Raw genomic sequence first — 50460 nt, forward strand, 5'->3', positions numbered from 1 at the left:
GGGCACTTCGAAGACGGCTTCCAAGACCGCGTCGAAGACTGCTTCGAAGACGGCGTCCGGGACCGCGCAGAAGAAGACGCCGGCCAAGAAGGCGGCGGCCAAGAAGACGACGACGGGCAAGACCGCCGCGAAGAAGACGACGGCCAAGAAGACCACGGCGAAGAAGGCCCCGACGAGAAAGCGTTCGGCCTGAGACCTGTCGGCCGGGCCGCGTGTGCGACCCGTCCACGGCTTGGGCCGTGTCTGACACATCCCGCCTGGCCGGCGAAGCCTGGCACGGCACCTCGCCGCGTTGTCGGCGGCCGGCCGAATGCGCCCGGTACGAGACGGCCTCCGCCTTGCGACGCACCGCACCAGCCGCCGCCGGCCCCGCCCTGCGGCCGGGCCGCATGTGCGACCCGGCCACGCCTTACCCGCGGCGCGCGTCCCTGAGGGCGAAGTCGTCGGGGAGCGGCGTGTCCAGCGCGTTGAGGGCGGCGACGAGCTTCTTCTCCTCGTACGTGAAATGGGACTCCACCAGCGCGACGAGACCGTCCAGTTCACCCCGCACCCGGCGTGCCTCGGCGGCGTCCGGGGCAGCGCCGATCCCGTCGACGAGAGCCTGGAGCCGCCCGAGGATGCCGGTCACCATGTGGTGGTCGTGCGCGAGCTGTTCCAGTACGGGCGCCAACTCGGGGAAGCGCCGCGCCAGTTCGGGGAAGACGCCGTCGTCCTCCGCCGTGTGATGCCGGGTCAGGGCGGAGCAGAACGCGAGGCAGTGCGCCTGTAGTTCACGCGGGCGCTCACCGTCGCCCGCGAGGTAGCCGTCGACATCGTCCTGCAGCCGGGCGAGCTCCTCACGGAGCCAGATGTGCACATCGATCAGTTGATTGCCGAACGCCGCGAGGCGGTCGCCCGGCGCGTCGTCCGGTACGGCGGAGGTCCCCATGCCCGCATCGTATGCGCACTATTGATTCTGTTGGATTCTGTGCGACAGACCCTGGCGGTTCCGGGGAATTCCGGTGGACAATCCGGGGCGTGGGCGCCACTTCAGGCACAGCCCTGTCATCACCAACTCGCGCCCCGTGTTTGGCCGTTGAGCCCGGCTCCGAGTGAGAGGGACAAGCGATGACGAACAGCAGACCAGGTTCGGCGAACCGATGGCGCGCTGCCTGTGCGACGGCGCTCGCGGGGGTGCTCTGTCTGGGGACCCCGGCAGCCGCCGCCCCGGACGACGCGGCCGGCCCCGCCGGGACCGCCTGGAACGTCTCCCGTGGCGGGCCCGCCGCCGCCGTACGGCTCGACCCCGCCGACGGCACCGTCACCCTCGCCGTACGGGACGGCGGCCGCACCCTCGTCGAACCCTCACCCCTCGGCATCGTCACCGAGGACGCCGATCTGACACGCGGGCTGCGCCTGGTGGACCGCGAGGACCGACGTATCGCCGAGCGGTACACCACCGTCGTCGGCAAGGAGCGCCGCCGCGCCGTCGACATGGCCGAGTCGCGCTTCACCCTGGAGGGTACGGGCGGCGCACGGGTCGACCTGGTCGTACGCGCGGCCGGCGACGGAGTCGCGTACCGCTACGTGCTCCCGAGCGGCGGCGACGGCGCCGTGCTGCGCGAGGCGTCCGGCTTCGTCCTGCCCGGCGACGCGCCCGCCCGGCTCAGCGACTACTCGGTCAACTACGAGCAGCCGTACGACGGTTCGACCGCCGCGGGCGCTCCGAGCGGCCAGTACGCGTACCCCGCCCTCTTCCGGGTGGGCGACGACCACGTACTGCTCACCGAGGCGGACGTCGACGGCCGCTACCCCGCGAGCCGCCTCACGCACACGGCGGGCAGTGGACGCTACGACGTGACGCTGGCCGACCCCGCCGTGCCCCGGCCCGCCGACGGCCCGCTCGCGACCCCCTGGCGGACCGTGATCGCGGGCGACCTGGCGACCGTGACCGAGTCCACCCTCGTGGACGACCTGGCCCCGCCCTCCCGTGTCGCGGACACCTCCTGGATCCGCCCCGGCGCCGTCGCCTGGTCCTGGCTCGCCGGATTCGGCGCGGCCCAGCGCAGCCTTGAGACCCAGCAGCGGTTCGTGGACTACGCGGCGGCGCACGGCTGGGAGTACTCCCTGGTGGACGACGGCTGGAACACCACCGACTGGATGCCACAGCTGATGGAGTACGCCGAACGGCGGGGCGTGGGCGTCCTGTTGTGGATGCACTGGACCGATCTCGACACGCCCGCCGAGCGCACGCGGCAGCTCGACAGGGTCAAGGAGTGGGGCGCCGCCGGGCTGAAGATCGACTTCATGGACTCCGACTCGCGTGAACGCATGGAGTGGTACGACGAGATCCTCCGCGAGACCGCCGACCGGGAGCTGATGGTCAACTTCCACGGCTCGACGCTGCCGCACGGCATCCAGCGCACCTGGCCGCACGTCATGACGATGGAGGGCGTGCACGGCGCCGAGCAGGGCGATGTCCAGGCCGACGACATGGCGACGCTGCCCTACACCCGTAACGTGGTCGGCTCCATGGACTTCACCCCCATGGGCTTCCAGTTCGGACAGCGCAACAACACCGAGGCCGCCGAGCTGGCGCTCTCCGTCGTGTACGAGTCCGGGTTCCAGAACTACGCGGGCAGCGTCGAGGCGTACCGCGCCCGGCCCGAACTCGCCCGGTTCCTCGACCAGGTCCCGACCGTCTGGGACGAGAGCCGGTTCGTCGCCGGTACGCCCGGTGAGGGGGCGACGTTCGCCCGCAGGGACGGCGACCGGTGGTTCCTCGGCTCCATCAGGGCGGGCGACGGGGGTACGGAGCGGGTCCCGCTGACGTTCCTCGGCCCCGGCTCGTGGCGGGTCGACGTCGTACGGGACGGCGCCGACGGTGTCGTACGTCAGAGCAAGGTGACGAACCGTCAGGACGTACTTACGGTGCCGGTGTTGGCGGACGGCGGCTTCGCCGCGCAGATCTGCCGCGCCGTGCCTGGCCGCGACAGCTGCGACCGGCCGGTGGACTCGGTGCCCGTCGGCACGCTGTCCGTCACCCCCGCCAAGGCGGACGCCCTGCCGGGCGAGACGGTCGGCATCGACGCGAGCTTCGTCCTGGACGAGGCGGGCCCCGCCGAGGACGTGAGACTCGCCGCCCGTACCCCCGAGGGCTGGACGGTCGACGGCACCGGCGCGACGGCGGACGAACTGGCCGACGGCGGCGAACTGACCACGTCCTGGCGGGTCACGGTCCCCGCCGACCCGGTGTACGGGGCGACGGAGATCCCGGTCACGCTGACCTACCGGGACCCGGACGCCCGACGTGGCGCGCCGCCGCTGACGGTCGAGCGAACGGTGCGGGTCTTCGTGGCACGTGAAGGCACCGTTTACGTCAGCTCGTTGCCGTTCGTCTCCGAGTCCAACGGCTGGGGCCCGGTCGAGCGCGACCTCTCCAACGGCGAGAACGGCACGGGCGACGGCGGCCCGCTGCGGCTCGGCGACACGACGTACGACAAGGGCCTCGGAGTGCACGCGCGCTCCGAGGTGACGGTCGCCCTGAACGGCGCGTACGACAGCTTCGCGGCGTGGGCCGGCATCGACGAGGAGAAACCGGACAAGGGTTCGGTGGCCTTCGAGGTGATCGGCGACGGCGAGACCCTGGCCCGCAGCGGCGTCCTGGGCCCGACGGACGCGCCACACGCGTTCGACGTGGACGTGCGCGGTGTCCGGCACCTCACGCTGCGCGTCACGGACGCCGGCGACGGCATCGACTCGGACCACGCGGACTGGGCGGACGCCCAACTGACGCTCTCAGAGGGGTAGTCGACACGGCCCGGCGGGAGCTCGACCTCGCCGGGCCACGTCGCGTCCACCCTTCGCGGCATGACTGGAGTCGCGGAGGAACCGGTCCTGGCCTGGTTTCGGGAAGACGTTGTGAAGCCGTCGCGCTCGTTTCGTGCGCGAGCGGCGTCGATAAGATCCCTCGTGGCCCCGTGTGTTGGGGGAATCGGAACATCGACCGAGTGGGAGTGCCAGGTATGCGTGGAGGCAGCGTCGCCGTCGTCGGCGGCAGCATAGCGGGATGTGCCACGGCACTGGCCGTGTCCCGCGGCGGAGCCGGGAAGGTCACCGTCTTCGAGCGGGCCGACGCCCAACTCCGGGACAGGGGAGTCGGGATCGCCCTCCACAACGACCGGTACGACGAACTCCAGAGCGCCGGATACGTCGCCGCCGAGATGCCCTGGGCGCCGCTGACCCGGCGGGTGTGGAGCGTGCGGGACGGCGAGGCGGAGCACGGACGGGCCGTCGGTGAGCAGCCGTTCCCGTTCCGCGCCTACAACTGGGGTTCCCTGTGGAGTGAGTTGCGGCGCCGGGTGCCCGAGGACGTCGACTACCGGTCCGGTGCGCTCGTCAGCGCCGTCGAGCCCGACTCCGACGGCGTGACCCTCCAACTCGGCGACGGGCAGCGGGAACGCTTCGACGCCGTGATCGGGGCGGACGGCTACCGCTCGGTGGTCCGCGACGCGATGTTCCCCGGGCTCGGCGCGACGTACGCCGGGTACATCGGCTGGCGCGGCACCTCGGCGGACGTCGCGGACCTCCCCTCCGACGGCAACGACGCGCACAACGTGGTCTTCCCCGGCGGCCACTGCATGATCTACCGCATCCCGGACGGCGTCGGCGGACACCGGCTCAACTGGGTGCTCTACACCGCCCCGCCGGAGTCCGAGGACCTCCACCCGGACCTGAAGACACCGACCTCGCTGCCGCCCGGCCGGCTCAACTCGGCGCTCACCGCGCACCTCCGGGCCCTCGTCGCGGACAACTTCCCGCCGTACTGGGCGGCCCGGGTGCTGCGTACGCCCGCAGAGACGACGTTCATCCAGCCCATCTACGACCTGGAGGTGCCGCAGTACACCTCCGAGCGGATGCTGCTCGTCGGCGACGCCGCCAGCGTCGCCCGGCCGCACATCGGCGGCGGCAGCGTCAAGGCGCTCCAGGACGCGACGGCCCTGGAGGCCGCGGCGGTGGCCGGGGAGAGCTGGAAGGAGATCATGGAGGCGTACGACACCCATCGCGGTGCCGTCGGTGCCTCGCTGGTCGCGCTGGCCCGCAGGATGGGGAGCGCGCAGGTGGAGAACACGCCGGACTGGGGGGCGATGGGGCAGCCGGAGTTCGAGGCGTGGTGGCAGGCGCAGAACAGTGGGTCCGACCGGAACAGCGGGTTCGGTGGGCACCGGCTGAAGTGACGTGGGCGGCTCACCGGGTTCGCCCGGTGGGCCGGTTCGTCCTCAATCGCCGGCGGGGCTTGAAATGCCCGCCCAGCGAGCTTGATTGAAGCCCGTCCGGCGATTGAGGACAAGGCCCGTGCGCACAGAGATTGAGGACTGGGCTCAGTGCGTTCGGACCGGGGTCAGTTCCAGGGCCTCGTGGAGTGGGGACGGGTCCGTGCGGGCGTCCTCGCCCGACATGCGCAGGGTCGGGCGGCCCGAGGTGAGGACCGTGATCGTGCGGGCGCGTTCCGCCGCCTGGGCGGGGCTCGGTGAGACCAGCAGTACCGCGATGCCCTCGTCCGCCAGGGTGCCGACCAGTTCGTAGACCTGCTTGACCAGAGCGGGCGCCAGGCCCTCCGTCGGCTCGTCCATCAGCAGCACGCTCGGCGAGCCGAGCAGCGCACGCGCCAGGGCGAGCATCTGCTGCTCGCCGCCGGACAGGTCCGTGCCCCGGTTGCCCTGGCGCTCACCCAGCCGGGGCAGGAGTTCCAGCACCCGCGCCGGGGTCCACGCGCTCGGCCGGGTCGCGTCGCCGCGGCGCGGCGGGCGGTAGGAGAGCCGCAGGTGCTCCGCGACGGTCAGGCCCGCGAAGACCCGCCGCCCCTGCGGTACGAGGCCGATCCCGGCGCGCGCCACCCGGTGCGCGGGCAGCCCGGTCATCTCCTGGCCGTTCAGCCGTACCGAGCCGGCGGACGGGCGGATGAACCCCGCCACCGTGTGGACGAGGGTGGTCTTGCCCGCCCCGTTGTGGCCCACGATCGCGTGGACGGAGCCGGCGGGGACGCTCAGATCGAGGTCGTGCAGGACGGTGCCGCCGTGGTAGCCCGCCGTCAGGCCGGTGAGTTCCAGCATCGGTGGTCGGTCACCCTCTCGCTTCTGCTGTGTCGCGGGCGCCCGTGGCGTGGTACGCGTCGCGCACCTCCGGATGGGCGAGCGCCTCGGCGGTCGGGGCGGTGATCAGTACCCGGCCGGCCGCCAACACGGTCACCGTGTCGGCGAGTTCGGCGACGACCTCGACGTGGTGCTCCACCAGGATGACGGCCACGTCGGCCGGGAGCCCGCGCAGGATCGTGAGCAGACGGCCGATGTCGCCGTCGGTCAGCCCGGCCGCCGGCTCGTCGAGCAGCATCAGCCGCGGGGCGCCCGCGAGTGCCGCCGCGAGGTCGAGCATGCGGCGCTGGCCGTGGGACAGGTCGGCGGCCGGCCTGCGCGCGGAGTCGGCGAGGCCGACGACCTCCAGGTGGTGAGCCGCGGACTCGGCGTGCTGCCGGTAGCGGGACGGCCGCCGCCACGCGCCCCCGCGCAGCGGGTGGTGCCGCCAGCCGGCCAGCACGATGTTGTCCAGGACCGACAACTCGCCGATGACGGACGGCTGCTGGAAGCTGCGGGCGATACCGAGGCGGCTGCGCCTGGCGGTGGCCGTACGGGTGATGTCGGCGCCGCTCAGGGCGATGGTGCCGTGATCGGGACGGTCCGTGCCGGCGATGAGGTTGAGCAGCGTGGTCTTGCCCGCGCCGTTGGGGCCGATGACGGCGTGCCGTGCTCCGGCGGGGAGTTGGAGGCTGACGTCGTCGACGGCGGTGAGGCTCCCGTACCGCCGGACCAGGTTCTTCAGGTCCAGTACCGGCGCCGTGGGTGGCGTGCTGGCTGTCATGGGGTGACCTTCCCGGCCGGAACGCTGTCGTGGTCGGAGGGGGGCGGACCGGCCCCGGCCGCTCCCCGCCCGCCGGAACCGGGCCCGCCGCGCAGCCCGGCCAGACCGCGCGGGAGCATATAGACGGCGGCGACGAACAGCACGCCGAGCAGCAGGTGCCCGTGGCCGGGCCATGAACCGGCCAGCCAGTCACGGGTGCTGACGATCAGTCCGGCGCCGATCAGCGCGCCGACCACCGAGGTGCTGCCGCCGATGACGACCGCCAGGAGCGCGAACGCCGCGATCTCGAAACCGACGTCGGCCGGGGAGAGGTACTGCTGCACGGTCACCATGACGGAGCCGCCGACCCCGGCGAGCGCGCCGGCGCCGATGTGCGCCATCAGCAGGTAGCGCCCGACGGGGTGGCCGGAGGCGCGCATGCGGGCCTCGGCGTTACGGGTGCCGGTGAGCAGCTTTCCGGCGGGGGAGCGCAGGACGAGCAGGGTGACGGCGACGGCGACGACCGCGACGGCGAGCGCGTAGTTGTAGACCTCGCTCTCGTCGACCATCCCCTCCCCGCCCCAGAGTGCCTGGGTGGGCGGGAAGCCGACGAGGCCGTCGGCGCCGCCGGTGACGGACTTGAGCTGGTTGATGGCGGCGCTCGCCAGCTCGCCGATGGCGAGGGTGATCATCAGGACCGTGGTTCCACGGGCCCGGATCACCGCGGGTCCGGTCACCAGGGAGAACAGCGCGGCGGCGATCGCCGCGACGACGACCTGGACCGGGCCGACCGTCCAGCCGGCGTCGGCGAGATTCGCGGTGGCGTACGCGCCGACGGCGAACGGCGCCGTCTGGCCCAGGGTCGGCAGTCCGGCGTAGCCGGTCAGGATGGTGACGCTGACCGCGAGCAGCCCGAGGGCGAGCGCGGAGCCGGCCAGCGAGATGGTGTACGCGTCGAGCAGCGTCGGCAGGGCGATGAGAACGCCGAGCAGGAGGAGGAGCGGAGCGGCCTGGCGAACCCGCGAGGCGAGGTCGCCGTCGGCGCTGCCGCCCCGGAGCAGCCACGGCAAGGCGCTGCGGCCGCCCCCGGACCGGCCGCCCGCTTCCGACGTGCCGGTGCGGGTGCCGGTGCCTGAGCCGACGACGGCGCCGTCTCCCGAACCGGACGCGGCCGCGGCGGACGGAGCCGCGGCGGACGCAGCCGCGGCGGTCCCCGCTCCCCGCCCCTTGAACGACGCGGAGAGCCGTCGCCGCAGCCACTGCACCGGGTCCGAGCCACCGTCCCCGCCGCCGTGCGCCGCCGACGTCGCGGGTTCGGTGAACTGCGAGCGCACGATCAGTACGGCGGCCATGGCCGCGAACAGCAGGTACGGCGCCCAGTCCGGCGCCACCGAGACACCGAGCGTCTGGACCTCGCCGACGGCGATCGCCGCGAACAGGGTCGTCCACAGCGACCGCAGCCCGCCCAGCACGACCACCACGAGCGAGAGCATCAGCACGGTGTCGGCCGTGCCGGCGCCCGGCCCGATGATGGGCGCGCCGAGCACTCCGGCGGCCCCGGCCAGCGCCCCGGCGGCGGCCAGCACGCCGGTGTGCACCGCGCGGGGGCTGTGTCCGGTGGTGGCCAGCATCTGCGGGTCGTCCGCGGACGCCCGTACCGCCGCACCCACGCGGGTGCGGGTGAGCACCCACGTACCGAACGCCGCGAGCAGCACGGCCATGAGGATGAAGCAGAGCCGGTACGCGGGGTACCGGTGGCCCAGCAGCGTCACCGAGGAGTCGAGCGCCTCGGGGACGCGTACCGGTAGCTCGTCGGCCCCGAAGAACTCGATGAGCAGATTGCCGCCGATCAGGGCGAGCCCGAACGTCAGCAGTGCTTGCGCGAGATGCCCACGACGGGCCAGGGGGATCGTCGCCGCGGACAGGCCGGCCCCGGCGGCGGCAGCCGCCGCGGTCCCGGCCGCCAGTCCGACGGCGAGTCCGCCCCAGGTCCCGTCGCTCAACTCGGCACCGGTATAGGCACCGATCGCGTACAGCGCGCCGTGTGACAGGTTCAGCACGCCCGCGGTGCCGAAGGCGAGACTCAGGCCGGCGGCGACGACGAACAGCAGCAGCCCGTAGGCCACGCCGTCCACCGCCGGCACGAAGTGGGCATCAAGGATGTTCATCTCAGCTGCCGAGCGTCGCCAGGTCCTGGACCATGACGTTGGCCAGCTGGTCACCGTCCTTGCGAACCTGGCGCAGGTACCACTGCTGCACCGGCGAGTGCGCCTTGTCGCCGAACTCCCAGGCGCCGCGCGGGCTGTCGATCTGGCCGAGACCGCCGATGGCGTTGTTGATGGTCTCGGGCGACACGTCGCCCTTCTTGGCGGCGTCGCCGATCGCCTGGTCCAGCACGGCGGCCGCGTCGTACGAGGCCATCGCGTAGGTCGTCGGCTGGGTGTCGTGCTTGGCGGTCCAGTCGGCGGCGAACTTACGGTTGGCCTCGTTGTCGAGGTCGGCCGCGTAGTTCAGGACCGAGTAGACGTCCTTCGCCGCGTCACCCTGCGCCTGGAGCACACTGCCCTCGGTGACGAAGGCCGTGTACAGCGGCAGATCGGCGACATCGGACTGCGCGTACTGCTTGGCGAAGTCGATGGCGGCCTTGCCGGCGTAGAAGCAGTAGACGGCCTTCGCGTCCGTCTTGGCGATGTCGGCGAAGTACGGCATGAAGTTCGTGGTCTTCGGGAACGGCGTCCACTTGGTCTTGCCGTCCGGGTTGGCGAGCTTGCCGCCGACCTTCTTGAACTCGTCCGTGAAGCCGCGGAGTTCGTCGTAGCCACCCTGGTAGTCGGGGCCGATCGCGTAGACCGGGCCGTCGACCTTCTCCTTGACGTACGGGGCGATGGCCGCGCCCGGCTCGTCGGAGAGGAAGCTCGTCGTCCAGAGGTACTTCATGTCCTTGACGGGCGGACGGCCGTTGGACCCGAGCAGCGGGATCTTGGCCTGGTTGATCAGCGGCATCACCGCGTTGACCGAACCACCGCTGACGAGACCGGTCAGCGCGTCGACCTTGTCCTTCTTGACGAGCTTGGTGGCCGCCGGGACCGCGGTCGGCGGACCGTCGCCCTCGTCCGCCACGATCAGCTCGACCTCACGGCCGCCCAGCTTGTTGTCATGCGTCGCCAGGTACAGCTCGAAGCCCTTGCGCAGCTCCGTGCCCACCGGCTCGTAGGTGCCTGACAGCGACGCCACCAGGCCGATCTTCACAGTGTCGTCGCCGGCGCCGCTGTCGCCGCTGCACCCGGTGACGGCTGCCAGGCCGAGTGCGATGGCGGCCGCGCCGACCGGCCGGACTCTGCGGCGGCCACGTATGGATATGTCGAAGAACATGAGGGCTCTCATCGGATGGAGGAATTATCGGACGGAACGAGCGGAACAGCACGTACGGCGTATGAACCGGACGGTGGGGCGTGCAACGACCCGGACGTCAGCGGGAGGGCTGGGCGTTCGCGTCGCGGATTTGGGGGGTCAGGGAGTCGCCGACCTGGTTGATCAGTTCGGACATCATGTAGCTGACCTCGCCGATGTCCGCGTCCCTGGTGGTCGTCACCAGCAGGGACGCGCCGCTGGAGACGGCCATCGAGAACATGTAACCGCCCTCCATGGCGGTCAGGCTGTGCTCGACAGGGTCGGTGTTCGTCAACTGGGCGGCGGCGGAGAGCAGGTTGACGACACCCGACGCGATGGCGGCCAGCCGGTCGGCGTCGTCACGCTCCACCCCGGTGTAGGCGAGGGCGAGTCCGTCCACGGACACGGCTATCGCCTGGGTGACCTCCGGGATACGCCCGGCGAAACCGCTGAGGATCCAGCTGAGGTCGTTGGGTGAGGTCGTCATTTTTTGCTCCGTTGGGTGTCGTCGTCGTTGGCGGAGCGCCCGCGGTGGCCCGTGCTCCTGTTGATCCCCTGGGCGTAGGCCGCCAGGACGTCGGAGACCTGCCGGGAGTCCCGGCGGCGGGGCGACGGCTTGGGGGCGGCGCCGGATCGCTGCTCGGCGCCGTCGCGTTTGCCCAAGGAGGGCCACTGCTTCGGTGTGTTGCGCTGCCGCAGCGGCAGTCCCGATGAGCTCACTCCGGCGATACGGGAGACGGGCTCCGCGTGAACAGGGTGCTGGGAAGGTGCGTTGGAACGCTCGCGGTCGTCGGCCGGGGAACTCTTGGCCCCGTCGGAACGTCCGGATCCGCCGGATCCGCTCGCTCCGTCGCGGGAGGGCGCGGCGGAGCCGTTGTCCCCTCCGGGGTGGTAGTCGCCCGCAGCGGCGGCCTCGCCGTTCCCGCCGATGCCGCTGCCGCCGACGCCGCTCCGGGCTGCCGGGGAACCGGCTCCGGCGGGCTGCCGGCGGCCGACCGGTCCGGGCCCGGTGATCGGGCGCGGCGTCTCGTACCGCACGCCGGGACGCTCACCGAGCGAGCCCTGCGCGGGCGGTGTGGTCTCCTGCGGAGCCGCCGCCAGCACGTTCGCGGGCAGGGTGACCTCGGCGATCGTGCCCGGCCCCGAGGAGTCGCGCAGTTCGACGACGATGCCGTGCCGGGCGGCGAGCCGCGCCACCACGTGCAGACCCATGGACCGTACGTCGCCGATGCCGGACTTCGGCTCCAGCAGACCCTTGTTCAGGGTGGCGCGCTTCTCGGCGGTGATGCCCACGCCCTCGTCGACGATCTGTACGACCGCCCGGTCCCACAGGCGCCAGACCGCGACCCCGACCTGCTTGTCCGGGGGCGAGAAGCGCGTGGCGTTGTCCAGGAGTTCGGCCAGGATGTGCGCCACGTCGTGGACCACTCGCGCGGCGATGCCGATGCCCGACTCGATGACACCGAGGGAGACCCGGTCGAAGCGCTCGATCTGCTGCGCGGCGGCCACGATCACCGTCGAGCAGGAGATGTCGGCGGAACGCACCCGGCCGTGCCCGTAACCGCCGAGCACCAGCAGGTTGTTGGTGTTGCGCTCCATGCGGATTGCGAGGTGGTCGAGCGCGAACAGGGTCTTCATGCGCTCGGGGTCGGCCTCGTCGCGCTGCACCGTGTCCAGCTCGGACACCATGACGGTGGTCAACTGCGCGCCCCTGCGGGCGACACCGACCAGCGTCTCCGCGAACTGCTCGTGGATGTGGGCCTGTTGCGCGGCCAGCCGGACGGCTTCGTGGTGAACGGCGTTGAACGCCTCACCGACCTCGCCGATCTCGTCCAGACCCGTGGTCTTCACCGGGTTGCCGGACCGCTCGGCGACCTGCTCGGGAGTGGCGCCGCTGAGCGCGCCGGGCTGGGACAGCTCCGTCATGACCCGCGGCAGACCCGTGTGCGCCACCTCGTGGGCGGCGTTGCGCAGGTCCCGCAGCCGGCGGATCATCACGCGGCCGAGCCGGACGGCGACGACGATCGCGCTGATGAGCGTGAGCAGCACCAGCGCCACCTCGGCGCCGGCCAGCCAGGCGAGCGAGGTGCGCGTCTCGGTGACCGTCTTGAGGACGGACTCGTCGATACGGCTCTCGACCGACCGCAGGATCGCCTGCCGGTCGGCCGTCGCCTGCTGCCACTTCTTGGGAGTGACGGTGATCTCCTGGTCCGGCGCGGTGCGGGCCACCTGGTCCTCGAGCCGGCGTGCCTCAAGGGCCTTGGGACCGGAGAGCGTGCGCTCCAGCCAGGTCCGCCACTGCACCGGGCCCAGGTCGAACAGGGAGCCCGTCGCTTCGGTGTAGCCGATCCTGGTGGCCTCGAAGGTCCGCTTGGACGCTTCGGTGAAGCCGCCCGTGGCCTGTGCCTTCATGACCGCGACCTGCTGCTGGCCCATGTGCTCGGAGGCCCGCGACAGCGCCGCGGCGGCGCGGATCCGGTCGGCGACGTCGGCGTCGACACCGTCGGCCTGGGCGATGCCGTCGCGGTAGTCGATCAGGTCGGCGATCACGATCCGGTAGCCGAACGTCAGCGCCGTGACGGTGCTCCCTCCGGAGCGCACCTGGGCGCGCAGGGAGGGCATTTCATCGATGAAGCGTTCGATCCGGTCCAGAGCGGCCTGCGCGGTGCCCGGAACGGACGACAAGCTGCCGATCTGTGAACGGAATTGGGCGACACTCTTGTCCGTCGCGTTGGAGGTTTCGCGGAACGAGTCCGTATCTCCCTGAGTGGAGACCAAGGCGGTGGCCGCTGCCCGCTCGCGCTGCAAGTGGTGGGTCAACTCGCTCACGGACGAGGCGACATCGACCATGGTCGTGAGGCGGTTGGCCTGGAGTGCCTGGTTGGTCGCGGGAGCGAGGGCCAGTACCGCGAAGGTGACGGCCACTACGAGGGGCACGGTGACCAGCAGGACGAGGCGACGATTGATTTTCACTGCGCGGCTCCATCGCCGGAACCGGTGCTGAGTATCGGTGACACGCAGATACCTATTAACGGGTTGGGGGGTGTCGGTGGGGATCGCGAGTAGATCGTGTGCAACGTTACGGAAGGGACTGGCGAGGCCCCCGTGGCGCGGCTTGATCCTATGCCGTACCACGTCGTTACGGATGCGTGCATCCTCGAAAAATGCGGGTACCTAACAGGCCACGAACGATCCAACTCGGCCACAATCGACGCCCGATGCACCCCTCGGCACCGTAAGCGGAATCACCAAATCGTTTCAACCGCACGCCACTTGACCAGCGCACGGGCACATCGCGGCCCTCTCGCCGCCAACCACCGGAATGTCCCCGGGTACTTCGGCGTGGCGACTTGACTGACGGCGTGATCCTCGGAATGTCGTTGCCGAAGGGTTAGATCATCGGACCTGAACGGACGTGCCACGGACGGCATTTCGGTCACAACCGCACACCCGACCGGCTTCTCCACACGACGTTCACTCAAGTGACGCACCGTCAAACGATCGCCCCGCACGGGAGGCGGTGCGCGGCGGCCGGAACGGACCGACGTACCCGAAGCCGTCGCTCACGGCGGCGAACGGGCTCACCCGTGCTCCGGTCCACGGGACTGTTCGAGTCCGGACCCACGGATCTGCTCCGGCCCGGTGCCGGCGTCAGTGGCCGCACATGACAACAGGCCCCCCGATCAGACGCGCGGTCTGAAGGGAAGGCCTGTTCGGCACCTGGAATACGGTGCCCCCGGCAGGATTCGAACCTGCGCACCCGGCTCCGGAGGCCGATGCTCTATCCCCTGAGCTACGGGGGCGTGTCGCCGTGGACCTTGGCGACGGGAGAAACCTTACCAGTCCCCGTGGGGTCGTCGTGAACAGGTATTTGGCGTGAGGCGTCGCGCCGGGCGGCGCCGGCCGGACCTCCACGCGGGGGGAGAAGTGGGGAAAACCCGGACGCGGCCCCGGAGGCCGACCTACTCTCAAGTTGTGTCAGGCGCGTCAGGCCGTGTGCTCGTTGTCGACGACAACAGGGTCATCCGGCAGTTGATCAGGGTCAACCTTGAGCTGGAGGGCTTCGAGGTCGTGACCGCGGCCGATGGTGCCGAGTGTCTGGACGTCGTCCACCGGGTCAGGCCCGATGTGATCACCCTCGACGTCGTCATGCCGCGCCTCGACGGGATCCGCACCGCCGCCCGTCTGCGGGCCGATCCGCTGACCTCGCACCTGCCCGTCGCGATCATCAGCGCCTGTACGCGGTACGAGGTGGAGACCGGCATCCACGCGGGCGTGGACGCCTTCCTCGCCAAGCCGTTCGAGCCCGCCGAGCTCGTCAGGGTCGTACGACAGCTGATGCGCCGGGAGGGCCCGTCCTTCGACGACAGATGCGAGTCGGGGCGCGCGGGCAGTACGCCCCGCGGCGCGCGCGGCTGACGGCGCTCCGCGGCGGCCGGGCCCGGGCGGGTGCCCGCATCGCGAAACCGGTTCGCGAAGACGCCCCCCTCCTCCCATACGCTGGTCCCGTGACCCCCGCCGACCTCTCCCGCACCGTGCTGAGCGCCCTGCGCCGCGCGGTCGACGAGGGTGTCCTGGCCGGGCCCGTACCGGACAGCGTCCAGGTCGGGCGCCCCGGGCCCGGCGGCAGCGGCGACTACGCGACCTCCGTCGCGCTGCGGCTCGCGGGCCCCGCCCGGCGCAGCCCCCGCGACATCGCGGAGATCCTGCGCGCCGAGATCCTGCGCTCCACCCCGGACCTCTCCCGCGTCGACGTCACCGGACCCGGCTTCCTGAACTTCACGCTCGCCCCCCGCAGCCGCGCCGGAGTCGTCCGCGCCGTCCTCGGCACCGGGATCCGGTACGGACACGGGGACGCCCTCGCAGGCACCACCGTGATCCTCGCCCCCGCGGGTGAACTCCGCGCGGCCGTGCGGACCGAGACCGTCCTGCGGCTGCTGCGCGCCCAGGGCGCCGACGCCCGCACCGGCGCCGACGCCACCGAGAGGCTGACGGTGCGACCGGTGTCCGCCACCCTCGCGGGGGACCTCTTCGCCCGCCTCGGGACCGACGCCGCCCGCTGGGGTCTGCTGCGGCCCGCCGCCCACGACGCGGCCGCGACCGGCGACGACCTGCTCGTCCAGCACGAGAGCAACCCCCTGTTCACGGTGCGTTACGCCCACGCCCGTACCCGCGCCCTCCTGCGCAACGCCGCCGTTCTCGGCATCCCGAGAGGCGACGGCGACACCTGCGAACCCGGGGCCCGCGCCCTGCTCGACACCATCGGCGACCACCCCGGCATACTCGCCGCCGCCGCCCGCCACCGCGCCCCCGACCGGGTCGCCCGGCACCTCGAACGCACCGCGGAGTCGTTCCTGCACTTCCAGGAGACCTGCCGCCCGCTGCCCGTCGGCGACGAGAAACCCTCGGCCGCCCACCGGTCCCGGCTCGCACTCGCCGAAGCCGCCGGGACGGTGCTGGCCGGTGGCCTCACCCTCCTCGGTATCGACGCGCCCGAACACCTCTGATGCGGTCCGCCGAGTCGGACGCATCCGACGTAACCAAGAGAGCAAGAAGACGATGAGCCGTTCCGCCCACCCCGCCGGACCCCGCTACGCCGACGTGCACACCGAGGGCCACTACTCCCCGCCGCCCGCCGACCTCAACGCGCTCGACGACAAGATCTGGTCGCGCACGGTCAGCCGCGGCGAGGACGGTGTCGCCACCGTCGCCGGGCTGCCCGTGACCCGCCTCGCCGAGGAGTTCGGCACCCCCGCCTACTTCCTCGACGAGGCCGACTTCCGCGCCCGCTGCCGCGCCTGGGCCGACGCGTTCGGCAAGGACGCCGACGTCTTCTACGCGGGCAAGGCGTTCCTGTCCCGCGCCGTCGTCCACTGGCTCAAGGAGGAGGGGCTCAACCTCGACGTCTGCTCCGGCGGCGAGCTGGCCACCGCGCTGGACGCGGGCATGCCCCCCGAGCGCATCGCGCTGCACGGCAACAACAAGTCGGTGCACGAGATCGAGCGCGCCGTCGTCGCCGGCGTCGGGCGCATCGTCCTCGACTCGTTCCAGGAGATGGTGCGCGTCGCGCACATCGCCCAGAGCCTCGGCCGGGTGCAGCCCGTACAGATCCGGGTCACCGTCGGCGTCGAGGCGCACACCCACGAGTTCATCGCCACCGCACACGAGGACCAGAAGTTCGGTATCGCGCTGGCCGACGGACAGGCCGCGGAGGCCGTCCGCCGCGCGCTGAGGCTCGACGGCATCGAACTCGTCGGCATCCACTCGCACATCGGCTCGCAGATCTTCGACATGGCGGGCTTCGAGGTCTCCGCGCGCCGCGTCGTCGAACTGCTGGCCGCGGTCCGCGACGAGCACGGCGTCGAACTCCCGGAGATCGACCTCGGTGGCGGTCTCGGCATCGCGTACACCCCCGACGACGACCCGCGCGAGCCGCACGAGATCGCCAAGTCCCTGACCGCGATCGTCACCCGTGAGTGTGAGTCCGCGGGGCTGCGCACCCCCCGGATCTCCGTCGAGCCCGGCCGCGCGATCGTCGGCCCGACCGCCTTCACGCTCTACGAGGTCGGCACCGTCAAGCCCCTGGAGGGGCTGCGGACGTACGTGAGCGTCGACGGCGGCATGTCGGACAACATCCGTACCGCGCTGTACGACGCCGAGTACAGCGTCGCGCTCGTCTCCCGCCGCTCCGACGCCGAGCCGATGCTCTCGCGCGTCGTCGGCAAGCACTGCGAGAGCGGTGACATCGTCGTGCGCGACGCGTTCCTGCCCGCGGACCTTGCGCCCGGGGACCTGATCGCGGTCCCCGCCACCGGCGCGTACTGCCGCTCCATGGCGAGCAACTACAACCACGCGCTGCGCCCGCCGGTCGTCGCCGTCAAGGACGGCGGGGCGCGGGTGATCGTCCGGCGCGAGACGGAGGAAGATCTCCTGCGTCTGGATGTCGGTTAGCTGAGATAGACGTCTCGTATGACGGACGGAGGGTAGAAACTTCGGTCCGGTGCGTGAGACTGGTCCACATCGCTGAGAGAGGGAATCGAGGTCGCATGATGCGTACGCGTCCGCTGAAGGTGGCGCTTCTGGGCTGTGGGGTCGTCGGCTCAGAGGTGGCGCGCATCATGGCGACGCACGCCGACGATCTGGCCGCGCGGATCGGCGCGCCCCTGGAACTCGCCGGGGTCGCCGTCCGCCGTCCCTCCAAGGTGCGCGAGGGCATCGACCCCGCCCTGGTCACCACGGACGCGACGGCGCTGGTCGAACGGGGCGACATCGACGTCGTCGTCGAGGTCATCGGCGGTATCGAGCCCGCCCGCACGCTGATCACCACCGCCTTCGAGCACGGCGCGTCCGTCGTCTCGGCCAACAAGGCGCTGCTCGCCGAGGACGGCGCGACGCTCTTCGCCGCGGCCGAGAAGTACGGCAAGGACCTCTACTACGAGGCCGCCGTCGCGGGCGCCATCCCGCTGCTGAGGCCGCTGCGGGAATCCCTCGCGGGGGACAAGGTCAACCGCGTGCTCGGCATCGTCAACGGCACCACGAACTTCATCCTCGACCGGATGGACTCCTCGGGCGCCGGCTACTCGGAGGCGCTGGACGAGGCGACGGCGCTCGGTTACGCGGAGGCCGACCCGACCGCCGACGTCGAGGGCTTCGACGCCGCCGCCAAGGCCGCGATCCTCGCGGGGATCGCCTTCCACACCCGCGTACGCCTCGACGACGTCCACCGCGAGGGGCTGACCGAGGTCACCGCCGCCGACATCGCCTCCGCCCGGCGCATGGGCTGCACCGTCAAACTCCTCGCCATCTGCGAGCGCGCCGCCGACGGGAAGTCGGTCACCGCGCGCGTCCATCCGGCGATGATCCCGCTCACCCACCCGCTCGCCTCCGTGCGCGAGGCGTACAACGCGGTCTTCGTGGAAGCCGAGGCGGCGGGACAGCTGATGTTCTACGGCCCCGGCGCCGGCGGCCCGCCCACCGCGTCCGCCGTGCTCGGCGACCTCGTCGCGGTGTGCCGCAACCGGCTCGGCGAGGCGACGGGGCCCGGCGAGTCCGCGTACACGCGGCTGCCGGTCAACTCCATGGCCGAGGTGGTGACGCGGTACCACATCAGCCTCGACGTGGCCGACAAACCAGGTGTGCTGGCCCAGGTCGCCACGGTCTTCGCCGAGCACGACGTGTCGATCGACACCGTGCGCCAGCAGGGCCGGCTCGACAGTGAAGGACTCGGCGGCGAGGCATCCCTCGTCGTCGTCACCCACCGCGCGCCCGACGCCGCCCTCTCCGGGACCGTCGAAGCGCTGCGCAAGCTCGACACCGTGCGCGGTGTCGCCAGCATCATGCGTGTTGAAGGGGAGTAAGGGACCCATGACGAGCAACGGCACCCACCAGTGGCGCGGCATCATCGAGGAGTACCGGGACCGGCTGCCGGTCGCGGAGACGACGGCGGTGGTCACCCTCCGCGAGGGCGGGACGCCGCTCGTCCCCGCGCAGGTCCTCTCCGAGGCCACGGGCTGCGAGGTGCACCTCAAGGTCGAGGGCGCCAACCCGACCGGGTCCTTCAAGGACCGCGGCATGACGATGGCGATCACCCACGCCAAGGAGGCGGGCGCGCAGGCCGTCATCTGCGCCTCCACCGGCAACACCTCGGCGTCGGCCGCCGCGTACGCGGTACGGGCCGGCATGGTCTGCGCCGTCCTCGTGCCGCAGGGCAAGATCGCGCTGGGCAAGATGGGCCAGGCTCTGGTGCACGGCGCGAAGATCCTCCAGGTCGAGGGGAACTTCGACGACTGTCTGACACTGGCGCGCGGACTGTCCGACAACTACCCGGTGGCGCTGGTCAATTCGGTGAACCCGTCCCGTATCGAGGGCCAGAAGACCGCGGCCTTCGAGATCGTGGACGCGCTCGGTGACGCCCCCGACATCCACGTACTGCCCGTCGGCAACGCCGGCAACATCACGGCGTACTGGAAGGGGTACACGGAGTACACCGCGGACGGCCCCGCGACCCGCACGCCGCGCATGTGGGGCTTCCAGGCGTCCGGTTCGGCGCCGATCGTGCGCGGCGAGGTCGTCAAGGACCCGCACACCGTCGCCACCGCGATCCGGATCGGCAACCCGGCGTCCTGGCAGCAGGCGCTCGCCGCCAGGGACGAGTCAGGCGGCTTCATCGACGAGGTGACGGACCGACAGATCCTGCGCGCCTACCGCCTGTTGGCCGCCCAGGAGGGTGTCTTCGTCGAGCCGGCGTCGGCCGCGTCCGTCGCCGGTCTGCTCAAGGCGGCCGAGGAGGGGAGGGTCGACCCGGGCCAGCGCATCGTCTGCACCGTCACCGGCAACGGCCTCAAGGACCCGGACTGGGCGGTCGCGGGAGCACCCCAGCCGGTCACCGTCCCGGTCGACGCGGTGACGGCGGCGGAGCGCCTGGGCCTCGCGTAGTCACGGACCGGCCGCCGGTCGCGTACACAAAGCACACCAAGACCCTGCATAGGCGCACAGGAAGGCACGCGACACGCATCGTGCGCCTCCTGTGCGCCCTATGTCGCCACTGAACCTTCCTTCGATAAGCTGTACCCAACCCGCCCCGCCGCATATGCCGCGGTGTTGTTGCCTTCGTGGCCGTCGGGTGTTTCCGTATCTCGTCGAGACTTCGCCGCCACACAAGGAGAGTCGTCCAAGCGATGGCCGGTCCCGCTTTCCGCGCCGCCGCCGTACGGGTGCGCGTCCCCGCCACCAGCGCCAACCTCGGGCCGGGATTCGACACCCTCGGCCTGTCGCTCGGGCTCTACGACGACGTGGTGGTGCGCGTGGCCGATTCCGGCCTGCACGTCGACATCGCGGGCGAGGGCGCGCGGACGCTGCCCCGCGACGAGAACCACCTCCTCGTACGCTCCCTGCGCACCGCGTTCGACCTGCTCGGGGGCCAGCCCCGGGGCCTGGAGGTCGTCTGCGCCAACCGCGTCCCGCACGGCCGCGGTCTCGGCTCGTCGTCCGCCGCCATCTGCGCCGGGATCGTCGCCGCGCGCGCCGTGACGATAGGCGGCGACGCCCGGCTCGACGACACGGCGCTGCTGGAGCTGGCCACCGAGATCGAGGGCCACCCGGACAATGTCGCGGCCTGTCTGCTCGGCGGTTTCACGCTCGCCTGGACCGACGGGGGAGCGGCGCGGGCCATCCGGATGGACGTCGCCGAGTCCGTGGTCCCCGTGGTGTTCGTACCCGAGACGCCGGTCCTCACCGAGACCGCCCGCGGGCTGCTGCCGCGCTCCGTCCCCCATGTGGACGCCAGTTTCAACGCGGGCCGCTCGGCGCTGCTCGTCGAGGCCCTGACCAGGCGTCCCGAGCTGCTCCTCGCGGCCACCGAGGACCGGCTGCACCAGGAGTACCGCGCTCCGGCGATGCCGCAGAGCGTGGAGCTCGTGGGCCGGCTGCGGGCCGACGGCGTCCCGGCGGTCATCTCCGGCGCGGGCCCCACGGTCCTGGCGCTGACCGAGGACAGTGCGGCCGACAAGGTCGTACGGCTGGCCGGCGAGGGCTGGGCGGCGCACAGGCTCGGCCTCGACGGCACGGGCGCGAGCGTTCTGCCGCTCGGTTCTCAGTAACGGTGGATTGCCGGTGAGTGAGAGGGGGAATGTTTGTTGGAGCCGGTAGTGTTAACCTCAAGTCTGCACCCGACGTCTTTTTGGCTCGGTGCTCGCGTCCCCATTCGGGACCACCATTCTTCCGGGAGCCTCCCCGACTGCCTGAGCAGCCTGCCTGAGCAGTTTTGAGCACGCCCCGGAACCGGCACGACACCCCTCGCTGTGTCCAGGAGTGGGCCGAGCAGGGGGACCTCGGGCCGGACCCATTGCACGTACGCAAGTTCTCCGCCGTACCCGGCGGGACCATCGCCCCGGCCTCGGCCCGTGATCGACACGATCACAGCCCGCGGCCGGACAGCACAACCGGTCGCCGAGCCAGAAGGCCGACGTCCGCTCCAGGGAAGGACCCTTCGTGAGCGACACCACCGATCTGATGGGCGTGAGCGCCGACAACAGCGTCGACACCACCGCGCCCGCCGAAGGTGCTGCCACCGGCACCACCTCACGGCGCCGCCGCTCCGGCACCGGCCTCGACGGCATGGTCCTGGCCGAGCTTCAGCAGGTCGCGTCCGGCCTCGGTATCCGGGGCACCGCGCGGATGCGCAAGAGCCAGTTGATCGACGTCATCAAGGAGGCGCAGGGCGGCGGTTCGCCCGCGCCCAAGAGCGACGCGACGGCCGGCGGCGACGCCGAGGCGAAGCCCAAGCGGCGCGCCACCTCCAAGGCCCGTACGGGCGACACGGCCCCCGTGGCGGAAGCCCCCGCCGCCGAGAAGGCCGCGGACCGCGCCCCGGCCAAGGCAGAGAAGGCCGACAAGGCCGACGGGCAGATCGACATCCCGGGCCAGCCGGCCAGTGACGACCAGCCCGCGGGCGAGCGTCGTCGGCGCAGGGCCACCGCGCAGGCGGGCAGCCCGGACGGCAAGACCGAGACCCGCGGCGAGTCGGGCACCGACACCGTCGTGGACGAGCGGCCCGACGGCAAGACCGAGGCGGCCGTCTCCGCGTCCGCCCAGGGCGACGCCGACGGACGCCGCGGCGACCGCCAGGAGCGCGGCCAACGGGGCGAGCGCGGTGACCGTGACCGCGGCGACCGCCAGAGCCGTCAGCGTGACCGCCGGGGCAAGGGCGACGACCAGCAGGGCGGTGGCGGCCAGCAGGGCGGCGGCCAGCGCCAGCAGCGCCAGGGCGGCGGCCAGAACCAGGGCAACGGGCCGCAGGACGACTTCGACGACGAGGCGGGCGGCCGGCGCGGACGCCGCGGCCGGTACCGCGACCGCCGCGGCCGTCGTGGCCGCGAGGAGTTCGGTGGCGGCGGCGAGCCGCAGGTCGCCGACGACGACGTGCTGATCCCCGTCGCGGGAATCCTCGACATCCTCGACAACTACGCGTTCATCCGGACCTCCGGCTACCTGCCGGGCCCGAACGACGTGTACGTCTCGCTCGCCCAGGTCCGCAAGAACGGACTGCGCAAGGGTGACCACGTCACCGGCGCGGTGCGCCAGCCCAAGGACGGCGAGCGCCGCGAGAAGTTCAACGCGCTCGTACGCCTGGACTCGGCGAACGGCATGGCGGCCGAATCGGGCCGCGGCCGGCCGGAGTTCCAGAAGCTGACGCCGCTCTACCCGCAGGACCGGCTCCGTCTGGAGACCGACCCGGGCGTGCTGACGACGCGGATCATCGATCTCGTCGCACCGATCGGCAAGGGCCAGCGTGGTCTGATCGTGGCACCGCCGAAGACCGGCAAGACCATGATCCTCCAGGCGATCGCCAACGCGATCACGGTCAACAGCCCCGAGTGCCACCTGATGGTCGTCCTCGTCGACGAGCGTCCGGAAGAGGTCACCGACATGCAGCGGTCGGTGAAGGGCGAGGTCATCTCCTCGACCTTCGACCGCCCCGCCGAGGACCACACCACCGTCGCCGAGCTGGCCATCGAGCGCGCCAAGCGCCTCGTGGAGCTGGGTCACGACGTGGTCGTCCTGCTGGACTCCATCACCCGCCTGGGCCGCGCGTACAACCTCGCGGCCCCCGCCTCCGGACGCATCCTGTCCGGTGGTGTCGACTCGACCGCGCTCTACCCGCCGAAGCGCTTCTTCGGCGCGGCGCGCAACATCGAGGACGGCGGTTCGCTGACCATCCTGGCCACCGCGCTCGTCGAGACCGGCTCGCGCATGGACGAGGTGATCTTCGAGGAGTTCAAGGGCACCGGCAACATGGAGCTCAAGCTCGACCGGAAGCTCTCGGACAAGCGCATCTTCCCGGCGGTGGACGTGGACGCGTCCTCCACCCGCAAGGAGGAGATCCTGCTCGGCAGCGACGAGTTGGCCGTCGTCTGGAAGCTGCGCCGGGTGCTGCACGCACTCGACCAGCAGCAGGCGATCGAGCTGCTGCTGGACAAGATGAAGAAGACGAAGTCGAACGCGGAGTTCCTGCTCCAGATTCAGAAGACGACTCCGTCGCCCGGAAACGGCAACGACTGACGAACCGGCAGACGTTGTTCCGGGATTCCTGTCCCGATTGCTCAACTTGCTTATGGATCCGCCCCGTTACTCCGGTGACGGGGCGGATTTCTGCCTGTAATATCCGATGAGCCGTTCCATCCCCCCACACGGCGCCAAACCAATTCCCTTGATTAGCGGGAGATTTGCGTGCGTGTGTCGCGTCATGACCGACCGGTCCGTAGAGTGCGAAGACTGATAGCCGCTGGTACGGCGGCCGTCGCGGTCCTCGCCGGCGGGCTGGTCTCCACAGCACAGGCCGCCGATGGCGGCGGCGGTGAGAAGTTCCTGCCGCCCAAGGACAGCAAGGTCGTCAGCTCCAAAGAGATCTCGCCGCGAATCATCGGCGGAACGAACACGTCCATCAGCAGCGCCCCCTGGATGGTGCAACTGCTTTTCGAGTTCGACAACGACGGACTCTTCTACTTCACCTGCGGCGGAACGCTCGTCGCGCCCAACAAGGTTCTTACGGCGGCGCACTGCGTCACCGACGAGAACGGCAAAGCGCTCGACATGGTCGGCCGCGGCATGATTCTGGCCGACACGGCCAAGCTCGCCGGTGGTCCGAACGACGAGGGCACCGTGGCCGACATCAGCCGTTCGTATGTCGCGGGTTCGTACAACGCGGACGCGATCGACAACGACATCGCGCTGCTGACGCTCGCCAAGCCCCTGACGGGCACCCCGGCGCAGCCGGCCGCGTACCGGGACACCACCCGCTACGCCCCGGGCACCACCGCCACCACCTACGGCTGGGGCATGACCGGCTCGGACCCGGACCTCGACACGCTGGCCGACACCCTCCAGCGCGTCACGCAGCCGCTCAACTCGGACGCCGCGTGCACCGAGAACCTCGACACCGTGCTCAACAGCCCGGGCGCCTTCAAGCCCGGCCACATGATCTGCGCGGGCACGGGCGGCACGGGCGACAACTCCACCGGCAAGGCCACCTGCCCCGGTGACTCCGGCAGCCCGATGATGGTGAACGGCCGGATCATCGGCGTCACCTCCTGGGGCGTCTCCACGCAGTCCGAGCTCTGCAACTACCAGGGCACGTTCGACGTGTACACGAAGGTGTCGACGTACATGCCGGCCCTCCAGCCGCGCATCGAGGACACCAACTTCAGCCGCGACACCAAGGCTGACCTGTGGGCCCGCACCAGCGCGGACGGCAAGGCGTACACCTTCACCTCCACCGGCGACAAGTTCGCCTCCCGCAAGGCGTTCACCGGCACCTTCAGCGCCTACAACCTGGCCGTCCAGACCGACCTGAACAGGGACGGTTACGAGGACCTCGTCGCGCGCGGCAACTCCGGCGACGTGTACTGGCTGCACCGCTCGGCGAGCAGCTCCACATACGCGAAGACCAGGATCTTCAGCGCCTGGAACACGGTCCGCGCGATCGTGACCCCCGGTGACGTCACCGGCGACGGCCACCCCGACCTGCTCTCCGTCACCTCCACCGGTGAGCTGCGGCTCTACCCCGGTACGGGCAAGGGCACGTTCGGCGCCTCCACCGCGGTCGCCACCGGCTACCAGCTCTACAACCAGGTCCGCGGTCACGGTGACTTCACCAACGACGGCAAGCCCGACCTGCTGGTCCGCCGGGGCAGCACCGGTGACCTCCTGCTGGCCAAGGGCACCGGCGACGCCGCCGCACCGTTCGAGACGCCCGTCGTGGTCCGCACCAACTGGTCCGCGTACACCACCATCGCCACCCCCGGCGATGTGACCGGCGACGCCAAGCCCGACGTCGTCGTCCGTAACGCGGCCGGCACCCTGTACCTCCTCAAGGGCACCGGCAAGGGCACGTCCGAGATCTTCGCCACAGGCGTGAACATCGGATCCGGCTGGACCGGCTACCACACCATCGCCTGACAATCGCAGGTCAGTGACCGGGTGACCGGTCACCGGTCAGGCTCCTCGCACCATCTTCTGTGGCCCCCGCTCCGGCGGGGGCCACAGCTCGTTGTGCAACCCTGCGTGCTGCCCCGCACGTCCGTACCCATGGACGGCGCACCGTGCCTGAAGGCCATGGCAAGGGGTAGCCGCACACGCTGCGAGAGCCGACGACAACCGGCGGGAGCCGACGGGAGCCGAGGAGCACATGACCGATCAGAGCAAGGGCGGCCGGATACGCGCGACAGGCACGCGCCGCAAGAAGCCGAGCACACGCCGTCGCGCCACGACCGCGGCCGCGTGGTCGGCCGCCGCCCTCGTCCTCGTCGGCGGATCCGGCCTCGGATACGCGTACATCAAGCTCAACGGCAACATCCAGGGCGTCGACATCAACGCCAGGCTCGGCACCGACCGCCCCGTGGACGTCGACAACGGATCGATGGACATCCTGCTCCTCGGCTCCGACTCGCGCTCCGGCGACAACGCCGAGTACGGCGCCGACGAGGGCGGCGCCCGTTCCGACACCGCGATGATCATGCACGTCGACGAAGGCCACAAGAGCGCCAGTGTCGTCTCCGTACCGCGCGACACCATCGTCGAACGCCCCGACTGCGAGGACGGTGACGGCGACAGGGCCGCCGGCGAGCGGCGGGCCATGTTCAACACCGCGTACGAGGTCGGCGGACCGGCCTGCGCGGTGAAGACCGTCGAGAAGATGTCCGGCATCCGCATGGACCACTACATCGAGGTCGACTTCACCGGGTTCAAGCAGCTCATCGACGAACTCGGCGGCGTGAGGATCACCACCACCGAGACCATCGACGACTCCAAGAGCCATCTGAATCTCGAACCCGGCACCCACACCCTGGACGGCGAGCAGGCGCTCGGCCTCGTCAGGACGCGCAAGAGCGTCGGCGACGGCAGCGACCTCGGCCGCATCCAGCTCCAGCAGGCCTTCATCAAGGCGCTGATCACCCAGGTCAAGGACATCGGCCTGCTCAGCAGCCCCAAGAAGCTCTACGGCATCGGCGACACCGCGACCCGGGCGATCACCCCCGACTCCGAACTGGACACCGTCAAGGAACTCGCCGGGTTCGCCGGCGGCCTCAAGAGCCTCGGCGCCGAGGACGTCAACATGATCACGCTGCCCGTCCGGTACGACCCGGCGGACCCGAACCGTGTCGTCCCCCTGGAGAAGGCGTCCGAGCAGGTCTGGGCGGCGCTGCGGGCGGACAGGCCGATCCCGGCGTCGGCGACGGAGGAGTCCGCGGGCGACAAGAGCGACGCGTCCGGCGTGGTCGCGGGCGGCGCGGAATAGATCCGGGGACACCCCGGTTTTGGAGATACGGCCGGTCCTGGCAGACTGGATCGTCGGCCCCGGTTCACGTACGAGCATCCGCGCGTGCGACCCGGCGCCTTCCTCGCCTGGCGAGGATGTTCCCTAGGAGACACCTTGAAGCGCGACATCCACCCCACGTACGTCGAGACCCAGGTCAGCTGTACCTGCGGTGCGTCGTTCACCACTCGCAGCACGATCGAATCCGGCTCCGTCCGTGCCGAAATCTGCTCCGAGTGCCACCCGTTCTACACGGGCAAGCAGAAGATCCTCGACACCGGTGGCCGCGTGGCCCGCTTCGAGGCCCGCTTCGGCAAGGCTGCCGCCGGCTCCGCCAACAAGTAGCGAGCCAACTGCGCCGGTTCTCGGTGCCCCTGCCCTGGGGCGCCGAGACCGGCGCTTTGCCGTCCCGCAGCACCTTCGCGCAGCACTTTTTCGTACGCAACCCAGGAGCCCCCGAATGTTCGAGGCGGTCGAGGAACTGGTCGGCGAGCACGCCGACCTGGAGAAGAAGCTCGCCGACCCGTCGGTCCACGCGGACCAGGCGAACGCCCGCAAGCTCAACAAGCGGTACGCGGAACTGACCCCGATCATCGGGACCTACCGCTCCTGGAAGCAGACCGGGGAAGACATCGAGACGGCCCGCGAGTTCGCCGCCGACCCCACCGACGCGTCGGCCGGCGACTTCGCCGCCGAGGCCAAGGCGCTGGAGAAGCAGCGCGACGAACTCACCGAGAAGCTGCGGCTCCTGCTCGTCCCGCGCGACCCCAGCGACGACAAGGACGTCATCCTGGAGATCAAGGCGGGCGCGGGCGGCGACGAGTCGGCGCTGTTCGCCGGTGACCTCCTGCGGATGTATCTGCGTTACGCCGAGCGCGTGGGCTGGAAGACCGAGATCATCGACGCCACCGAGTCGGAGCTGGGCGGCTACAAGGACGTCCAGGTCGCGGTGAAGACCAAGGGCGGCAACGGGGCCACCGAGCCGGGACAGGGCGTCTGGGCGCGGCTCAAGTACGAGGGCGGGGTGCACCGTGTGCAGCGGGTGCCCTCCACCGAGTCGCAGGGCCGGATCCACACGTCGGCGGCCGGTGTGCTCGTGACGCCCGAGGCGGAGGAGGTCGACGTGGAAATCCACGCCAACGACCTGCGTATCGACGTCTACCGCTCGTCGGGCCCCGGCGGCCAGTCCGTCAACACGACCGACTCGGCCGTCCGGATCACGCATCTGCCCACCGGAGTCGTCGCTTCCTGCCAGAACGAGAAGAGTCAGCTCCAGAACAAGGAGCAGGCCATGCGTATCCTGCGCTCGCGGCTTCTGGCCGCGGCACAGGAGGAGGCGGAGAGGAACGCGGCGGACGTCAGGCGCAGCCAGGTGCGTACCGTCGACCGGTCCGAGAAGATCCGTACGTACAACTTCCCGGAAAACCGGATCTCGGACCACCGCGTCGGCTTCAAGGCGTACAACTTGGACCAGGTGCTCGACGGTGAGCTGGCGGCAGTGATCCAGGCCTGCGTCGACGCCGACTCGGCGGCGAAGCTCGCGGCGGCCTGAGCCGCCCGCGCACCCGGCGCACCCGCGTCACTGCCTACCGATCACGACCCGTCCCCTTCTACGTCTCAGGAGGAACCAGCGTGCAGACACCTTCTGGGGGGCCGAGCGACCCTCAGCGGCTCCGCCGTGGGCCCGCCCCCCGCAGTCTGCTGCTCGCCGAGGTGGCCCAGGCCACCCAGCGGCTGGCCGACGCGGGCGTGCCGTCGCCGCGGTTCGACGCGGAGGAACTCGCCGCGTTCGTGCACGGTGTGAAGCGCGGAGAGCTGCACAGCGTCGTGGACGAGGAGTTCGACGCCCGCTACTGGGAGACCGTCGCGCGCCGCGAGGCCCGCGAACCGCTCCAGCACATCACCGGGCGGGTGTTCTTCCGGTATCTGGAACTCCAGGTCGGGCCAGGGGTGTTCGTGCCCCGGCCGGAGACCGAGTCCGTCGTCGGCTGGGCCATAGACGCGGTCCGCGCGATGGACGTCGTCGAGCCGCTGATCGTCGATCTCTGCTCGGGATCCGGCGCGATCGCGCTCGCCATGGCCCAGGAGGTGCCGCGCTCGCGTGTGCACGCCGTGGAGCTGTCCGAGGACGCCCTCACCTGGACGCGGAAGAACGCCGAGGGGTCCAGGGTCACCGTGCACCGCGGAGACGCCCTGACGGCCCTCCCGGACTTCGACGGCCAGGTCGACCTGGTCATCTCCAACCCGCCGTACATCCCGCTCACCGAGTGGGAGTACGTGGCGCCCGAGGCCCGTGACCACGACCCGGAGATGGCGCTCTTCTCCGGCGAGGACGGCCTCGACACGATCCGCGGGATCGAACGCACCGCGCACCGGCTGCTGCGGCCCGGCGGGCTCGTCGTCATCGAGCACGCGGACACCCAGGGCGGGCAGGTTCCGTGGATCTTCAGCGAGGAGGCCGGCTGGGCGGACGCGGCCGACCACCCGGACCTGAACAAGCGCCCCCGCTTCGCGACGGCGCGCAAGGCGATGCCGTGACGGCCGGCACAGCGACGGCGGCGCCCCCCGGCGCCGTGACCTCAGCCTCCAGGCGCACCGCGAGTGATGCGAGTGAGCCGAAGGGGCGCGCGCCTGCCGAAAGGGAGAGCGCGCACAGGCCCCGAGGAACGAGGGGGCGAGCACGGTCGACCGTCGACAGGTGCTCAAGCGCCCCGGAGGCGAACCGAGCACTTCAAAAAACACAGATGGAGGGCCGTTAGATGGCACGGCGATACGACTGCAACGACGCGACCGACCGTACGACCGGTCTGCGTGAAGCCGCGTCCGCCGTCCGCCGAGGCGAGCTCGTCGTCCTGCCCACGGACACCGTCTACGGGCTCGGCGCCGACGCCTTCAGCGCGGAGGCCGTCGCCGATCTCCTCGACGCCAAGGGCCGGGGCCGCAACATGCCCACGCCCGTGCTCATCGGCTCCCCGAACACCCTGCACGGCCTCGTCACGGACTTCTCGGAGCAGGCGTGGGAGCTGGTCGACGCGTTCTGGCCGGGCGCGCTCACGCTCGTCGCCAAGCACCAGCCCTCGCTCCAGTGGGACCTCGGCGACACCCGTGGCACCGTCGCGATCCGGATGCCGCTGCACCCCGTCGCGATCGAGCTGCTGACCGAGGTCGGCCCGATGGCCGTCTCCAGCGCCAACCTGACGGGACACCCGGCGCCGGAGGACTGTGACGCGGCGCAGGAGATGCTGGCGGACGCGGTGTCGGTCTACCTCGACGGCGGGAAGACGCCCGGCATCGTGCCGTCCTCGATCGTGGACGTGACGGGCAAGGTCCCGCTCCTGCTGCGCGCGGGCGCCGTGGACGCCGACGAGCTGCGCAAGGTCGTACCCGACCTCGAGGTGGCCAATTGACCGCCCCTGAGGGGCGTGGCATAGCGGGACTCCCCGACACCTTCCGCATCCTCCACGTCAGTACCGGCAACGTGTGCCGCTCGCCCATCACCGAGCGGCTGAACCGCCATGCCCTGAGCGACCGCCTCGGCGAGCGGCTCATGGGCGGGCTCATCGTGGAGAGCGCGGGCACCTGGGGACACGAGGGGGCCTCGATGGAGGCCAACGCGGAGGCCGTCCTGGCGGATTTCGGCGCGGACCCGTCCGGCTTCGTCGGACGGGAGCTGCTGGACGAGCACGTGATCCGCGCGGACCTGGTGCTCACGGCGACGCGGGACCACCGCGCGCAGGTCATCTCGATGGGGCACTCCGCGGGGCTGCGGACCTTCACGCTGAAGGAGTTCACGCGTCTCGTACGGGCCATAGACCCGGCGACGCTGCCCGACCCCCTCGACGAGGGCGTGGTCGAGCGCGCCCGTGCGCTGGTGCGTGCCGCCGCCGCGCTGCGCGGATGGCTTCTGGCCCCCAACGCGGAGGCGGACGAGGTCTACGACCCGTACGGGGCCCCGATCACCTTCTTCCGCTCCATCGGCGACGAGATCCACCAGGCGCTGGACCCGGTGGTGACGGCGCTCACGGGTGTGCCGACCCGGCACTGATTCCCCGGGCCGCCCACCGCTCGCACACCGTTGAACAGCGGCGACGCACCGTGAGAAGTCCGGCGGAACGTACGGTGGGACGAATTTGTGCAACCGTCGCGCCGCCGTGTATGTCCTTGACCATGTGGCTACGCGCATTCCAACAGTCGTCCTGTCGCGGGCTAGTGTGTGTGGCTCAGATGGCCGGCGATTCCTGTGGGGCAGCCTGTGCGTGATTACCTGCTGACGCTCTGCGTGACGGCCGCGGTGACGTATCTCCTGACCGGTCCGGTGCGGAAGTTCGCCATCGCGATCGGCGCGATGCCCGCGATCCGCGCGCGAGACGTCCACCGCGAACCGACACCGCGTCTCGGCGGTATCGCCATGTTCTTCGGACTGTGCGCCGGACTGCTCGTGGCCAGCAACCTGCAGAATCTCGGCGGGGTCTTCGAGCGGTCGAACGAGCCGCGCGCGCTGCTGTCCGGGGCCGCGCTGATCTGGCTGATCGGTGTGCTGGACGACAAGTTCGAGATCGACGCCCTGATCAAGCTCGGCGGCCAGATGATCGCCGCCGGTGTGATGGTGATGCAGGGTCTGACGATCCTGTGGATCCCGGTGCCCGGCGTCGGCACGGTCGCGCTGACCTCCTGGCAGGGCACGCTCCTCACCGTCGCGCTCGTCGTGATCACCATCAACGCGGTCAACTTCGTCGACGGACTCGACGGTCTGGCCTCCGGCATGGTGTGCATCGCCGCGGCGGCGTTCTTCCTGTACGCGTACCGGATCTGGTACGGGTACGGCATCGAGGCCGCCGCCCCCGCCACCCTCTTCGCCGCGATCCTGATGGGCATGGGAGTCGGCTTCCTGCCGCACAACATGCATCCCGCCCGGATCTTCATGGGCGACTCGGGATCGATGCTGATCGGTCTGGTGCTCGCGACGGCCGCGATCTCCATCACGGGCCAGGTGGACCCGGACGCCCTGAAGATCTACGCCGACGGTTCGACCCGTGAGGCGACCCACGCCGCACTGCCGGTCTTCATCCCGCTGCTGCTGCCGCTGACGATCATCGCGATCCCGGTCGCCGACCTCGTCCTCGCGATCGTGCGCCGCACGTGGAACGGACAGTCGCCGTTCGCCGCCGACCGCGGCCATCTCCACCACCGGCTGCTGGAGATCGGGCACTCGCACAGCAGGGCCGTCCTGATCATGTACTTCTGGTCGGCGCTGATCGCCTTCGGAGTGGTGCTGTACTCGGTCCACTCCTCGTCCACGATGTCCACGATGTGGATCGTGCTCGCGGTCGTCGCGCTGAGCGCCCTGGGGCTGCTGCTCCTGCTGCTGCCGCGCTTCACACCGCGTGCCCCGCGCTGGGCCGAGGCCGTCGTGCCGCCCCGCTACCGGCGCCGCCGGCGCGCTGCCCGGGGGGAGTCGGACCAGCCCGCCCAGGAGTCGCCGGAGCCGGGGGAGAGCCGGCCGGGCGCCGGGTCACAGGTGCCTCAGGAGTCCCTCGCGGCCGACGACGTCACGGCCGACGAGCGGGCCCCGGTCCCGGCGGGCGTCAACGGGGCTACCGCCATCGGGCCGCGATCTCGTCTCTCCGACCGGCGCAAGGCCGATTCGGCATACTGAGAATTGCCTCATCATGCCCCATTACCAGACAAGGACATTCCGTGCCGGGCTCACACGCGCGGATTCGTCCTCATGTGTGACGGTCAGCACACGTTCATGGTAAAGACCTCATCAAATAGTTTGTGATACCGTTCACGAGACCCGGCGCCAGAGCCGAAGGACCGTAGTGCGACGGTCCGTTGGCCCGAGAATCCAACTCTCGGACCGGGCCTACGCTCGTCCATGACGACACCATCTGCCCCACCCAGCTAGCGGAGCTGCCGCCATGCCGACCAATGACGTCCGGACCCTTCTTCAAGCCGCCGTACCCACCGCCGCAGTCGGCGTTGTCGCGGCGGTGGTCAGTGGTGTGGTGGCCGGGGGGAAGGGCGCGCTGGGCGCCGCGGTGGCCTCGGTGGTGGTGATCGTCTTCATGGGGATCGGTCTCGTCGTGCTCCAGCGCACGGCCAAGTCACTGCCGCATCTCTTCCAGGCGATGGGCCTGCTGCTCTACACGACCCAAGTGCTGGCGCTCTTCGTCTTCATGGCCGCGTTCAAGGACACCTCCCTCTTCAACCCCAAGGCGTTCGCGCTGACGTTGGTGGTCGCGACGCTCGCCTGGATCGCCGCTCAGGCCCGTGCCCATATGAAGGCGAAGATTCTCTATGTGGAGCCGGAGAAGACGGGTACGTCGGCGTGATAGGTAGGGGCGGGATAAGTGCGAGTTCGAGATCCTGCTATCGTCCGGTTCCAACTGCGGCATCGATGGCGCGGGCTCCCCAGCTGACGCCTGCTCTTACGACGCGAGGCTCGGAGCAGCCCGGTCGCCGTTCCCACATCCGAAACACCAGTCCAGTGCCGAATCGCGGCTTCCCGCCGCGCCGACACAACGAGGTTGCCCTACCTATGCGCCATGTTGAAGGAGCCCGCGGTGAGTGCTGACCCGACGCAGGTGCTCGCCTTCGAGACCGACTGCCACATCTTCGACGGCTGTGGCTTCCCGGCCCCCGGCCTGCATTCGTTCCTGTTCAAGCCCCTCGTGGGCGACGGGGACGGCAGCTTTTACTTCAACAAGCCGATGCTGCTGGCACTTCTCGGCTCGGTCGTCATCATCGGCTTCTTCTGGGCCGCCTTCCGCAAGCCGAAGGTTGTTCCCGGCAAGCTGCAGATGGTCGCCGAAGCGGGTTATGACTTCGTCCGGCGCGGTGTCGTCTACGAGACTCTCGGCAAGCGAGAGGGCGAGAAGTACGTCCCGCTGATCGTCTCGCTGTTCTTCTTCGTCTGGATGATGAACCTCTGGTCGATCATCCCCGTCGCCCAGTTCCCGGTGACGTCGATCATCGCCTACCCCATCGTCCTCGCACTCATCGTTTACGTACTGTGGGTCTCGCTGACCTTCAAGCGGCACGGATTCGTGGGTGCCTTCAAGAACTTCACCGGTTACGACAAGTCGCTCGGCGCGGTGCTCCCGCTGGCCATGCTGATCGAGTTCTTCTCGAACCTGCTGGTCCGGCCGTTCACCCACGCGGTGCGACTGTTCGCCAACATGTTCGCCGGTCACACCCTGCTGCTGCTCTTCACCATCGCGAGCTGGTACCTGCTCAACGGCATCGGCATCGCCTACGCGGGTGTGTCGTTCGTGATGGTCCTCGTGATGACGGCCTTCGAGCTGTTCATCCAGGCCCTTCAGGCGTACGTCTTCGTGCTGCTCAGCTGCACCTTCATCCAGGGCGCGCTCGCAGAGCACCACTGAGTCCCCGCCCTGCCCCTTAGTCGCCCGGTGGCCAACACCCATCGGTCCGTGAAAGAGAAGGAAGAACTGGCATGTCCCAGAACCTTGCCGCCGTCAGTGGCTCCCTCGGTTCCATCGGTTACGGTCTTGCCGCCATCGGCCCCGGCGTCGGCGTCGGCATCATCTTCGGTAACGGCACCCAGGCCCTCGCCCGTCAGCCCGAGGCTGCCGGTCTGATCCGCGCCAACCAGATCCTCGGTTTCGCCTTCTGTGAGGCGCTCGCCCTGATCGGTCTGGTCATGCCGTTCGTCTATGGCGTGTGATCTTCTCGATCCGGTCAGCACCACTAGACGAAAGGCACTGATGTGAACCCTCTGTTGGTTCAGCTCGCGGCCGAGGAGAAGCAGAACCCCCTCATCCCGCCGATTCCCGAGCTCGTCATCGGCCTGCTCGCTTTTGTCATCGTCTTCGGCCTGCTCGCGTGGAAGCTCCTCCCGAACATCAACAAGGTTCTGGACGAGCGCCGTGAGGCCATCGAGGGCGGCATGGAGAAGGCGGAGGCCGCCAAGACCGAAGCCGAAAGCGTCCTGGAGCAGTACAAGGCCCAGCTCGCCGAGGCGCGCCACGAGGCGGCTCGTCTCCGTCAGGAGGCGACCGAGCAGGGCGCCACCATCATCCAGGAGATGAAGGCGGAGGGGCAGCGGCAGCGTGAAGAGATCGTCGCCGCCGGCCACGCCCAGATCGAGGCGGACCGCAAGGCCGCGGCCTCGGCACTGCGCCAGGACGTGGGCAAGCTCGCCACCGACCTCGCCGGCAAGCTCGTCGGGGAGTCCCTGGAGGACAGCGCCCGCCAGAGCCGCACCATCGACCGCTTCCTCGACGAACTCGAGGACGGCGCGTCGAAGGCCGAGGCCGCACGATGAACGGAGCGAGCCGCACGGCGCTGGCCGCCGCACGCGAGCGTCTCGACGCGCTGACCGACAGCACGTCGGCCGACGCGGCGAAGCTCGCGGAGGAGCTGACCGCCGTCACGGCGCTGCTCCACCGCGAGGTGTCGCTGCGCCGGGTCCTCACCGACCCGGCGCGGTCCGGCGAGTCCAAGGCCGAGCTGGCCGGCGGACTGCTCGGTGGCCAGGTGGGCGGCGAGAGTGCCGACCTGATCACCGGAATGGTCCGCTCCCGCTGGTCGCAGCCGCGTGACCTGGTCGACGCGGTGGAGGAGCTGGCGGCCGTCGCCGAGCTCACCGCCGCGCAGCGGGCGGGCGCCCTCGACGACGTCGAGGACGAGCTGTTCCGCTTCGGCCGGATCGTCGAGTCCAGCACCGAGTTGCGGGCCGCGCTGACCGACCGGTCGGCGACCGCGTCGGCGAAGACCGCGCTGCTGGGCAGCCTGCTCGGCGGCCGGGCCAACCCGAGCACCGAGCGACTGGTCGTGCGCCTGGTGTCCCAGCCCCGAGGACGTAGCCTGGAAGCGGGTCTGCAGACCCTCTCCCGGCTCGCCGCGGCTCGCCGGGACCGGATGGTGGCGGTCGTCACGTCGGCGGTACCGCTCACCGAAGGCCAGAAGCAGCGTCTCGGCGCGGCCCTGGCCAGACTGTACGGCCACCCGATGCATCTGAACCTGGACGTGGACCCCGCGGTCCTCGGCGGGATCTCGGTCCGCGTCGGCGACGAGGTCGTCAACGGCACCGTCGCGGAACGTCTCGACGAGGCGGAACGGCGGCTCGCCGGCTGAAGGCCGGCGGTCGGTACGTGATTTCCGGATTACAGACACACATACAGAGATCAAGAACAGCGGCCCGGTTGGGCCGTGCAGAAATTGCAGAAGATTCCTGGGGGTCGCCCCCAGACCCCCATAGAACTTCGGGCCCAACAAGGAGAGCAGGGAATCCAGATGGCGGAGCTCACGATCCGGCCGGAGGAGATCCGGGATGCGCTGGAGAACTTTGTCCAGTCGTACAAGCCGGACGCGGCCTCGCGCGAGGAGGTCGGGACGGTCAGCGTTGCCGGTGACGGCATCGCGAAGGTCGAGGGTCTGCCCTCGGCCATGGCGAACGAACTGCTGAAGTTCGAGGACGGGACCCTCGGTCTCGCCCTGAACCTGGAGGAGCGCGAGATCGGCGCTGTCATCCTCGGTGAGTTCAGCGGTATCGAGGAGGGACAGTCGGTCACCCGTACCGGCGAGGTCCTCTCCGTCGGCGTCGGCGAGGGCTACCTCGGTCGTGTCGTCGACCCGCTCGGCGCCCCGATCGACGGCCTCGGCGAGATCGCGACCGACGGCCGCCGCGCCCTGGAGCTCCAGGCTCCGGGCGTCATGGTCCGTAAGTCGGTGCACGAGCCGATGCAGACCGGTTACAAGGCCGTCGACTCGATGGTGCCGATCGGCCGTGGCCAGCGTCAGCTGATCATCGGCGACCGCCAGACCGGCAAGACCGCCCTGGCCGTCGACACGATCATCAACCAGCGCGACAACTGGCGCTCGGGCGACGTGAACAAGCAGGTGCGCTGCATCTACGTCGCCATCGGCCAGAAGGGCTCCACCATCGCGTCCGTACGCGGTGCGCTGGAAGAGGCCGGTGCTCTTGAGTACACGACGATCGTCGCCGCCCCGGCGTCCGACCCGGCGGGCTTCAAGTACCTGGCCCCCTACACCGGTTCGGCCATCGGCCAGCACTGGATGTACCAGGGCAAGCACGTCCTGATCATCTTCGACGACCTGTCGAAGCAGGCCGACGCCTACCGCGCCGTCTCCCTGCTGCTGCGCCGTCCGCCGGGCCGCGAGGCCTACCCGGGCGACGTCTTCTACCTGCACTCGCGTCTGCTGGAGCGCTGCGCCAAGCTCTCCGACGACATGGGCGCCGGCTCGATGACGGGCCTGCCCATCGTCGAGACCAAGGCGAACGACGTGTCGGCGTTCATCCCGACCAACGTCATCTCCATCACCGACGGCCAGTGCTTCCTGGAGTCCGACCTGTTCAACGCCGGCCAGCGGCCCGCGCTGAACGTCGGTATCTCGGTCTCCCGAGTCGGCGGCTCCGCCCAGCACAAGGCCATGCGCCAGGTGTCGGGACGGCTCCGCGTGGACCTCGCCCAGTACCGCGAGCTGGAGGCGTTCGCCGCCTTCGGTTCCGACCTGGACGCCGCGTCTAAGGCATCGCTCCAGCGTGGTTCGCGCATGGTCGAGCTGCTGAAGCAGCCGCAGTACGCGCCGTACCCGGTCGAGGAGCAGGTCGTCTCCATCTACGCCGGCACCACCGGCAAGATGGACGACGTCCCGGTCGAGGACATCAGCCGCTTCGAGAGCGAACTGCTGGAGCACCTGCGCCGCGAGCGCAAGGAGCTGCTGACCAGCATCGCCGAGGGCGCCAAGATGTCGGACGACACTCTTGAGTCCATCAGCGACGCCATCGCCGCCTTCAAGAAGCAGTTCGAGACCTCGGACGGCAAGCTTCTGGGCGACGACGCCCCGGCCGGCGTCAACGTCTCCAAGTGACGACGGAAGGGACCTGACTCATGGGAGCCCAGCTCCGGGTCTACAAGCGTCGCATCAAATCCGTCACCGCGACCAAGAAGATCACCAAGGCGATGGAGATGATCGCCGCCTCGCGCATCGTCAAGGCGCAGCGCCAGGTGGCGGCCTCGACGCCGTACGCGACCGAGCTCACCCGCGCGGTCACGGCGGTGGCGACCGGATCCAACACCAAGCACCCTCTGACCACGGAGGTCGAGGCGCCGACACGGGCCGCGGTCCTGCTCGTCACGAGCGACCGCGGACTGGCGGGCGGCTACTCCTCCAACGCCATCAAGGCGGCGGAGCGGCTCACCGAGCGGCTCCGGGGCGAGGGCAAGGAGGTCGACACCTACATCGTCGGCCGCAAGGGTGTCGCCTACTACGGCTTCCGTGAGCGCGAGGTCACGGAGTCGTGGACCGGCTTCACCGACAGCCCGACCTACGCGGACGCCAAGGGCGTCGCCGGACCGCTGATCGAGGCGGTCCAGCGGGACACGGCGGACGGCGGCGTGGACGAACTCCACATCGTCTTCACCGAGTTCGTCTCGATGCTGACGCAGACGCCGGTGGAGAACCGGCTGCTGCCTCTCTCCCTCGATGCGTCGGAGGAGGAGGACTCGGCGAAGAAGGACGAGATCCTTCCGCTGTTCGACTTCGAGCCGTCGGCGGAGGACGTCCTCGACGCCCTGCTGCCGCGCTACGTCGAGAGCCGTATCTACAACGCGCTGCTCCAGGCCGCCGCTTCCAAGCACGCGGCCACCCGACGCGCGATGAAGTCGGCGACCGACAACGCCGGGGACCTCATCAAGAGCCTCTCCCGGCTTGCCAACGCGGCCCGCCAGGCCGAAATCACCCAGGAAATCAGCGAGATCGTCGGTGGCGCCAGCGCCCTGGCCGACGCGACCGCGGGGAGTGAAAAGTAATGACGACCACTGTTGAGGCCACGGCCACGGGCCGCGTGTCCCGGGTCATCGGCCCGGTCGTCGACGTGGAGTTCCCCGTCGACGCGATGCCGGAGATCTACAACGCACTGCACGTCGAGGTGGCCGACCCGGCCGAGGACGGCAAGAAGAAGACGCTGACGCTCGAAGTCGCCCAGCACCTGGGTGAAGGCCTCGTCCGCGCCGTCTCGATGCAGCCGACCGACGGTCTGGTCCGCCAGGCCGTGGTGACGGACACCGGCTCCGGCATCTCGGTGCCCGTCGGTGACGTCACCAAGGGCAAGGTGTTCAACACCCTCGGCGAGATCCTGAACGACCCGGACGGCGAGGCTCAGATCACCGAGCGCTGGCCGATCCACCGCAAGGCCCCGGCCTTCGACCAGCTCGAGTCGAAGACCGAGATGTTCGAGACCGGCCTGAAGGTCGTCGACCTGCTGACCCCGTACGTCAAGGGCGGCAAGATCGGTCTCTTCGGTGGAGCGGGCGTCGGCAAGACGGTCCTCATCCAGGAAATGATCATGCGTGTGGCGAAGCTGCACGACGGTGTTTCCGTGTTCGCCGGTGTCGGTGAGCGCACCCGTGAGGGCAACGACCTCATCGACGAGATGACCGAGTCGGGCGTTCTGGACAAGACCGCGCTGGTCTTCGGCCAGATGGACGAGCCGCCGGGCACCCGTCTGCGGGTCGCCCTGTCCGCCCTGACCATGGCGGAGTACTTCCGCGATGTGCAGAAGCAGGACGTGCTGCTCTTCATCGACAACATCTTCCGCTTCACCCAGGCCGGTTCCGAGGTCTCCACGCTGCTCGGCCGTATGCCGTCCGCGGTGGGTTACCAGCCGACCCTGGCGGACGAGATGGGTGTGCTCCAGGAGCGCATCACCTCGACCCGTGGTCACTCGATCACCTCGATGCAGGCGATCTACGTGCCGGCGGACGACCTGACCGACCCGGCCCCGGCCACGACCTTCGCGCACCTCGACGCGACGACCGTGCTGTCGCGTCCGATCTCGGAGAAGGGCATCTACCCGGCGGTGGACCCGCTGGACTCGACGTCCCGCATCCTGGACCCGCGTTACATCTCGCAGGCGCACTACGACGCGGCGAGCCGCGTCAAGGGGATCCTGCAGAAGAACAAGGACCTCCAGGACATCATCGCGATCCTCGGTATCGACGAGCTGGGCGAGGAGGACAAGCTCGTTGTCCACCGTGCCCGTCGCGTCGAGCGCTTCCTGTCGCAGAACACCCACGCCGCCAAGCAGTTCACCGGCCTGGACGGTTCCGACGTGCCGCTCGACGAGTCGATCTCCGCGTTCAACGCGATCTGCGACGGCGACTACGACCACTTCCCCGAGCAGGCGTTCTTCATGTGCGGTGGCATCGATGACCTGAAGGCGAAGGCCAAGGAGCTCGGCGTCTCCTGAGTCCCCGGACTCACGGTGGGGGGCGGGCTCGTACCGCCCCCCTCCGAACCGCCGATCGTGACCCCATAGAATTAGACCGACACCCGGCGACACAGCCGGGTGGTGACCCGAGGAGCACCCTTGGCTGCTGAGCTGCACGTCGAGCTGGTCGCCGCGGACCGCAGTGTCTGGTCCGGCGAGGCCACCCTGGTCGTCGCGCGCACCACGTCCGGCGACATCGGCGTCATGCCCGGTCACCAGCCGCTGCTCGGTGTGCTGGAGTCGGGCCCCGTGACCATCCGTACGACCGACGGCGGCACCGTCGTCGCCGCCGTGCACGGCGGATTCCTGTCGTTCGCCGACAACAAGCTCTCCCTGCTCGCGGAGATCGCCGAGCTGGCGGACGAGATCGACGCCCAGCGTGCCGAGCGCGCGCTGGAGCGCGCGAAGTCGGGTGAGGACGACGCCGCCGAGCGCCGTGCCGATGTCCGACTGCGCGCTGTGGCGGTGCGCTGACGCACCGCACCTGGAATTACCCTCAGCCGCGGCCCGTTCTGGAGACATCCAGACCGTGTCGCGGCTGAGGCGATGCGGCAGCTGTTTCTGTTCGTTCGTGCGGGTTACTCGATTGGCGAGGAGGTCGGTATCAGATGGTCCTCGCTCTGCTTGTCTGCGGACTGGTCGTCGTGCTGGTTGCGCTGGGGCTCTTCGTCTTCGGGCTGCGCCGTCGGCTGATCCAGCGCTCCGGAGGGACCTTCGACTGTTCGCTGCGCTGGAACGTGGCCGAGGAGCCCGACACGTCCGGCAAGGGCTGGGTGTACGGCGTCGCCCGCTACAGCGGTGACCGGATCAACTGGTTCCGGGTTTTCTCGTACGCCCCGAGGCCCCGCCGCAGTCTCGAACGCTCCGCCATCGAGGTGCTCGCCCGGCGTGCTCCCGAGGGCGAGGAGGAGCTGGCGCTGCTCTCCGACTCCGTCGTGCTCGGCTGTGTCCACCAGGGCACGCGCCTGGAGCTGGCGATGAGCGAGGACGCGCTGACCGGCTTCCTCGCCTGGCTGGAGGCGGCGCCGCCCGGCCAGCGGGTGAACGTCGCCTGATCCGTACCTGACGACGACGAGGGGGACGGTGCCCGCAGGCACCGTCCCCCTCGCCGCTCGCGCGGTGTGTTACTTCAGACCGTTGCTGATCGCTGTCACGAGTTCGCCGTTCGCGGTGTCACCGGTGAAGTCCCAGAAGAACGCTCCGCCGAGACCCTGGCTCTTCGCCCACGCCATCTTCGTGGCGATCGTCGCCGGGGTGTCGTAGCTCCACCAGTTGCTGCCGCACTTCGCGTACGCCGTGCCGCCGACGGTGCCGGTGACGGGGCAGGTGTTCTTCAGGACCTTGTAGTCCTCGATGCCCGCCTCGTAGGTGCCGGGGGCCGCGCCCGTGGCCGTACCGCCCGGTGCGGCCTGGGTGACGCCGGTCCAGCCGCGTCCGTAGAAGCCGATGCCGAGCAGCAGCTTCTTCGCCGGGACGCCCTGCGCCTTGTACTTGGCGATCGCGTCGGCGGAGTTGAAGCCGGCCTGCGGGATGCCCGGGTACGAGGTGAGCGGGGAGTGCGGGGCCGTGGGGCCCTGCGCGGCGAAGGCGCCGAAGAAGTCGTACGTCATGACGTTGAGCCAGTTCATGTACTGCGAGGCGCCCGCGTAGTCGGCGGCGTCGATCTTGCCGCCGCTGGACGCGTCGGCGGTGACGGCCGCGGTGACCAGGTAGTTGGCACCGAACTTGGCGCGCATGGCCTGCATCATGTTCTTCATCGCCGCCGGGCCGCTGGTGTCGCAGCTCAGACCGCAGGCGTTCGGGTACTCCCAGTCCAGGTCGATGCCGTCGAAGACATCGGCCCAGCGCGGGTCCTCGACCAGGTCGTAGCAGGACTGCGCGAACGCGGCGGGGTTCTTCACCGCGTCACCGAAGCCGCCGGACCAGGTCCAGCCGCCGAAGGACCAGAGGACCTTGATGCCGGGGTTCGCGGCCTTGAGCTTGCGCAGCTGGTTGAAGTTGCCGCGCAGCGGCTGGTCCCAGGTGTCGGCGACGCCGTCGACGGCCTGGGCGGCGGTGTACGCCTTGTCCGTCGCCGCGTACGCGTCGCCCATGGTGCACTTGCCGCCCTGGACGTTGCCGAACGAGTAGTTGATGTGGGTGATCTTGGACGCGCTGCCGGACGTCACCAGGTTCTTGACGTGGTAGTTGCGGTCGTAGACGCCCCACTCGGTGAAGTAGCCGAGCTTGACCTGGTCGCCGGGCGGGGTGCCCGGGTCCGTGCCGCCGCCGGTGGTCCTCACGGCGACCGAGCCGCTGACCGGTCCGGTCTGGTCGGCCGTGTCACGGGCCTGGACGCTGAAGGAGTAGCTGGTGCCCGCGGTCAGGCCGGTGTTCGTGTACGTCGTTCCGGTGACCGTGGCGATCTTCGCACCGTCCCGCAGGACGTCGTAGTTCTTGATGCCCTTGTCGTCGGTGGCGGCGCTCCAGCTGAGCTTGGCCGACGTGTTCGTGATCTCGCTCGCGGTGGGGGTGCCGGGGGCGGTCGGGGCCGTGTCACCGGGGACACTGCCGCCGTCGCAGGAGGCGCCGTTGAGCTTGCAGCCGGTCGCGGAGCCGCCGCCGGGCCCGGTGCCGTTGAAGCCGAAGGTGACGGAGGCGCCCGGGGTGAGGGTGCCGTTCCAGCCGACGTTCTTGGCGGTGAAGTGGTTGGTGCCGCTCTTGGTGACGGTGGCGTCCCAGGCGGAGCCGACGCCGGTACCGACGGGGAAGTCCCACTCGACGGTCCAGGAGGAGAGGGTCGTGGTGCCGGTGTTCTTCACCGTCCACGAGCCTTCGAAGCCGGTGCCCCAGTCGGACTTCTTGGTGTACGTGGCGGTCGCGGAGGTGGCCGCCTCGGCGGGGGAGGCCAGGCCGACCATGGCGGCGAGGGGGAGGAACAGCGCGGTCAGCGCCGCGACGGATCTGGATCTGAATCTGGTTCTGCGGACGGACGTCTTCGTGCTCAAGGGGTACTCCTCGAGTGAGTCAAGACAGATCGGGGATGGTCCGGAGTGGTCCGTGACACCCGACTCTTGCGACAGCTCGCGCACTAGTCAGTGGCGTGAGAGTAAGGAGGTCTGGACCAATCGTCAATAGGTCCAGACCAAAGGTGTCGACGGGTCGGCCGACCGGCTGTCGCGCCGTACGGCACGCCGGTCGCCGCCCGCGCCCTCAGATCCCCAACTCCTGCGCCAGAACGGCCGCCTGTACGCGGCTGCGCAGCTCCAGCTTGCCCAGCAGCCTGCTCACATGGGTCTTGACCGTCGCCTCCGCCATGTCCAGCCGTACCGCGATCTCCGCGTTCGACAGCCCGTCACCCAGGCTGGCCAGCACCTCGCGCTCACGCCGGGTGAGGGCGTCCAGCACCGTGAGGTCCGGCGCGTCCGGCGACCGTACGGCCTTCGGCGAGGCGAACTCCGCGATCAGCCGGCGCGTCACGGAAGGCGCGATCAGGCCCTCGCCGCGTGCCACCGTCCGTACCGCCTCGATGAGGTCCCGCGCGTCCGTGTTCTTCAGCAGGAACCCGGCGGCGCCCGCGCGCAGCGCGCCGAAGACGTACTCGTCCAGGTCGAACGTCGTCAGCACGAGCACGTCGGCCAGCTTCTCGGCGACCACCTGCCGCGTCGCCGACACCCCGTCCAGCCTGGGCATCGACACATCCATCAGCACCAGGTCGGGGCGCAGTTCACGGGCCAGCCGCACGGCCTCCTCGCCGTCCCGCGCCTCGCCGACCACCTCGACCTCCGGGGAACTGCGCAGGATCAGGACCAGCCCCGCGCGTACCGCCGACTGGTCCTCCGCCACCAGAACCCGGATGGTCATGCCGTGCCGCTCCCCTCGTCGACGGGCAGCTCCGCCCGCACCCGCCAGATCTTCGTGCCGTTCGCCCCGCCCGTGGCGCTCGCGCCGTCCGAGCCGTCCGCCGTGACCGGTCCCGCCTCGAACGCGCCGTCCAGCAGGGCGACGCGCTCCCGCATCCCGACCAGACCCGCGCCGGAGCCCGGTGCGCGCGGGCCGGGCCCGTCGCCGTACGGGCTGACGACATCGACGCACAGAGCCCGCCGTGTGCGCTCCAGGAGCACCGTCACGGGGCCGCGCGGCGCGTGCTTGAGCGCGTTGGTCAGCGACTCCTGGACGATGCGGTACGCCGCCATCTCGACCGGCGCCGGCAGCGCGGGCCCCTCGCCCCGCCGGTCCTGGAGCGTGAACGTGAGCCCGCTGGACGCGCCGTTCGTACGCGCCTGCTCCACGAGCGAGTCGAGCGCCCCCAGCGTCGGCGCCGGAGCGGGCCGCCGGTCGTCGCCGGTGTCCCGCAGCAGTCCGATGAGCCGCCGCATCTCCGCCAGACCCGCGACGCTGTTCTCGCGGATCACCGCCAGCGCGTCCTTGGAGGTCCGCGCGTCGTCGAGGGAGAGCGCGGCGGTGGAGTGGATCGCGATGGCCGACAGATGGTTGGCGACCATGTCGTGCAGCTCACGGGCCATCCGCGCGCGCTCGGCCATCACGGCCTGCGTCCGGTCCATCTCGGCGAGCAGGGCCGTCTGTTCGGCCCGCAGACGGGCGGCCTCGGCGGCGTCGCGGTGATTGCGGACCAGCACACCGGTGGTGGCGGGGGCGATGGTGATCGCCGCGGCCAGGACGCCCAGCAGTAGGCCCTCGGGCGAGCGGAGCCAGCTCACGGCCGCGACGGTGACGACGACCGTGGTCAGCGCCGTGCCCCAGGGGATCCTGCGGGCCGCGGACGGGCTGCCGTAGAGCACCGCCGCGTAGACGATGTCCGTGAACATGGCGATGGTCGCCACGCTGCCCAGGGTGAAGAAGTCGAGGACGAGCGCGAGGGTGGCGACCAGCAGGGCCGTGCGGGGCGCGCTCCTGCGCACCAGCTCCATCAGGGAGACGGCGGCGACCGGCAGCAGCACCCAGGAGCCGGACAGTCCCCGGTCGCTCCCCTGGGTGTGCAGTCCGAGGGCCCAGAGCAGCACGCCGCCGAGCAGGCCGGCCGCGGCGATCAGGGCGTCCTCTCGGTGCGGACGTGGGAGAACGGTCACCCCACCATCAAACACGGCGCCGCGGGCGGGCACCTCCGCGTGGCGGCCGAGACCGGACGGGGGCGCGCTACATCGAAGGATGCAGTCTCGGTTCGTCACTGGTGACGACGATCCGGGCCGGAACCGGCGGAAAACTGGGAGTGAGCCGAAGGGAGACTGCCGTGATCGTCACGCTGATCATCATCTGCGAGGTCGGATTCTGGGTGCTGCTGGGCATCGGACTGGCCCTGCGCTACTTCGCCGGGATGCCGCGCGTGTCGACCGCGGTGCTGCTGTGCGAACCGCTGCTGGAGGTCCTGCTGCTCGTCGTGACGGCGATCGACCTGAAGAACGGCGCCGAACCGGACTGGAAGCACGGACTCGCCGCGGTCTACATCGGCTTCTCGGTGGCGCTCGGCCCCCAGCTGATCAAGTGGGCCGACGCCCGCTTCGCCCACCGGTTCGCCGGCGGCCCGCCGCCGGTCCGGCCGCCGAAGTACGGCAGGGCCCGCATGGTCCACGAGTGGAGGACGGCCGCCCGCTGGGTGACCGCGTCGGCCATCGCGCTCGGTCTGCTCCAGTCCGCGATCTGGTACGTCGGCTCCGACGGGGACACCGGGTCGCTCCGGATGTGGCAGCAGAAGATGGTCTTCGTGATCGGGATCAACCTGGTGATCGCGCTCGGCTACACGCTCTTCCCGAAGAAGGACCCGGGCGGCCCCGCGCCGGCGGAGCGGCCCCGGTCCTCCAGCGACCGATAGGTCAGCGCTCGCCGCCCGGCACCCACAGCACGTCTCCGACCTCCTTGTTGGCCACCCTGGCCAGGATGAACAGGAGGTCGGAGAGCCGGTTGAGATACGTCGCCGTCAGCGGGTTCATGCTCTCCCCGTGCGCCTCGAACGCCGCCCACGTCGAGCGCTCCGCGCGCCGTACGACGGTGCACGCCTGGTGCAGCAGCGCCGCCCCGGCCGTACCGCCGGGGAGGATGAAACTGCGCAGCTTCTCGACCTCCTCCAGGAAGCGGTCGCAGTCCGCCTCCAGCTTGTCGATGTACGACTGCTCGACGCGCAGCGGCGGGTACTCGGGTGCCTCGATCACCGGTGTGGAGAGGTCGGCGCCGACGTCGAAGAGGTCGTTCTGGACCCGGACGAGGACCTTCACGACGTCGTCCCTCAGCTGCCCGAGCGCGATCGCCCCACCGATGACGGCGTTGGCCTCGTTGGCGTCGGCGTAGGCGGCGATCCGCAGGTCGGTCTTGGCCGTACGGCTCATGTCACCGAGCGCCGTGGTGCCCTTGTCGCCGGTACGGGTGTAGATACGCGTCAGATTGACCATGCGGCCAGCCTAGGCCGTGTCGTCCGGGACACCGGCGCGGCGCCGCGCGGCGCCTTTTGGCAGGGCGAGTTGGGGCGGGAGTCCGGAGGCCACCTCACGCGAGGCACACGTGACACCGGGCGGAAGGCGCTCAAGTACGCTGTACGGCAAGGCTGATGGGCCGACTCGCGTCGTGTACGGATGTGATGTCCGTCATGTGAGACGTGACGCGCATCTCTTCCCCACCACAGGGCACCTCACGACCGATAACCTCCGGCAGAGAGCAAATGTAAAGCGTGTGTTAAGGCACTCGCGGGTCCGGACCGGAAATCAAGGGGTACGTCGTGGCCAGGAAGCTCGCCGTCATCGGTGCCGGACTCATGGGGTCCGGAATCGCGCAGGTCTCGGCCCAGGCGGGCTGGGACGTCGTCCTGCGAGACGTGACCGACGACGCCCTGGCCCGTGGCAAGGACGCGATCCGCGCCTCGTACGCCAGATTCGTCGCCAAGGGCAGGCTGGAAGAGGCGGACGCGGACGCCGCGCTCTCCCGGATCACCACGACCACCGATCTGGACGCCGCGGCCGACGCCGACATCGTCGTCGAGGCCGTCTTCGAGAAGCTCGACATCAAGCACGAGATCTTCCGGGCGCTCGACAAGCTCGTACGCGACGACACCGTCCTCGCCTCCAACACCTCGGCGATCCCGATCACCAAGATCGCGGCGGCGACGGAGCGTCCCGAGCGCGTCGTCGGCGCCCACTTCTTCTCGCCCGTACCGATGATGAACCTCTGCGAACTGGTACGCGGCTACAAGACCAGCGACGAAACCCTCGCCACCACACGGGAGTTCGCCGAATCGGTCGGCAAGACCTGCATCGTCGTCAACCGTGACGTCGCGGGCTTCGTCACCACCAGGCTCATCACCGCCCTGGTCGTCGAGGCGGCCAAGCTCCAGGAGTCGGGCGTCGCCACCGCCGAGGACATCGACATCGCGTGCAAGCTCGGCTTCGGCCACGCCATGGGGCCGCTCGCCACCGCCGACCTCACGGGCGTCGACATCCTGCTGCACGCCGCCGACAACATCTACACCGAGTCGCAGGACGAGAAGTTCGCGGCGCCGGAGCTGATGCGCCGGATGGTGGACGCGGGTGACATCGGGCGCAAGAGCGGGCAGGGCTTCTACAAGCACTGACCTTCGCGCGTCCGGGCGGCCGGCGGGCGCCGAGCGACACCGACCGGTCGCTCCTCACCCCGCCGGGTGAATTCGGTATCAGTTCGCTCACGGACGGCAACTTCCGCGGCCGCACGGCTGTCAGTTGTTGCACAGAGACATCGCTTGAACGCATCGCACGCAGACCGAGAACACAGACGCGGAGCACAGAGGCATTCGGGGAGCGCATATGCACATCAGGGGCGACCACGCCGAACTGGTCGTCGAGGGCCGCCTCGACGTCCGCAGCGCGGCGGACGCCCGTACGGTCCTGCACACGGCCGTCGACGACGGAACAGGCGACCTGGTGCTCGATCTGACCGGACTGGATTCCTGGGACGCCACGGGCCTCGGCGTCATCATGGGCGCGCACCGCAGGGCCGGACGCTGCGGACGCAGACTCGTCCTGCGCGGCGTGCCGACCCAGATGCAGCGACTGCTGGTGGCCACCCGGCTGCACCGCATCCTCGCCATCGAGGGCGGCATCGCAGCAGAATCGCTTCCGCGCGTCTGACGCCCGAACGCCGAACGCCCGAACGTCCCGACGTCCGGACCGCGGGCACCGCCCGCCCGGTGTCCGTGCCCCCGGGGCCGCGCACAATCCTCACGAGACCGTGACGTCTCGGACGAGGTGGCACCCCGGCTGTTCCTGGATACTGTGCGGAGGTTTAGGGTTCGGCCGTCGGCCGGCCAACAACCCATGCGGCGGGCACCGGACCAGAAGCGACAGCGGGGCGTGCGAGGCCGGGAGGGCAACCGCACGCCACGATCTGGGGGGCTTTGACGATGAACCCGACCGACCCGACCCATCCCAAGGACCCGCGTCCCGAGGGTGCCGGGCGCGCCGACGACAGCCCCGCGGAGGGCGCCGACCGGCCGAACCCGTGGCTGTCGCACCCGGCGCCCGCGCGCACCGTCGAGCTGATCTCGGGCGACTTCCTGATCACCGTCAACCCCGTCGACGGCAGCGAGATCGAGCCCTGCCCGCCGGGTTCGCAGCCGCCCACCCCCGTCAGGCTCGACGCCGACGAGCGCGCCGAGCAGCGCCGGGCAGGCCGGCCGCCCATACCGCCGGGCCCCGGCGCGCCCCCGTTCCCGCTGCTGGAGCGTCAGGAGGAGCGCGAGCGGCTCGTCGGGCTGCTGGGGCGCGGGCACTCCGTACGTCTCACGGGCTCGGCCGGCTCCGGCCGTACCGCGCTCCTCGAAGCCGTCGCCACCGACTGCGAGGACCTCGCCCCGGACGGGGTCGTACGGCTCTCCGGCCACCACCGCACCGTCACCGAGCTGCTGTACGAGCTGTACGCGGCCGTCTACCGCTCCGTCCTGCACCGCCCCGACCGCGCCGGACTGCTCGGGCTGGTCCGCGGCATCGGCGCCGTCGTCGTCCTCGACGACCTCGAATTCGGCGGCGACCCGCTGGACGAACTGCTCGAAGCCGCGCCCGAATGCGCCTTCCTCCTCGCGGTCACCCCCGACGTGGACGCCCCCATCGGCCGCTCCAGGCTCGAAGAGGTCCTGCTCGGCGGCCTCGGTCGCGGCGCCTCGCTCGATCTGCTGGAGCGCGCCACGGGACGCCCCCTCACCGACGAGGAGGCGAACTGGGCCGGCGACCTCTGGTTCGAGTCCGAGGGGCTGCCGCAGCGCTTCGTCCAGGCGGGCGCGCTGCTGCGCGGGCGCGACAGCCTGCGCGCCGGCTCCGGTGCGTACGAGAGCGACGGGGTCTTCGTCCACGAGCTTGACGACGTGCCGTACGGCCGGGGACAGGGTTCGCCGGAGGGCGACGGGCCCGCCGCCGACGGGCAGCACGACGTACCGCTGCCGACCCTCGGCGAGGGCGCGGCGCCCGCCGTGCTGCTCGCCTCCCGGCTCGGCGAGGCCGCGCGGGAGACATTGCGCTTCGCCGTCGCGCTCGGCGGCGAGGTGCCGCACCAGGCCCATCTGCCGGCCCTGGTGGGCGACACCCACGCGGACGCCGCCGTCGGCGAACTCATGAACGCCGGGCTCCTGTCGCCCGTGGGCCCGCGCTACCGGCTCGCCGCCGGGGCGCTGACCCAACTGGAGGCGCGGGGATACGGCGTCGAGGCCACGTCCCGCGCGCACACCGCCGTCCAGCACTTCACCTGGTGGGCCGGCCATCCGTCGGTCACCCCCCGGCGGGCCGCGTCCGAGGCGGACGCGCTGCTCGCCGCGATGACGCCCCTGGTCTCCAGCGGCGAGCCCGGGCACGCGAGCGCCGCCGTCCTGCTGGCCAGGGGCGCGGCGCCCGCCTTCATGGCGGGGCTGCACTGGGGCGCCTGGGAGCGCGCGCTGCGGATCGGCCAGGAAGCGGCCAGGATCGCCGGAGAGGTCGCCGAAGAAGCCTATTTCCACCATGAGTTGGGGATCCTCGCGCTCTGCGTCGGACGTCTGGACCGGGCCCGCGCCGAGCTGGAGACCTCCATCGGCATGCGCGGCGCGGTCGCGGACAAGCGGGGCACCCTGTCAGGGCGCAGGGCGCTGGCCCTGGTCTCCGACCGGGAGAACGCGAACACACCGGCCGCGTTCGCCAAGGCCGACGCCGAAGCGCCGGTGTCGCCGCCGCGCGGCGTGTCCATGGTCGTACCCGTCCTGAAGCCGCCCTCGCCGGACGACCGGCTGACGCTGGTCACCCGCCGCGACGACACCCCGCCGGCGGGCGCCCCCGCCGGCACGTCGTCCGCGCGCCGGCGTCGTCCGGTACTGGGCGGGGCCCGCCGCAACCTGGTCGCCGCCGGCGCGGGCGCGGTGCTCGCCGCCGTCCTGGGCACGGTCGTCACGCTCGGGGCCTCGGGCAACGACACACCGACGGACCGGGTCCAGACCGACCACTCGGCGGACGACGACGACGGCGCCGGCTACGACACCGAGACGCCCGCGGACGCGAGCACGAAGCGGCCCGCCGAGCCGGGCGGCGTCCCGGGCACCACGAGTTCGGGCGCGCCGACGCCCGGCACGAGCGGCGGATCCGAGTCCGCGGACCCGGGCGACAGCCCGTCCGACGACCCGTCGGAACCGGACGACGAGCCGGATCCC

The 50460-nt window shown here is 70.5% G+C and carries 43 protein-coding genes and 1 tRNA gene; 32 read left to right on the forward strand and 12 right to left on the reverse strand.

Annotated elements, in window-relative coordinates; all coding sequences use genetic code 11:
• Nucleotides 1-193: hypothetical protein (locus tag GXP76_RS10415; protein WP_242571176.1), on the forward strand; the 193-nt coding region annotated here is incomplete at its 5' end.
• 216 nt (nucleotides 194-409) lie between these two features.
• Here the strand turns inward: GXP76_RS10415 and GXP76_RS10420 are convergent.
• Nucleotides 410-928, reverse strand: coding sequence for a hemerythrin domain-containing protein (locus GXP76_RS10420; RefSeq protein ID WP_242571177.1), 519 nt, complete (start codon nucleotides 926-928; stop codon nucleotides 410-412).
• A 179-nt stretch (nucleotides 929-1107) separates the two neighbouring features.
• On the opposite strand from GXP76_RS10420, the gene GXP76_RS10425 reads away from it, so the two are divergent.
• Together GXP76_RS10425 and GXP76_RS10430 are read left to right on the forward strand one after the other, a co-directional pair.
• On the forward strand, nucleotides 1108-3789 hold the full coding sequence (locus GXP76_RS10425) for a glycoside hydrolase family 97 catalytic domain-containing protein (RefSeq protein ID WP_242571178.1): 2682 nt from the start codon (nucleotides 1108-1110) through the stop codon (nucleotides 3787-3789).
• Between the two features lie 215 nt (nucleotides 3790-4004).
• The gene (locus GXP76_RS10430; RefSeq protein WP_242571179.1) at nucleotides 4005-5216 is read left to right on the forward strand and encodes an FAD-dependent monooxygenase; all 1212 of its coding nucleotides are present in this window, start codon (nucleotides 4005-4007) and stop codon (nucleotides 5214-5216) included.
• A 144-nt stretch (nucleotides 5217-5360) separates the two neighbouring features.
• On the opposite strand, the gene GXP76_RS10435 is transcribed toward GXP76_RS10430, so the two are convergent.
• The 7 genes from GXP76_RS10435 to GXP76_RS10465 form a co-directional block, all read right to left on the reverse strand.
• Nucleotides 5361-6092 (reverse strand): ABC transporter ATP-binding protein, encoded by a 732-nt coding sequence (locus tag GXP76_RS10435; RefSeq protein ID WP_242571180.1) that lies wholly within the window; start codon nucleotides 6090-6092, stop codon nucleotides 5361-5363.
• A 10-nt stretch (nucleotides 6093-6102) separates the two neighbouring features.
• Complete coding sequence (locus GXP76_RS10440) at nucleotides 6103-6894, reverse strand: ABC transporter ATP-binding protein (RefSeq protein WP_242571181.1); 792 nt, start codon at nucleotides 6892-6894, stop codon at nucleotides 6103-6105.
• Nucleotides 6891-9041, reverse strand: coding sequence for an ABC transporter permease (locus GXP76_RS10445; RefSeq protein ID WP_242571182.1), 2151 nt, complete (start codon nucleotides 9039-9041; stop codon nucleotides 6891-6893). The genes GXP76_RS10440 and GXP76_RS10445 overlap by 4 nt, the downstream gene beginning before the upstream one ends.
• 1 nt (nucleotide 9042) lies before the next feature.
• A complete protein-coding gene (locus GXP76_RS10450) occupies nucleotides 9043-10245 on the reverse strand; it encodes an ABC transporter substrate-binding protein (RefSeq protein ID WP_242571183.1) in 1203 nt (400 codons plus the stop codon).
• Nucleotides 10246-10342: 97 nt separating this feature from the next.
• A complete protein-coding gene (locus tag GXP76_RS10455) occupies nucleotides 10343-10750 on the reverse strand; it encodes a roadblock/LC7 domain-containing protein (RefSeq protein WP_242571184.1) in 408 nt (135 codons plus the stop codon).
• Complete coding sequence (locus GXP76_RS10460) at nucleotides 10747-13236, reverse strand: nitrate- and nitrite sensing domain-containing protein (RefSeq protein ID WP_242571185.1); 2490 nt, start codon at nucleotides 13234-13236, stop codon at nucleotides 10747-10749. Before GXP76_RS10460 ends, GXP76_RS10455 begins: the two co-directional genes overlap by 4 nt.
• Nucleotides 13237-13994: 758 nt before the next feature.
• Nucleotides 13995-14066: transfer RNA gene (locus GXP76_RS10465), tRNA-Arg, on the reverse strand.
• Between the two features lie 124 nt (nucleotides 14067-14190).
• Here GXP76_RS10465 and GXP76_RS10470 point away from each other — a divergent pair.
• The 25 genes from GXP76_RS10470 (at nucleotide 14191) to GXP76_RS10590 (ending at nucleotide 40891) form a co-directional block, all read left to right on the forward strand.
• The gene (locus GXP76_RS10470; protein WP_242571186.1) at nucleotides 14191-14682 is read left to right on the forward strand and encodes a response regulator; all 492 of its coding nucleotides are present in this window, start codon (nucleotides 14191-14193) and stop codon (nucleotides 14680-14682) included.
• A gap of 89 nt (nucleotides 14683-14771) precedes the next feature.
• The gene (gene nrtL, locus GXP76_RS10475) at nucleotides 14772-15770 is read left to right on the forward strand and encodes an ArgS-related anticodon-binding protein NrtL (RefSeq protein WP_242571187.1); all 999 of its coding nucleotides are present in this window, start codon (nucleotides 14772-14774) and stop codon (nucleotides 15768-15770) included.
• 52 nt (nucleotides 15771-15822) lie between these two features.
• The gene (gene lysA / locus GXP76_RS10480) at nucleotides 15823-17214 is read left to right on the forward strand and encodes a diaminopimelate decarboxylase (protein ID WP_242571188.1); all 1392 of its coding nucleotides are present in this window, start codon (nucleotides 15823-15825) and stop codon (nucleotides 17212-17214) included.
• 95 nt (nucleotides 17215-17309) lie between these two features.
• The gene (locus GXP76_RS10485) at nucleotides 17310-18620 is read left to right on the forward strand and encodes a homoserine dehydrogenase (RefSeq protein WP_242571189.1); all 1311 of its coding nucleotides are present in this window, start codon (nucleotides 17310-17312) and stop codon (nucleotides 18618-18620) included.
• A gap of 7 nt (nucleotides 18621-18627) precedes the next feature.
• Nucleotides 18628-19698, forward strand: coding sequence for a threonine synthase (gene thrC / locus GXP76_RS10490; RefSeq protein WP_242571190.1), 1071 nt, complete (start codon nucleotides 18628-18630; stop codon nucleotides 19696-19698).
• A gap of 242 nt (nucleotides 19699-19940) precedes the next feature.
• Nucleotides 19941-20861 carry a homoserine kinase gene (thrB, locus tag GXP76_RS10495; RefSeq protein WP_242571191.1) on the forward strand — a complete coding sequence of 307 codons (921 nt, stop codon included), beginning with the start codon at nucleotides 19941-19943 and terminating at the stop codon, nucleotides 20859-20861.
• 391 nt (nucleotides 20862-21252) lie between these two features.
• Nucleotides 21253-23322 carry a transcription termination factor Rho gene (gene rho / locus GXP76_RS10500; RefSeq protein WP_242571192.1) on the forward strand — a complete coding sequence of 690 codons (2070 nt, stop codon included), beginning with the start codon at nucleotides 21253-21255 and terminating at the stop codon, nucleotides 23320-23322.
• 204 nt (nucleotides 23323-23526) lie between these two features.
• Nucleotides 23527-25218, forward strand: coding sequence for a trypsin-like serine protease (locus GXP76_RS10505; RefSeq protein WP_242571193.1), 1692 nt, complete (start codon nucleotides 23527-23529; stop codon nucleotides 25216-25218).
• 229 nt (nucleotides 25219-25447) lie between these two features.
• Entirely contained in the window at nucleotides 25448-26557 is a 1110-nt protein-coding gene (locus tag GXP76_RS10510) for an LCP family protein (protein ID WP_242571194.1), read from the forward strand.
• A gap of 135 nt (nucleotides 26558-26692) precedes the next feature.
• Nucleotides 26693-26920, forward strand: a complete 228-nt coding sequence (gene rpmE, locus GXP76_RS10515; protein WP_023538649.1) for a 50S ribosomal protein L31 — start codon at nucleotides 26693-26695, stop codon at nucleotides 26918-26920.
• A 115-nt stretch (nucleotides 26921-27035) separates the two neighbouring features.
• Entirely contained in the window at nucleotides 27036-28127 is a 1092-nt protein-coding gene (gene prfA / locus GXP76_RS10520; RefSeq protein WP_242571195.1) for a peptide chain release factor 1, read from the forward strand.
• 146 nt (nucleotides 28128-28273) lie between these two features.
• Entirely contained in the window at nucleotides 28274-29113 is an 840-nt protein-coding gene (prmC, locus tag GXP76_RS10525; protein WP_078079472.1) for a peptide chain release factor N(5)-glutamine methyltransferase, read from the forward strand.
• Between the two features lie 221 nt (nucleotides 29114-29334).
• The gene (locus GXP76_RS10530; RefSeq protein WP_242571196.1) at nucleotides 29335-29982 is read left to right on the forward strand and encodes an L-threonylcarbamoyladenylate synthase; all 648 of its coding nucleotides are present in this window, start codon (nucleotides 29335-29337) and stop codon (nucleotides 29980-29982) included.
• Nucleotides 29979-30620 carry a protein-tyrosine-phosphatase gene (locus GXP76_RS10535; protein WP_242571197.1) on the forward strand — a complete coding sequence of 214 codons (642 nt, stop codon included), beginning with the start codon at nucleotides 29979-29981 and terminating at the stop codon, nucleotides 30618-30620. Before GXP76_RS10530 ends, GXP76_RS10535 begins: the two co-directional genes overlap by 4 nt.
• Before the next feature lie 207 nt (nucleotides 30621-30827).
• On the forward strand, nucleotides 30828-32231 hold the full coding sequence (locus GXP76_RS10540; protein WP_242571198.1) for an MraY family glycosyltransferase: 1404 nt from the start codon (nucleotides 30828-30830) through the stop codon (nucleotides 32229-32231).
• Between the two features lie 265 nt (nucleotides 32232-32496).
• Complete coding sequence (locus tag GXP76_RS10545; protein WP_242571199.1) at nucleotides 32497-32910, forward strand: hypothetical protein; 414 nt, start codon at nucleotides 32497-32499, stop codon at nucleotides 32908-32910.
• Nucleotides 32911-33126: 216 nt separating this feature from the next.
• A complete protein-coding gene (atpB, locus tag GXP76_RS10550; protein WP_242571215.1) occupies nucleotides 33127-33963 on the forward strand; it encodes a F0F1 ATP synthase subunit A in 837 nt (278 codons plus the stop codon).
• 71 nt (nucleotides 33964-34034) lie between these two features.
• Nucleotides 34035-34265: an ATP synthase F0 subunit C gene (atpE, locus tag GXP76_RS10555; RefSeq protein WP_242571200.1), complete on the forward strand. Its 231-nt coding sequence runs from the start codon at nucleotides 34035-34037 to the stop codon at nucleotides 34263-34265.
• Between the two features lie 42 nt (nucleotides 34266-34307).
• Complete coding sequence (locus tag GXP76_RS10560; protein ID WP_242571201.1) at nucleotides 34308-34865, forward strand: F0F1 ATP synthase subunit B; 558 nt, start codon at nucleotides 34308-34310, stop codon at nucleotides 34863-34865.
• Nucleotides 34862-35677, forward strand: a complete 816-nt coding sequence (locus tag GXP76_RS10565; RefSeq protein ID WP_242571202.1) for a F0F1 ATP synthase subunit delta — start codon at nucleotides 34862-34864, stop codon at nucleotides 35675-35677. The genes GXP76_RS10560 and GXP76_RS10565 overlap by 4 nt, the downstream gene beginning before the upstream one ends.
• 159 nt (nucleotides 35678-35836) lie before the next feature.
• A complete protein-coding gene (gene atpA / locus GXP76_RS10570) occupies nucleotides 35837-37435 on the forward strand; it encodes a F0F1 ATP synthase subunit alpha (RefSeq protein WP_242571203.1) in 1599 nt (532 codons plus the stop codon).
• A gap of 20 nt (nucleotides 37436-37455) precedes the next feature.
• Entirely contained in the window at nucleotides 37456-38376 is a 921-nt protein-coding gene (locus tag GXP76_RS10575) for a F0F1 ATP synthase subunit gamma (RefSeq protein WP_242571204.1), read from the forward strand.
• Nucleotides 38376-39815, forward strand: a complete 1440-nt coding sequence (gene atpD, locus GXP76_RS10580) for a F0F1 ATP synthase subunit beta (protein ID WP_242571205.1) — start codon at nucleotides 38376-38378, stop codon at nucleotides 39813-39815. The genes GXP76_RS10575 and atpD overlap by 1 nt, the downstream gene beginning before the upstream one ends.
• A gap of 120 nt (nucleotides 39816-39935) precedes the next feature.
• Nucleotides 39936-40310: a F0F1 ATP synthase subunit epsilon gene (locus GXP76_RS10585; RefSeq protein ID WP_147873836.1), complete on the forward strand. Its 375-nt coding sequence runs from the start codon at nucleotides 39936-39938 to the stop codon at nucleotides 40308-40310.
• Between the two features lie 134 nt (nucleotides 40311-40444).
• Nucleotides 40445-40891, forward strand: a complete 447-nt coding sequence (locus GXP76_RS10590) for a DUF2550 domain-containing protein (RefSeq protein ID WP_242571206.1) — start codon at nucleotides 40445-40447, stop codon at nucleotides 40889-40891.
• A 69-nt stretch (nucleotides 40892-40960) separates the two neighbouring features.
• On the opposite strand, the gene GXP76_RS10595 is transcribed toward GXP76_RS10590, so the two are convergent.
• The 3 genes from GXP76_RS10595 to GXP76_RS10605 all read right to left on the reverse strand — a co-directional run bounded on the left by GXP76_RS10595 (nucleotide 40961) and on the right by GXP76_RS10605 (nucleotide 44905).
• Nucleotides 40961-42823, reverse strand: a complete 1863-nt coding sequence (locus GXP76_RS10595; protein ID WP_242571207.1) for a glycosyl hydrolase family 18 protein — start codon at nucleotides 42821-42823, stop codon at nucleotides 40961-40963.
• Nucleotides 42824-43028: 205 nt separating this feature from the next.
• The gene (locus tag GXP76_RS10600; RefSeq protein WP_242571208.1) at nucleotides 43029-43679 is read right to left on the reverse strand and encodes a response regulator transcription factor; all 651 of its coding nucleotides are present in this window, start codon (nucleotides 43677-43679) and stop codon (nucleotides 43029-43031) included.
• Complete coding sequence (locus GXP76_RS10605) at nucleotides 43676-44905, reverse strand: sensor histidine kinase (protein WP_242571209.1); 1230 nt, start codon at nucleotides 44903-44905, stop codon at nucleotides 43676-43678. Before GXP76_RS10605 ends, GXP76_RS10600 begins: the two co-directional genes overlap by 4 nt.
• 161 nt (nucleotides 44906-45066) lie before the next feature.
• On the opposite strand from GXP76_RS10605, the gene GXP76_RS10610 reads away from it, so the two are divergent.
• On the forward strand, nucleotides 45067-45645 hold the full coding sequence (locus GXP76_RS10610; RefSeq protein ID WP_242571210.1) for a hypothetical protein: 579 nt from the start codon (nucleotides 45067-45069) through the stop codon (nucleotides 45643-45645).
• Nucleotide 45646: 1 nt separating this feature from the next.
• Here the strand turns inward: GXP76_RS10610 and GXP76_RS10615 are convergent, their stop codons facing one another.
• Nucleotides 45647-46219 (reverse strand): cob(I)yrinic acid a,c-diamide adenosyltransferase, encoded by a 573-nt coding sequence (locus GXP76_RS10615; RefSeq protein WP_242571211.1) that lies wholly within the window; start codon nucleotides 46217-46219, stop codon nucleotides 45647-45649.
• A gap of 323 nt (nucleotides 46220-46542) precedes the next feature.
• Between GXP76_RS10615 and GXP76_RS10620 the strand changes: the two genes are divergently transcribed.
• The 3 genes from GXP76_RS10620 to GXP76_RS10630 all read left to right on the forward strand — a co-directional run.
• Nucleotides 46543-47391, forward strand: coding sequence for a 3-hydroxyacyl-CoA dehydrogenase family protein (locus GXP76_RS10620; protein WP_242571212.1), 849 nt, complete (start codon nucleotides 46543-46545; stop codon nucleotides 47389-47391).
• Nucleotides 47392-47599: 208 nt separating this feature from the next.
• Nucleotides 47600-47923: an STAS domain-containing protein gene (locus tag GXP76_RS10625; RefSeq protein ID WP_242571213.1), complete on the forward strand. Its 324-nt coding sequence runs from the start codon at nucleotides 47600-47602 to the stop codon at nucleotides 47921-47923.
• Nucleotides 47924-48195: 272 nt separating this feature from the next.
• The coding region (locus GXP76_RS10630; RefSeq protein WP_242571214.1) for an ATP-binding protein at nucleotides 48196-50460 on the forward strand (2265 nt) is incomplete at its 3' end.

Origin of the sequence: Streptomyces sp. NP-1717, from assembly GCF_022695985.1 — a bacterium.
Taxonomy (GTDB): domain Bacteria; phylum Actinomycetota; class Actinomycetes; order Streptomycetales; family Streptomycetaceae; genus Streptomyces.

Coding starts and splice junctions, on each gene's coding strand:
- GXP76_RS10615 (WP_242571211.1), bottom strand. CDS start 46,219: ATGGTCAATCTGACGCGTATCTACACCCGTACCGGCGACAAGGGCACC.
- thrB (WP_242571191.1), top strand. CDS start 19,941: ATGGCCGGTCCCGCTTTCCGCGCCGCCGCCGTACGGGTGCGCGTCCCC.
- atpD (WP_242571205.1), top strand. CDS start 38,376: ATGACGACCACTGTTGAGGCCACGGCCACGGGCCGCGTGTCCCGGGTC.
- GXP76_RS10600 (WP_242571208.1), bottom strand. CDS start 43,679: ATGACCATCCGGGTTCTGGTGGCGGAGGACCAGTCGGCGGTACGCGCG.
- GXP76_RS10625 (WP_242571213.1), top strand. CDS start 47,600: ATGCACATCAGGGGCGACCACGCCGAACTGGTCGTCGAGGGCCGCCTC.
- GXP76_RS10425 (WP_242571178.1), top strand. CDS start 1,108: ATGACGAACAGCAGACCAGGTTCGGCGAACCGATGGCGCGCTGCCTGT.
- GXP76_RS10575 (WP_242571204.1), top strand. CDS start 37,456: ATGGGAGCCCAGCTCCGGGTCTACAAGCGTCGCATCAAATCCGTCACC.
- atpE (WP_242571200.1), top strand. CDS start 34,035: ATGTCCCAGAACCTTGCCGCCGTCAGTGGCTCCCTCGGTTCCATCGGT.
- GXP76_RS10565 (WP_242571202.1), top strand. CDS start 34,862: ATGAACGGAGCGAGCCGCACGGCGCTGGCCGCCGCACGCGAGCGTCTC.
- GXP76_RS10455 (WP_242571184.1), bottom strand. CDS start 10,750: ATGACGACCTCACCCAACGACCTCAGCTGGATCCTCAGCGGTTTCGCC.
- GXP76_RS10590 (WP_242571206.1), top strand. CDS start 40,445: ATGGTCCTCGCTCTGCTTGTCTGCGGACTGGTCGTCGTGCTGGTTGCG.
- prfA (WP_242571195.1), top strand. CDS start 27,036: ATGTTCGAGGCGGTCGAGGAACTGGTCGGCGAGCACGCCGACCTGGAG.
- GXP76_RS10445 (WP_242571182.1), bottom strand. CDS start 9,041: ATGAACATCCTTGATGCCCACTTCGTGCCGGCGGTGGACGGCGTGGCC.
- GXP76_RS10450 (WP_242571183.1), bottom strand. CDS start 10,245: ATGTTCTTCGACATATCCATACGTGGCCGCCGCAGAGTCCGGCCGGTC.
- GXP76_RS10435 (WP_242571180.1), bottom strand. CDS start 6,092: ATGCTGGAACTCACCGGCCTGACGGCGGGCTACCACGGCGGCACCGTC.
- atpA (WP_242571203.1), top strand. CDS start 35,837: ATGGCGGAGCTCACGATCCGGCCGGAGGAGATCCGGGATGCGCTGGAG.
- thrC (WP_242571190.1), top strand. CDS start 18,628: ATGACGAGCAACGGCACCCACCAGTGGCGCGGCATCATCGAGGAGTAC.
- GXP76_RS10510 (WP_242571194.1), top strand. CDS start 25,448: ATGACCGATCAGAGCAAGGGCGGCCGGATACGCGCGACAGGCACGCGC.
- GXP76_RS10545 (WP_242571199.1), top strand. CDS start 32,497: ATGCCGACCAATGACGTCCGGACCCTTCTTCAAGCCGCCGTACCCACC.
- GXP76_RS10420 (WP_242571177.1), bottom strand. CDS start 928: ATGGGGACCTCCGCCGTACCGGACGACGCGCCGGGCGACCGCCTCGCG.
- GXP76_RS10440 (WP_242571181.1), bottom strand. CDS start 6,894: ATGACAGCCAGCACGCCACCCACGGCGCCGGTACTGGACCTGAAGAAC.
- GXP76_RS10485 (WP_242571189.1), top strand. CDS start 17,310: ATGATGCGTACGCGTCCGCTGAAGGTGGCGCTTCTGGGCTGTGGGGTC.
- lysA (WP_242571188.1), top strand. CDS start 15,823: ATGAGCCGTTCCGCCCACCCCGCCGGACCCCGCTACGCCGACGTGCAC.
- GXP76_RS10430 (WP_242571179.1), top strand. CDS start 4,005: ATGCGTGGAGGCAGCGTCGCCGTCGTCGGCGGCAGCATAGCGGGATGT.
- GXP76_RS10530 (WP_242571196.1), top strand. CDS start 29,335: ATGGCACGGCGATACGACTGCAACGACGCGACCGACCGTACGACCGGT.